The organism is Streptomyces sp. NPDC025793 (assembly GCF_055558375.1).
Window position 1 is genome coordinate 71,774 of the sequence record NZ_JBVHMR010000013.1, and the last position, 56,145, is coordinate 127,918.

The following is a 56,145-nucleotide window of genomic DNA, read 5'->3' on the forward strand; positions in this document are numbered from 1 at the left end:
CGGTTGTTTTTTCTCCTTTTTCTTGTGCGGGGGGGGCGTGCGGGGCGTGGTCCCCGGGGGCTGCCACACCGACTCCCCTAACACGTTTAACACCCGCGGGGTGCGGTTGGCATTTTAGCGCGACCCCGCACCCCGTGAATGTTTCCTTACCGGATGTCTTGACAGTATCTGCGGGCAACCCGCAGGATCGTCACTCGTGAACCTGTCAGACAGCCAGACAGGTGGTCAAAGCCCCCGGCGCGTGAGCGCCATGGAAGCTGTACTCGGCCACCTCCGCGGCGCCATCGAACGCGGCGACTACGCCATCGGCGACAAGCTCCCCTCCGAGGCCGAGCTGTGCCGCACCCTCGAGGTGTCGCGGCCCGTGCTGCGTGAGGCGCTGCGGGCCCTGCAGACGATGGGCCTCACGGTCTCCCGGACCGGCAAGGGCACCTTCGTCGTCGCGAACGCCGTCGAGGACCCCACCTTCGGCGACTACGCGGCCAGCGACCTGCTGGAGGTGCGCCGGCACATCGAGATCCCGGTCGCCGGGTACGCGGCCCTGCGCCGCACGCCCGAGAACCTGGACCACTTGGCGCACCTGCTCGACCGCATGGAGCGGGAGACGGACACCACCGCGTGGGTCGCGATGGACACCCTCTTCCACCTCGCCGTGGCCGAGGCTGCGCAGAACCCGGTCTTCCGCCGGGTCATCGAGGAGATCCGCGACGCACTGGCGCGTCAGTCGGCCTTCCTCAATGAGCTGGGCGGCCGCCGCGAGCAGTCCAACCGCGAGCACCGGGAGATCGTCGAAGCGCTGATCGACGGTTCCGAACCCGACGCGGTGGAGGCGATGAGCCACCACCTGGACCGCGTCGAGACGACCCTCACCGACATCGTGCGTCCCCAGCGGACGGACGACCTCCCCACGGAAGGCGGACCCGAGGCGTGAGCGAGCAGCACCTCAAAGACGAGACGCGCCCCTCGTCCGGCCATGTCGACGCCGGAGACGCCGGCTACAGCAAAGGCCTGAAGCACCGGCACGTCAACATGATCGCCATCGGCGGAGCCATCGGCACCGGCCTCTTCCTCGGCGCGGGCGGCAGGCTCGCCGACGCCGGACCCTCCCTGTTCATCGCGTACGCCGTCTGCGGCGTCTTCGCCTTCCTGGTCGTGCGCGCTCTCGGCGAGCTCGTCCTGTACCGCCCGTCCTCCGGCGCCTTCGTGTCGTACGCCCGGGAGTTCCTCGGGGAGAAGGGCGCGTACACCGCCGGCTGGATGTACTTCCTGAACTGGGCCACCACCGGTATCGCCGACATCACCGCGGTCGCCACGTACACCCACTACTGGGGCATGTTCTCGGACATCCCTCAATGGTTGATCGCATTGATCGCCCTGGCCGTTGTGTTGACCGTCAATCTGATCTCGGTCAAGATCTTCGGCGAACTGGAGTTCTGGTTCGCGATCGTCAAGGTCAGCGCGCTGGTGATCTTCATGTGCATCGGCATCTTCCTGCTGGTCACCCAGCACCCGGTCGACGGCCACCAGCCCGGCCCGTCCCTGATCACCGACAACGGCGGCATCTTCCCCAACGGCCTGCTGCCGATGCTGCTGATCATCCAGGGCGTCGTCTTCGCCTACGCCTCCGTCGAACTGGTCGGCGTGGCCGCCGGCGAGACCGAGAACCCCGAGAAGATCATGCCGAAGGCGATCAACTCGATCATGTGGCGCGTGGGCCTGTTCTACGTCGGCTCCGTCGTCCTGCTCTCGATGCTGCTGCCCTGGAACGTGTACAGGTCCGGCGAGAGCCCCTTCGTGACGGTCCTGTCCCACATCGGCGTCCCGGCGGCCGGCGGCGTGATGAACCTCGTCGTCCTCACCGCTGCCATGTCCTCGCTCAACTCCGGCCTGTACTCCACCGGCCGCATCCTGCGCTCCATGGCCATGAGCGGCTCGGCGCCGAAGTTCACCGCGAAGATGAGCAGCAGCCAGGTCCCGTACGGCGGGATCCTGCTCACCAGCGGTATCTGTGTCCTCGGCGTGGGCCTCAACTACGTCGTCCCCGCCGACGCGTTCGAGATCGTCCTCAACTTCGCGGCGATCGGCATCCTCGCGACCTGGGGCATGATCATGATCTGTCACGCGCTCTTCTGGCGGAAGACCCAGAAGGGCGAGCTGACCCGGCCGCCCTACCGGCTGCCGGGCTCCCCCTGGACCGAGATCGTGACGCTGGCGTTCCTCGTCTCCGTCCTGGTCCTCATGTACGCCGACGGCGGCGCCGGACGCACCACCGTGCTGTGCCTCCCGCTGATCGTCGCAGTGTTGGTCGCGGGCTGGTACGCCATCCGCGGCCGCATAGCGCGCTCGTCCACCGGCGCCGACGCGTGACCCGCGAACCGGCTCGCCCCGACCCACCGATACAGGCAGTGATGTACAGCAGTTCCCCCGCCGACGCACCCGTCGTCCGCGAACCCCTCCACGCTCCCGTCGCCCACCTCGTCCGCGGCGGGGTCGTCGAGGGCATCCACTACGGCTCCGTCGTCGTCCTCGGCGCCGACGGCCGGGTGGAGTTCCAGCTCGGCGACATCGAGGCCGCCTTCTACCCGCGCTCGGCCGTCAAGCCGCTGCAGGCGGTGGCCATGCTGCGGGCCGGGCTGCCGCTCGACGGCGACCTGCTCTCGCTGGCCGCCGCGAGCCACTCCGGCGAGGAGCGCCACCTCGCCGGCACCCGGCGCATCCTCGAACTCGCCGGACTCACCGAGGACGACCTGCGCAACGTCCCCGACATGCCGTTCGACCCGGTCGTCCGGGACGCCTGGGTCCGCGAGGGCCGGCTGCCCTCCCGGCTCGCGCAGAACTGCTCCGGCAAGCACGCGGCCATGCTGTGGACCGCCCGGCTCAACGGCTGGACCCTGGAGGACTACCTCGACCCGGCGCACCCGCTCCAGCAGGCGATCCAGGAGATCGTCGAGGACCTGACCGGCCAGCGCGTCGCCCGCGTCACCGTGGACGGCTGCGGGGCGCCGCTGTTCTCCATCTCCCTGCACGGACTCGCCCGCGCCCTCGCCCGGATCACCTCGGCCGCGCCCGGCACGCCGGAGGCCAAGGTCGCCGACGCGATGCGCGAGCACGCCGAGATGGCCTCCGGCTCCGGCCGTGACGTGGCCGCGCTGATGCGGGCCGTGCCGGGGCTGCTCGCCAAGGACGGCTTCGAGGGCGTGCAGGTCGCCGCGCTGCCCGACGGCCGGGCCATCGCCGTGAAGATCGCCGACGGGGCGAACCGGGCGCGGATCCCGGTCGCCGCGGCGGCCCTCGCGCGCGTGGGCGTCGATCCCGGGCTGCTCACCGAGTTCGCGGGCGAACCGCTGCTCGGCGGCGGGGAGCCGGTGGGGTGCGTGCGTGCTGTCCGCGCACTGGACCCGGTTTCGCAGCCCGCGTGTGTGTAGTCCGCCGTCGCTGAACCCCGATCACCCTCACCCCCTCAGAAACAGAGGACCTGAACCCTCATGACCGCCGCCACCCGCAGCGAGCACGATCTGCTCGGCGACCGTGACGTACCCGCCGACGCCTACTGGGGTGTGCACACCCTTCGGGCCATCGAGAACTTCCCCATCACCGGTACGCCGATCTCCGCGTACCCGCATCTGATCGACGCCCTGGCCGCCGTCAAGGAGGCCGCCGCGCTCGCCAACCAGGAACTGGGGCTGCTGGCGCCCGAGAAGGCCGAGGCGATCGTCGCCGCCTGCCGGGAGATCCGGGCTGGCGCGCTGCACGACCAGTTCGTCGTCGACGTCATCCAGGGCGGCGCCGGCACGTCGACCAACATGAACGCCAACGAGGTCGTGGCGAACCGGGCGCTGGAGCTGCTCGGGCACGAGAAGGGGCAGTACACGTATCTGCACCCCAATGAGGACGTCAACTTTGGGCAGTCAACCAATGACGTCTACCCGACCGCCGTCAAGATAGCGACGGTGTTCGCGGTACGTGGACTGCTCAAGGCCATGGCTGTACTGCAGGACTCGTTCGCCCGTAAGGCCGTCGAGTTCCGTGACGTGCTCAAGATGGGCCGTACACAGTTGCAGGACGCCGTGCCGATGACGCTCGGCCAGGAGTTCTCGGCCTATGCCGTCATGATCGAGGAGGACCGCAGCCGTCTTGCCGAGGCCGTCGAGTTGATCCATGAGATCAACCTCGGCGCCACGGCCATCGGCACGGGACTCAACGCGTCCCCGGGCTACGCCGAGGCCGCCCGCGGGCACCTGTCGGCGATCACCGGGCTGCCGCTGGTCACCGCGGCCAACCTGGTCGAGGCCACCCAGGACTGCGGTGCCTTCGTCCAGATGTCCGGCGTGCTCAAGCGGATCGCGGTCAAGCTGTCCAAGAGCTGCAACGACCTGCGGCTGCTCTCCTCCGGACCGCGCGCGGGCCTCGGCGAGATCAACCTGCCGCCCGTCCAGGCAGGTTCGTCGATCATGCCGGGCAAGGTCAACCCGGTCATCCCCGAGGTGGTCAACCAGGTCGCCTTCGAGGTGATCGGCAACGACGTCGCCATCACGATGGCCGCCGAGGCCGGACAGCTCCAGCTCAACGCCTTCGAGCCGATCATCCTGCACTCGCTGTCCGAGTCGATCACGCATCTCCAGAGCGCCTGCCTGACGCTGGCCGAACGCTGCGTGAACGGCATCACCGCCAACACCGAGCGGCTGCGCGCGAGCGTCGAGAACTCCATCGGCCTGGTCACGGCGCTCAACCCGCACATCGGCTACACGGCGGCGACCGACATCGCCAAGGAGGCCCTCGTCACCGGCCGCGGCGTGGCCGAACTCGTGCTGGAGAAGGGCCTGCTGCCCGCCGAGCGGCTGGCCGATCTGCTGCGCCCCGAGGTTCTCGCGGGCAGCGGAGCACCGGTCGCCTGACCTGCGGCAACGCACGCTCGATTACGCTCCGGGACCGGCCGGGAGGCACAATGGCGATCATGACAACGACGTCGTCCCACACCTTCCTGCCGGTCCTGGAGCGCATCGCCGAGGAGATAGGCCACACCCCCGGCCGCGGCCGTCCCGCCGACTACATCCCGGCTCTCGCCGCCCGCGATCCGCGCAGCTTCGGCATGGCCGTCGCCGAGCTGGACGGCACCGTGTACGGGGTGGGGGAGTGGCGCGAACCGTTCTCCACGCAGTCGATCACCAAGGTCTTCACGCTCGCTCTCGACCTGGCCCGCGAGGGCGACGAACTCTGGGAGCACGTGGGCCGCGAACCCTCCGGCAACCCGTTCAACTCCCTGGTCCAGCTGGAGTACGAGAACGGCATCCCGCGCAATCCCTTCATCAACGCGGGCGCGCTCGTCGTCACCGACCGCCTCCAGACCCGTACCGAGGACGCCGCCGGACAGCTCCTGGACTTCCTGCGCGCCGAGAGCGGCAACCCGGCACTGGACTTCGACCACGAGGTCGCCGCATCCGAGACCGCCTACGGTGACCGCAACGCCGCGCTCGCCCACTTCATGGCCTCCTACGGCAACATCGACAACGATGTGACGGTGCTGCTCGACCAGTACTTCCGGCAGTGCTCCGTCGCCGCCTCCTGCGCCGACCTGGCCCTCGCCACCGGCTTCCTCGCCCGGCACGGCATCCGCGCCGACGGCACCCGGCTGCTCACCCGCAGCCAGGCCAAGCAGGTCAACGCGGTCATGCTGACCTGCGGGACGTACGACGCGGCCGGCGACTTCGCCTACCGCGTGGGCCTGCCCGGCAAGAGCGGAGTGGGCGGCGGCATCATCGCGGTCGTCCCGGGCCGCTGCACGCTGTGCGTGTGGAGCCCCGGCCTGGACGAGCGCGGCAACTCGGTGGCCGGAGTGGCGGCGTTGGACCGCTTCACGACGCTGACTGGTTTGTCGGTGTTCTGAGTGGTTCGGGAGGTTCGGTTCGGGAGATCCGCGCGGGGTGGGGCACCGTTCCTCACACGCCGGACACGTCCGGGCCGCCCTCCGGTGGTGGGACCGTAGTCTTCCGGCCACCCGACGTCGACACGCTGACTCGGTGTTGGCCATGGTATTCCCCGTCGATCTCCGCCGCTGTCAGCTGCTCGGGCTGGCTGGTACCGCCTTCCTCGCGTTGGGCGGTGAGACCGCCGGTGCGCTGCCCGTGCAGGATCTGCTGGCCCCCGCCTCGGCGCAGGCGGCGCTCGGGCTGGTCGGCGTGTACTTCGGTGTCGTCCTGCTGATAGCGGCCTGGGTGCTGCTCGGCCGCCTGGTGCGCGGACCCCGGCCGCCCAGCCCGCGCGCCCTGCTGCTCGTCCTGGCGGTCTGGACGGCCCCGCTGCTGCTCGCGCCGCCGCTGTTCAGCCGGGACGTCTACAGCTATCTCGCGCAGGGCGCCATGGTCGACGCCCACATGGACGTCTACGCCCATGGCCCGGCGCAGCTCGGCGGCCCGCTCGCCGACGAGGTCGCGCCCATGTGGCAGCACACCGGCGCCCCCTACGGCCCCGCCTTCCTGGGGCTGGCCTCCGCGCTGTCCGGGCTGACCCGCGGCGAACTGCCCGCGGGCCTGCTCGGCATGCGCCTGGTCGCACTGCTCGGCGTGGCGCTCATGGCGCTCGCGCTGCCCCGGCTCGCCCGGCACAGCGGCGCCGACCCGGCCGCCGCCCTCTGGCTCGGTGCCCTCAACCCGCTGGTCCTGCTGCACCTGGTGGCGGGCGCCCACAACGACGCCCTGATGCTCGGTCTGCTGGGGCTCGGCCTGGTCGCCGCGCGCGGCCGCCGGCCGGCCGCCGGGGTCCTCGCGGCCACCCTCGTCACACTGGCCGCCCTGGTCAAGGCGCCGGCGGCGCTCGGCCTGCTCGCGGTGCTCGCGCTCCAGCTCCGCTCCGGCCGCCGCCCGCTGCCCGCCGTCCTGACCACGGCCGGTGCCGCCGCCGCGACGACGGTCGCCGCCACGGCCGTCGCCGGCACCGGCTACGGCTGGATCGGCGCGCTGGCCACCCCGGTCTCCCCGCAGAACTGGGCCCTGACGAGCCTGCTCGGCCGGGCCACCGGCGCCCTGCTCCACCACCTCGGCAGCGGTCTGGCCCCGCTCGCCGTCCCGGCCTGGCACCTGCTGGGCCTCGCGGTCACCGCCGTGGTAGTGGCGCTGATATGGCTCCGGCTGCGCCTGAAGCCCGTGTACGCGCTCGGTCTGAGCCTGCTGACCGTCGCCGTCTTCGGCCCGGCGATCCGCCCCTGGTACCTGCTGTGGGGGCTGTTCCTCATCGCCGCCGCCGCGCCCGAGACCTCGGTACGGCACCGGGTCGCCGCCCTGGCCGGCGTGCTCGCTCTCGCCGTCCTGCCCAGCGGCGGCCCCGCGGACCTGGGGCAGCTGGTGCTCGCCGTCTCCGGCGGGGTCCTCGGCGTCGTCGTGCTGTGGCAGGCCCACCAGGCGGCGCAGGCCCCGGCCCCGGGACGTACCGCATGAGCGCGCTGACCGGTCCGATCGGGCCGCGTACCCGCGGGGGCCGGCTGCTCCTGGTCCTCGCCACCGCCGCGGCGGTCACCGTCTTCACCGCGACCGTGCCGCTGCTGCGCGACTTCTTCGACCTGCGCGTCTACTACGGCACCGTGCACACCTGGGTCCGCCACGGCGGCCGCATCTACGACTACCACGTGCCCGGCACCGCGTACGGCTTCACCTATCCGCCGTTCGCCGCCCTCACCATGCTGCCGCTGGCCCCGCTGGGCCGGACCACCGCGATCATGCTGTCGCTCCTGATCAACCTGACCGCGCTGGCGGCGGTCCTGCGGATCCTCGCCGGTGCCGGCTGGCGACGCCACGGCTGGTACCGCTGGGCGCTGCTGCTCTGTCTGCTCGCGCTGTTCGAGCCGCTGCGGGACACCTTCAGCTTCGGCCAGGTGAACCTGGTGCTCCTCGCCCTCGTCCTCGCCGACTGCTGGCTGCTGGCCACCGGCCGGGGGCGCTGGGCCGGTGCCGGGATCGGGCTGGCCGCCGCCGTGAAGCTGACGCCCGCCCTGTTCATCGGCCTGCTGCTGCTCGCCGGGCGCCGCCGCGCGGCAGCTGTCGCGACAGCCGTCGCCGCCGCGGCGACCGCGCTCGCGGCCTGGGCCGACCCGCGGGCGTCCCACTACTACTGGACCGAGGCCCTGTGGGACACCAGCCGGGTGGGGCGGCTCGACTACGTGTCGAACCAGTCGCTCCAGGGCGTGCTGGCCCGCCTCGGCGAGACCGGCCGCCCGCTGTGGGCGACGCTCGTCCTGCTGACGCTGTGCGTGTGGGCCTGGCGGACCCGGCGGGCGGTGACGGCCGGCGACTGGACGGCGGCCTTCGCGCTCACCGGGGCCGCGGCCTGCCTGGTCAGCCCGATCACCTGGGTGCACCACCTGGTGTGGCTGCTGCCGTCCTTCGCCGTGCTGGTCCGTACAGGGCGCCCGCGGATCGCGGGCGCCCTGTACGCGGTGCTGTGCACGAGCGTGGTGTGGCTCTGGTACGACGGTGCCTCGGGCGTCGGCGGCTTCCTCGGCAGCAACGCCTACACGTGGATCACGCTGGGTCTGCTGCTCGGGTTGCCGACGGGTCAGCGGCGCGCGGCCTTGTTCCTGGCCCGCCGCTGCAGCGCCAGGGTCAAGGCGCCCGCGCCGAGCCCGGAGAGCCCCGCGATGACCGCCGTGCGCGGCCAGTCCACGCCGTCGCCCGGTGCCTGCGACGCGGCGGCGGCCACCGGTGCGGCCGGGGGCTTGGCCGGGCGGGACCTGGCACGCAACCCGTCCAGCGAGCCGACCGGATCCACCCGCCCGGCCGCGTCGAAGCCCCAGTCCAGCAGTTCGCGGGCCTCGTCGTACACCGTGAAGCCGCCGCCCTGAGGGTTCATCACGGTGACGACGAGCGTGCGTCCGCCCCGGTCGGCCGCGGCCACCAGGGTGTTGCCCGCGTTGCTGGTGTAGCCGTTCTTGATGCCGATCAGGCCCCGGTACGGCTGCACGCCGTTCGCGCCGGTCAGCAGGCGGTTGGTGTTCTGGATCCCGAACGACCAGCCGTCGGCGGGGAACGTGGCCTGGGCGGTGGAGCAGTAGCGGGCGAAGTCGGGGTTGCGCAGCCCCTCCCGGCCGAAGACCGCGAGGTCGTACGCCGAGGACACCTGGCCGTCCGCGTCGTAGCCGTCCGGGGAGACGACATGGGTGTCCAGGGCGCCGAGCGAGCGGGCCTTGGCCTGCATCCGCGTGGCCGTGGCGTCCCAGCCGCCGGCCATCGAGGCGAGCACGTGGACGGCGTCGTTGCCGGAGCGGAGGAAGACTCCGCGCCACAGGTCGGCCACCTGGTAGGTCTGGCCCTCCTTGATGCCGACCATGCTGCTGCCCGCGCCGATGCCCGCCAGGTCCTCGTTCCGCACGGTGTGCCGCATCCCGCTCGGCAGTGTCGGCAGCACCGTGAGGGCGAACAGCGTCTTCAGCGTGCTGGCGGGCGGCAGTCTGCGGTGGGCGCCGCTCGCGGCCAGCACGTCCCCGGTGCGGGCGTCGGCCACCACCCAGGACAGCGCCGACACGTTCGGCACCTCGGGCGCGTCGCGGTGCGGCCGGACCTGTGTGCCGGAGCCGTAGAGCAGGGACGGTCCGGGCGTCCTCGCCCGCGGGCCGGCCGGGGCCGGCTCCCCGGGGGACGGGACGGGGGCCGCGGCATGGTGCCGGGCGGAGGCCGCGGCCGGTGTGAGCGTCAGGACCCCCGCCACGCACAGGGCACAGGCCGTGACGGCCGCCCGTTGAGAAAGTCCGTTGAACATACAGATCAACGTACGAATGGGGCTGCCGCTCCTCGCGCGCTGCGGTCCGTTCGGCCCATGCGAGCAACCCGGACGAGGCATCCCGGGGCGGGTTCAGCCGACGGGCAGGGTGGGCCGGATCTGCCGCAGGAACGCGGCGTTGTCCGGTGTGGCGCGCATCCGCTCCAGCAGGGTCTCCAGGCCGGACGGACCGCCCTCGCGACCGCGCAGCACCCGGCGCAGACCGTGCGTGGCCGTCAACTCGGCCGGGGTGAGCAGGAGTTCCTCGCGGCGGGTGCCGGTCGCGTCGATGTCGACGGCGGGAAAGTGGCGGCGGGCGGCCGCCTCCCGGTCGAGCCGCAGCTCCATGTTGCCGGTGCTCTTCAGCTCCTCGAAGTAGTACTGGTCGGCACGTGAGCCGGTGTCCACCAGCACGGTGGCGAGGATGGTGAGCGAGCCGCCCTCCTCGGCCTGGCGGGCGGCGCCGAAGAACCGCTTCGGACCGAGCAGCGCGCCCGCGTCGACACCGCCGCTCAGGGTGCGCCCGCCGGCGGCGGACGCGTTGTTGTGGGCCCGGCACAGCCGGGTGAGCGAGTCCAGCAGGACGACGACGTCCTCACCGGTCTCGACCAGGCGCTTGGCCCGCTCGACGAGCAGCTCGGCGAGCGCGATGTGCTCCCTGGGGCTCCGGTCGAACGTGGAGGCGTACACCTCGCCGCGCACCGAGCGGCGCATCTCGGTGACCTCCTCGGGCCGCTCGTCCAGCAGCAGGACCATCAGCCGGCACTCCGGGTGGTTGCCGGCCACGGCCGCGGCGAGCTGCTGGAGCAGCACCGTCTTGCCGGTCTTCGGCGGGGCCACGACGAGTCCCCGCTGGCCCTTGCCGACCGGCGCGAGGAGATCGGTGACGCGGCCGGCCAGCCCGGACGCGGGGTGTTCGAGGCGGATGCGGTCGTGCGGGTGGAGCGGGGTGAGGTCGCGGAAACGGCGCCGCTCGCGCACGTCCGCCGGGGCACGGCCCTCGACGCGCGAGACCTCGGTCAGCGCCCGCTTCTCGCCCCGGACGCCCTCGACGAGGTCGCCCTTGCGCAGCCCGTGGCGGCGGATCAGGGCCGCCGGGACCTGGGGGTCGGCGGGGGTGGCCAGAAGGTTCACGGGCCGCAGGTGCCCCTTCCCCTGCGCGTCGATGTCGAGGACACCGGTGACGAGCCGGGCGGCCGCGGCCTGCGCGGCCGCGGGAGGGTGTTCGAGTGTGGTGGTCATGGTGCGGAGTCCTTTCGCGGACGGAAGAGAAAGCGTGGGAACGGGGAGAGGCCGCGAACGGGAGGCGCGTACGGCGAGTACGGCATGCCTCCGGGCGGCGGGAACGGCACCTCGGGTACGGCGGAAACGCCCTCGTCACGAGGTGGTGCTGAGAGGAAGCCCGGGCCGGTCGAACGCCATGGCCGAGGGGCTCGCGGAGAAGTGCGCGACATCGGTGTCCGTACGACGGGACACGCACACGCGCTGATCGCACTATACCCGTGCGTCCGCTTCGGTCAACATGATGGCGTCCGCGTTCATTCCCGGCCCGCCCGACCGTCAGGAGAATCCGTGGAGACCCCTCCCGCCCGGCCCCCGCACCGTCTGGACCCCTCCGGCGGCTGCCCGCACGCCGTCAACGCGCGGCTGCTGGCCGACGGAGCCGTGGCCCCGGTCGAACTGCCCGGCGGCATCGAGGGGATGGCCGTGCTCGGGCACGAGGCGCTGAAGGAGTTCCTCCAGCACCCCGAAGTCGCCAAGGACGCACGGTACTTCACAGCCCTGCGGGAGGGCCGGATCGGCCCCGGCTGGCCGATGCTGACCTTCGCGACCGTGCGGGGCATGACCACCGCGGACGGCGACGACCACCGCCGCCTGCGGTCCCTGGTCAGCCGGGCCTTCACGCCACGCAGGGTTGCCGAACTCCGGCCCCGCATCGAGGAGTTGACCGAACTCCTGATCGACGATCTCGCCCGCGCCGCCGACGCCGGTGACGGTGTCGCCGATCTGCGGCGGCACTTCGCCCTGCCGCTGCCGATGGCAGTCATCAGCGAACTCCTGGGCGTGGACGCCGAGTTCCGCGACCGGCTGCACCACCTCAGCAGCCAGGTCGTCGACACCGACATCACACCCGCCCGGGCCATCGCCGCCAACCGCGAACTCGTCGCCGTACTGGACCGGATCGCGGCGGCGAAGGCGGCACACCCGGGCGACGACCTCACCAGCGCGCTCCTCGCCGCCCGCGACGAGGGCGGCGACCGGCTCAGTGACCAAGAGCTGATCGGCACCCTCGTCCTGATGATCGTCGCCGGACACGAGACCACCCTCAACCTCGTCACCAACGCCGTACGCGCCCTGTGCGCCCATCGCGACCAGCTCGACCTCGTGCGCGCGGGCAGGGCGCGCTGGGCGGACGCGGTGGAGGAGACGCTGCGCTGGGACGCGCCGGTCAGCTACTTCCCGTTCCGCTATCCGGTGCGGGACCTCACCGTCGACGGCACCCGCATCCCCGCGGGCACCCCCGTCCTCGCCGGCTACTCCGCCGCCGGCCGCGACCCGGCCGCGCACGGTCCCGACGCCGACCGCTTCGACGTCACCCGCCCCGCCCGGACCGACGCCGTGCGCCATCTCTCCCTCGGGCACGGCGCGCACTACTGCCTCGGCGCGCCGCTGGCCCGGCTGGAGGCCGCGATCGCGCTGGAGCGGCTGTTCACCCGCTTCCCCGGCCTCGAAGTCGCCGCGGCCGAAGCCGATCTGCTGCCGCACTCCGGCTTCGTGGGCAACAGCGTGCGCACCCTGCCCGTCCGGCTCGCCGCCGCCGACGCCCGAGGGTGACCTCTACAACGGCGTGCGCACGGGCGGGAACATGGTCCCGACCTTCGAGGATGCGACCGCCGTGGGCGTGCTCACGCCGACCGTGCCTCCGCCTCCGCCTCCTTCACGATCCGGTCGAACCGCGCCCCCATGGCCTCCGCGAGGGCATGGGCGCCGGACAGCGGGCGGACCATGACCATGAAGTCGTCGATCAGACCGTCCTCGTTCACGTGGATGAAGTCGCAGCCGGTCAGCTCGCGGTCGCCCACCCGGGCCCTGAAGACCAGCGCGTGGTCGGCACCGTCCGGGGCGCCGATCTCGCGGACGTACCGGAAGTCCTCGAAGACCTGGGTGACCGTGCGCAGGATCGCCGCGGTGATCGCCTTGCCCGGGTACGGCTTGAAGACGACCGGGCTGCTGAAGACGACGTCCTCGGCCAGCAACGCCACGGCGGCGTCGATGTCCCCGGCCTCCACCGCCTCGCGGAACGCGCGCATCGGATCACCTCGCATAATCAATTAATTGAATAGATGCGGATGATATTAATCAACGACTGCTAGCCTGTCCACATGCCGCTCAAGTACGCCGTCCTGGCCGCCCTGCCGGAGGGCGAGGCCTCGGGCTCCGAGCTGTCGAAGGTGTTCGACGTCTCGCTCGCGAACTTCTGGCCCGCCACCCCGCAGCAGCTCCACCGGGAACTGGAGCGCCTCGCGCAGGACGGTCTCGTCGAGGCCCGCACCGTGCAGCAGGAACAGCGACCCAGCAAAGGGATGTTCACGCTCACGTCGACCGGCCGGGCCGAGCTGAGCGCGTTCGCCGCCGAGCCTCCGAAGCGGCCCACGGCCGTCCGCGACGAGCTCCTCATCACGATCCAGGCCATGGACGGCGGCGACCCCGAGGTCACCCGGGCGCTGATCGAGGAGCGCAGGGGCTGGGCGCGCGGAAAGCTCGACCGCTACCGGCGGGTGCGCGAGCGCCTGCTGACGGGCGTGGCGAGGAGGAGTACCTGCGCACCGCCGAGCGCGGCGGGCCGTACCTCACCCTCATGGCCGGAATCTCCTTCGAGGAGGAGAACCTGCGCTGGTGCGAGCGGGCCCTCGCGGTCCTCGCACGGCGGGTGAGCCTAGGCTGAGACGATGTTCGGTCCCGAAGGCCCCACCCTGCGCGAACTCGCGGTCCAGGCACTGTCGTCCGTCGAGCGGGGCTACGACCTGCTCGCCCCGAAGTTCGACCACACCCCCTTCCGGACACCGGACGCGGTGCTGGAGTCCGTCGCGACGGCGCTCGCCCCGCTCGGCCCGTTCGCGGACGGGCTCGACCTGTGCTGCGGCACGGGTGCGGGCGTGGAGGCGCTGACCGGACTGTGCGACCGGAGCGTCACCGGCGTCGACTTCAGCGCGGGCATGCTGGACGTGGCCCGGCACCGGGTACGGCCGCCCGCCGGCGGGCCCGGGGTCGCCTGGGTGCGCGGCGACGCCCGTGCCCTGCCGTTCGCGGCCGCCTTCGATCTCGTGGTCTCCTTCGGCGCGTTCGGCCACTTCCTGCCGAGCGAGCTGCCGGGGCTGTTCGCCCGGGTCCACGCGGCCCTGCGGCCCGGCGGCCGGTTCGCCTTCCCGGTGCCCGCCCCGCCCCGCCCGACGCGCTCCGGCTACTGGGCGCTGCTCGGCTTCGACACGGTGATGCGGGTGCGCAACGCCCTGTGGCGGCCGCCGTTCGTCATGTACTACCGGTCCTTCCGACTCGGCGACGTCCTACGGGAGTTGGGGGAGGCCGACTTCGTGACCGAACTGTGGGCCCTGCCGGAGTTCGGGCGTCGCGGCGACGGCGGCCCGCGGGTCCGGCTGGTGGTGGCCCGCAGGCCTCAGCTCGCGGCGGGCAGCGTGAACTCGTAGACCAGCATGTCCTGTTCGTTCACGACGAGGTCGGTGATCTCCAGCGGCCGGGCGTACTGGTCGTGCACCCGACGCGTCACCCGCACCGAGGAGGCGTCGCCTACCTGGCTGATGGCGTCCCGGTGGTGCAGGGTCAGACCGGCCCTGCGCATCCAGTCGTAGGCCCGTCGCAGCTGCGCCGGGGTGGCCCCGTCGGCCCGGCCCCGGTAGCGGGCCAGCTCCGCGACCTCGGCCAGTGCCACCGCCGAGAACGACGTCACCGCGGTGCGCAGCGAGCGCCCGTCCGGGGTGGCCGACCGGTAGCGGTGCACCAGCGTCGGCCGCTGTGGGGTGAGGCCCAGCGCCCGCGCGTGCTCCGGCGGTGGCGCCTCCCAGGTCACCGTGGCCCGGTCGACCGCACACGGGTCCGCCGAGCGGGCGCCCAGCGGGAAGACCGGGGTTCCCGGCGCCTCGACCGGCCGGCCGGGCAGCGTGACATGGCTGCCGCGCCGGTCGGTGGCGACCAGACCGCCCCGGCGCAGCAGCTCCAGCGCCTGCCGGACGGTCTCCCGGCTGACCTGGTAGTGGGCGGCCAGGTGCCGTTCGCCGGGCAGCCGTTCGCCGGGCGGAATGGTGCCGGCGCGCAGTTCGTCGAGCAGCAGAGCCGCGATCCGCCCGTACAGGGGCCGGTCGTCGAGCCGTGCGGGTTCGTGGCTCTGCTCGGGTTCGTGCGGGGTGGTGCGGGCCATGCCGCGCCCTCCTGTGGTGACAAGACGTAGCCGTGCGGGCTCATTGCGCGACCATCATTGCATTGGTCTAAACCACAAGGGGAGAGCGGCATGGCGGTTCGGCCGAAACCCGCCCCGCGCTGTCAGACGGACGACGCGCCGTCAGGCGTACGACCGCAGCCAGCGCACCTTCGCCGCCTCGTGGAACGGCCCGCCGCCCTCGTGGTCGTTGAAGTCGTACACCTCGATCGCCTTGTCCTCCTGCGCCCAGGAGTTGAAGGCGGCGAACACCGTCGACGGCGGGCAGGTCTGGTCCTCCAGGGCGGCGGAGAACAGTGCCGGCGCCCGGCCGCGGGCCGCGAAGTGGACACCGTCGAAGTACGACAGGGTGCGCTGCACCTCGGTCGAGCGGCCGCGGTGCGTCTTGAGGAACTGGCCGATCTCCCGGTAGGGGTGACGGTCCGTCAGCGTCGTCGCGCGCGGGAAGTCGCACAGGAACGGCACGTCCGGCGCGACCGCGACCAGGTCCGGGACCAGGCCGCCGACCGCCAGCGCGATGCCGCCGCCCTGGCTGGCACCGAGCGCCACCGTGCGCGCGGCGTCGGCCAGCGGGTGCGAGCGGGCGGCCTCGACCGCGCGTACGGCGTCCGTGAACACCCGCCGGTAGTAGTAGTTCTCGGGCGCGTCGATGCCGCGGGTCATGAAGCCCGGGTACGCCGGTGCCGCGCCGACCGGGTCCGCCGTACCGCCGCCCGCGCCCCAGGCGCTGCCCTGGCCACGGGTGTCCATCGTGAAGTGAGCGCGGCCCGTCGACGCCCACAGCAGGTTCTCGTGCGGGAGCCCGCGCCCGCCGCCGTACCCGATGAACTCCACGATCAGCGGCAGGGGTTCGGTGGCACCGGCCGGCAGCCGCAGCCAGCCCTTGACGGGGTGGCCGCCGAACCCGGCGAAGGTCACGTCGTACACCTCGACCGTCGACAGCCCGGGGTCCACCGGCTCGAAACGGGCGTCCAGTTCGTGCTCGCGCGCCTGCTCCAGGGTCTTGTCCCAGAAGGCGTCGAAGTCCTCGGGCTCGGTGGACTCGCTTCGGTACGCGTGCAGTTCGTCGAGGGATAGGTCGAACAGGGCCATCAACAACCGCCTTGGTGAAGGGACAGTGCGTCGACTCACCGTACGTGGATGATCGGAGGACCGGCCAGGCCCAAGGGGGCATGCCCAACGGTTTCCTGATGGGGGACACGCCTGGTCACGCAATGAGTAAGCGCTTGCTCCCGGATGATCCCGGTGCGTCGGCCGGACACAGTGGTCGGGTCGCTGTCACGTCCTGGGCTGGGTCCACTTCGGCCCGGTGCGCGCCCACTCGCGCTCCCACTCCGCCATCCGGTGCCGCAGTGCGATCCGGCGCTCGATCGCGTGCCCGAGGAGCACGACGGCGGCCGCGCCGCCCGCCGCGCACACGCCGACGGTCACCGAATGCTGCACGATCGCCGCGTCCTGCGGCGGCGGGGCGACGTCTCGGCCCCGCGTGTCGAGCCACACGGAGACCGTGTCGCCGGCCCGGGTCCCCGCCGGCACCCGGGTCCACGCCGTCCGGGTCCCCCTGCCGGGTTCGGTCCAGCGCACCTGGGCGCGGTAGGGGCGCTCGTGGTCGCCCTCCGCGGCGGACACCCGGCGCGGCGGTTCGCCGATCATCCGGGCGCGCACCTGGTGCCGTTCGGCACGGGCCGCCGCGGCGAGCGAGCCGGCCTGGTCGTACGCGCGCAGGCCCGCGGCCACTCCGGCCAGGGGCACCACCACGAACAGCAGGACGGAGACGACCAGCACCGTCCACGCCTCCACGACGTCCGAGCGGCGCCGCAGCGGATTGCGCTGCCAGCGCCAGCCATGAACCCAGGTCCGCATGTCCACCTCCTCGCCCCGTAGGAGCCGGAGCACCGGACGGACCGCTGTCACGGGCCCGCCGTCCCCCATCGCTCACGCACACGAGCGTCCACACCCGTCTCGTACCCCGTACGGTGCCCCTCGCTCACGCCGCGAACCGCGAGTTCAAGCCCGCTTGGAGCGCGGAACGAGCCATGCGCCCCACGGTCGCGCGCCCGGCCCCGGCGCGCGACCCGGACAGGTGTTCCAGGCCTGCTCCCGACGGTGTTCCGGAGGATGTCTCGGACCGCGTTCCGGACCATGTTCCGGACGGACGGTTCAGCCGAAGCGCTCGATCCGGATCCGCTCCACCGGCTGCCCGGCCGCGACCAGCAGCCGGGAGGCGTGCTCGGCGAACGCGTTGGACCCGCACACATAGGCCTCCCACCCACCGGAAGGCCGCTCGGCCAGGAGCGGTGCCACATGTGCCGCCGCCATACGTCCCACCGGCACCCCCTGTGGGGCGCTCCGCGTGAACACGGGCGTCGTCTCCGCGCCCAGTTCGGACGCGTAGATCAGTTCCTCGGGGCTGCGCGCGGACACCAGCAGACGCAGCGGCACGTCGAGGCCGCGCAGCCGGTGGTGGCGCACCATCGACATCAGCGGTACGACGCCGGAACCGGCGCCGACCAACAGCGCGGGCCGGTCGCCCGGCCAGGCGAAGAAACCGCTCAGCGGCCCGCGCACCTCGACCGTGTCACCGGGGCGGGCCACCGTGTGGAACCAGCCGGAGACCTCGCCGCCCGGGACGTGGTCCAGGGTCAGCTCGATGTGCCCCGAGTCGTCGGGCGCCGACGCGAGGGAGTAGTGGCGCTGCGCCGTGTAGCCGTCCGGTGCGGTCAGCCGCAGCATCAGGTGCTGGCCGGGCAGATGCCCCGCCCAGGCGGACACGGCCAGCCGGAACGTGGCCGTCCGCGGCGTCTCGCGCCGGATCTCGGTCAGCGTGGCCGTCTGCCACACCGCGGCCGCCGGGTCGCTCACCTCGATCCGCCCCGGCACGGCGAACCGTGTCGCGGGGACGAGGGGGCCGCCGGCCGGGGCCGCCGCGGCAGTCGGATTCGTCGTCGCCGTCTCAGTCACCGGAGTACCGCTGCTCCTCCCAGGGGTTGCCGCGCCCGTGGTAGCCGTTGCGCTCCCAGAAGCCGGGTTCGTCGTGGTCGAGCAGCGTGAGACCGGCGATCCACTTGGCGCTCTTCCAGAAGTACAGGTGGGGCACGATCAGCCGCGCCGGGCCGCCGTGCTCGGACGGCAGCGGCTCGCCGCCGTACTCCCAGACGATCCAGGCCCGCCCGCCGGTGAGGTCCGCGAGGGGCAGGTTCGTGGTGTAGCCGGTGTGGGAGTAGGCCACGGCATGTGTGGCGGACCCTTGAGGCCGCACCGTGTCGAAGAACGCGTCCAGACTGACGCCGCCGAAGCGCACGCCGAACTTCGACCAGCCGGTCACACAGTGGATGTCGCCGGCGTACGCCGACTCCGGCAGCGTGTGCGCCGCGTCCCAGTCCCAGCTGTGCGGCCGCTCGACCAGGCCGTCGATGCGGAAGGACCAGTCGGCCGGCGCGAGGTCCGGGGTGACCTCGGCGGACAGGACGGGCCAGTCCTCGCCCGCGTCGTACTGCCCGGGCGGCAGCCCCGGGTTGTCGACGCGCGGACGGCCCGTGAAGCCTCGCGTGACGTTCATGGTTCAACCGTACGCTGTCGTTCCGGGTGCTCCGTCCCAGGTCACCGCGTGATCATTGCGCCCGCATGAACTCTTTCGGGCCGCGGGAATAGCTCTGCGGCGCTTCTCCTTTGCGCTCGATGCGGGTGCCGGTACACCGGTGGCAGCGCGAGAGAAGCGAGGAAGAGAACATGCCCAAGGCGTATGTCTACACGCGGCACGGCGGACCGGAGGCCGAGGCGCTGACCGAACTGGACCGTCCGAGCCCCGGCCCCGGCGAGATCCTGATCGCGGTGCGCGCGGCAGGGGTCAACCCCGTCGACTGGAAGCTGCGGAAGGGCTTCCGGCGCCCCGGTGAGAGCGAGCGCCCCTTCCCCCGGGTCTTCGGTAGCGAGGCCGCGGGTGTCGTGGCGGAGACCGGCCCGGGCGTGACCGGCTTCGCCGTGGGCGACGAGGTGTTCGGCAGCACCGCCAGCGGAGGGTACGCGGAGTTCGCCCTGCTCACCGCAGACGTGACCGTCCACAAGCCCGCCGCGCTGTCCTTCACCGACGCCGCCACCCTCCCGGTCGCCGCGGCCACCGCCTACGACGGCATCCGCCAGCTCGACCTGCCGGGTGGGTCGACGCTGCTGATCACGGGCGCCGGCGGCGGGGTCGGCAGCGCGGCCGTGCAGATCGCCCGGGCCTTCGGACTGCGGGTCGTGGGCGTGGCGAGCGAGGGCAAGAGGGAGTTCGTGGAGTCGCTGGGCGCCGTCCACGTCCCCTACGGTCCTTCCGGTCCCGGCCTCGTCGAGCGGGTGCGCGCCGCCGTGCCCGACGGGATCGACGGGGTGTACGACCTGGTGGGCGGGCCGGTGCTCGCCGAGGCCGCCGAACTGCTCAAGGACCGCAGCAAGCTGGTCACCGTCGGCTCCCCGCTGGAGACCGTGGCCGAGCTCGGCGGTGCGCAGGTCCGGCGCGCCCGCACCGCCGCCGTCCTGGAGGCGGTCGCCGACCTCGCCGTGCGCGGCGAGCTGAAGCCGTACGTCACCCGCACCTTCCCGCTGGAGCAGGCCGACCGGGCGCTGCGCGCCGTCGAGGACGGCCACACCGTGGGAAAGATCGTGATCGAGGTGGCCGCGTGAGCCTCATAGCCGGACCGGGCGGCGGCGACCGGACGTCCGACGCCGCCCCGCACGTCCTCGACCGCCCCGCCCTGGCCGCGCTGACCGGCCCGCACGCGCACTTCGCCGAGTGGCGCGGCCGGGTGGTGCGCTATCCCGTCGACGTCACCCCGTGGCTCGCCCTGCCCGACGAGCCGGACGCAGGGGACTGGGCGGACCTCGCCGCGCTGGCGGGTCCCGGCGCGGAGGTTCCGCTGCTGGGCTACCGCGGAGAGGTCCCGGACGGCTGGGAGATCACCTTCCGCGTCGAGGGCGTGCAACTCGTGGACGACGGTCTCGACGCCGCGCCGGACCCGGAGGCGGTTCCGCTCGGCCCGGCGGACGTGCCCGAGATGCTCGACCTCGTGGCGCGCACCCGGCCCGGACCGTTCCTGCCGCGCACCATCGAACTCGGCACCTACCTCGGCATCCGCCGCGGCGGGGCGCTGATCGCCATGGCGGGGGAGCGGCTGCACCCGCCGGGCTGGACCGAGATCAGCGCGGTCTGCACCGACCCGGCCCACCGCGGCGAGGGCCTCGCGACGCGGCTGATCCGCGCCGTCGCCCACGGCATCCGGGAGCGCGGCGAGACGCCGTTCCTGCACACGGGCGCCCAGAACACGAACGCGATCCGGCTGTACGAGTCCCTGGGCTTCCGGCTGCGCCGCCGCACCGCGTTCGGCGCGGCCCGTGTCCCCGAGCGCCTGGCCGAGGACGACCACACGCCGGTGCCGGTGGCGTAGCCGTAGCCGTAGCCGTCACGGGAAACCGGCGTGCGCCGCGCCGCCGCACCCGGAGTCTCACTCGGACCCGGAGTCGCCCCGCCCCGCGTTGTACCGCTCCAGATAGGCCGCGAAGCGGACCAGGTCCTCCTCCGGCCAGTCGGCGAGCCGCTCGTGGAAGGCGGCCCGGCGGCTGCGGGTCACCTGGGCGAGGATCTCCTCGCCCGCCTCCGTGAGATGGAGCACCTGGACCCGGTGGTCCTCCGGGTGCAGCCGGCGCTCGATCAGCCCGGCCCGCTCCAGCGCCGCCACCTGCCGGCTCACCGTGGACTTGTCGAGGGCGTAGTGCGCCGCGAGGTCCGTGGCCCGGCAGCCGCCCTGCTCCTCCAGGTGGCCGAGCAGGGTGTACGAGACCAGCGACAGCTCGGGGTGCATTCGGCCCGCCGAGGCGCGGGCCCGACGGGCGAAGATCGTCATCTCGCGCTGGATCGTCTCGACGGCCGACTCCGCTGAGCTCACGGGAATACCTCCTCAGGCGTTCTAGTTGTATAGTACAACTTGAAGCTGAAGTTGTATAAGCCAACCATTGGAGGTCGCCCGATGAGGTCACCGGCACTGCGTCACGTGCTCACGCACCTGATCACCCCGCTGCTGATGTGCGTCGGCATGGGGCTCGCGTACATGGGGGCCTTCGTCACCCCCGAGCCGCACCACCTGCCGGTCGCCGTCGTCGGCACCACCCCGCGGGCGATGGTCTTCGCCCAGACGGTGAAGGACACCGCGGGGGACAAGCTCGACGTCCGTACGGTCGCCACCCGCGCCGACGCCGTCGAACTGCTGAAGTCCCGGGACGTGACCGGCGCCTACGTGCCGAGCGCCACGGCGCCCGAACTGCTCGTGGCCAGCGCCGCCTCGGACATGGGCGCGACGGCCGTCGAGAAGGTCTTCACCCCGGTCGCCGCCCGGCAGGGCCTCCCACTGAAGATCACCGACGTGGCCGAGCCGGTCTCCGACGACCCCACCGGCCAGGGCCTGTTCTTCCTGCTGATCGCGGTCAGCATCGGCTCCTACGCCTCGGTCGCAGCGCTCGGCGCCGCGGGCGGCGCGCTCCCGATGCGGATACGGGCGCTGCTCGCGCTCGGCGTCTCCGCCGTCGTCGGCGGCATCGGCACCCTGCTCGCCGGGCCGGTGTTCCACCTCGCGCACCACGACCTCGCGAGCCTGTTCGGCATGGCGTGGCTGTACTCGGCGGGCATCCTCCTCATCGGCGTCGGTCTGCACACCTTCCTCAAGCGCTGGACCACGCTGGCCATGATGGTGCTGTTCGTGATGCTCAACTTCACGAGCTCCGGCGGGTTGTTCCGCCCCGAGCTCCAGAACGGCTTCTTCGGCACCCTGCACGCGTTCTGGAACGGCGCCGGCTTCGTCGAGGGCATCCGCAGCCTGCTGTACTTCGGCGACGACGGCCTCGGGCGCAACGTGTGGACCCTCGTGGTCTGGCTGCTGGCCGGCCTCGTGGTGACCGGGATCGCGGCCCTGTACGAGCGCCCCCGCCACGCCCGGCACGCGGCCGGCCACGGCGAGACCACCGCGGTCCGGCCGGCCACGGCCCCCACCGCGCCCACCGCCCCCACCGCCCCCACCGCGCCCGCCGGGCCCGCCGTGCCGCGGACGGCGGCGGACCAGGCGAAGGCGCAGGCCGAGGAAGAGATCGAGGAAGAGGTCGAGGAGACGGTCGGGGTCTGATCCGGCACCGGCCGCCGACGACAGGGAGCGCGCCGCCCGGCCGCGGGCGGTGCCCCTGCCGGCGCCTCATCCCGACGCCGAGCCGATCGTCACCACCCGCGCCCACGCGGGCGGTGTGTCCGGCCGGTAGCCGGGATCGTTCTCGTCGTACGACCCGCCGGCCCGCGGGAACAGACCCACCACCGTCCGGCAGGGCGGCCGTGCCTCGGGCCACGGAGTCTGGCCGTCCGTCAGGACCACCACCACGTCGGGGCGCATGCGCAGCGCCCGGACGAACCCGGTGCGCAGGTCCGTGCCGCCGCCGCCCACCAGCTCGATGCCCTCCGTGCGGCACAGCGGCTGCACCGTTTGGGCCGCCGCGTCGCAGGACAGCACGGAGACCAGGTCCCGCCGCCCGCCCAACGCCCGGCAGATCGCGGCGACTTCCAGCAGTGCGCTGCCCAGTTCGGCGTCGCTGACCGAGCCCGAGGTGTCCACCACCACACAGACCCGCGGCGGACTGCGCCGCAGACTCGGCAGTACCACTTCGGGCAGCCCGGCCGAGCGCCGCGCCGGACGCCCGTAGCGGTAGTCCTCGCCCACGCCCGACGCCGAGACGGCCGAGCGCAGCGCCGAGCCCAGCAACTGGCGCCAGGGCTGCGGCGGATGGAACACCTCCTCGGCCCAGCGCCGCCAGCCCTGCGGGGCGTTGCCCGGTGCGCCCCTGATGCCCTGGGCCACCCTGAACCGGACCGCGTCCCGCTCCTGCTCGCTCAGCCCGTGCGCGCCGTCGGGCCCCAGCTCCCAGGGCCGCTCCAGCCCGTCGGCGCCGCTGCCGCAGTCCAGCCAGGCCTGCCGTGCCAGGCGCGGCCCGAGCCGGAACTGCCGCAGGTAGTCCTCCATCAACTCGCCCGGGCGCAGCCCCAGTTTCCCCGGTGTCACGGCGTCCTTGGGGCACACCAGACCGTCGCCGTACACGTCGTCGTTGATCTCGCAGTCCGCGGCGATGTTCATCCGCAGCCGCTCCGCCGGACCGGTCAGCCCGCGCTCGCGCGCCACCCGGTCACCGCGCCCGTGATGGTCGCGCAGCAGATGCGCCACCTCGTGCACCCACACCGCCGCCAACTCCGCCACCGGGGTGCGGTCCACGAACGCCGCGGAGACGTAGCACCGCCAGTACCGGTCGACGCCCATCGTCGGCACCTGCCGCGACTCCACCGGGCGCAGGGCGAACAACGCGGTCGCCAGATACGGCCGGACCCGGGCCGCGTGCAGCCGGGCCGCGAACAGCTTGCCGAGGTCCAGCGCCCCGGGCGCGTCCGCGGTCATCGCCGGGCCCCCGCGGTCCGCGCGGGGCGCCGGGCGGCCTCGTCGGCCCGCCGGGACAGCGACACCACCCCGGCCAGCCGCTCGATCGCCGCCGGCACGTCCCAGTCCTCCCGGCGCAGCGCGGCCAGTGTGGTCGCGGGGACGACCACCACGTCCGGCGCGCCGGTCTCCATCGCCCGCACCAGCAGCGCCCAGGCCGCGTCCCAGCGGGCCCGCTCCGGCCGCGCCCGCACCGCGGCCACCACCCCGTCCAGCGCGGCCTGGCGCAGATCCCCGCGCTCGGGCAGCACGGCACCCGCCGGGTCGGCCAGCAGCGACTCCGGGTCGGGCAGGTCCATCCGGTCCAGGCTCGCCAGCAGTTCCAGCCCGGGTCCGTCCCCGACGGCGCCGCGGACCAGCAGCGACAGCACGTCCCGCGCGGAACCGGCGGCGGTCGCGAAGGCGATCAGCCGCAGCGTCGCCTCCCAGCTCCGGGGCGACGGCCACGCCCCGCCCCGCCGGCCCTCCCCGTTCGGCAGCTTGTGCACGAGCCCCGGCCGCGCGCCGAGGAAGGCGCACACCGCGCGCCGGGCGAAGGCCACGGCCTCGGGCAGCCGCGCCGGGTCGAGCCGGGGCAGGGCCGCGCGCGGCCAGGTCCCGCCGAGACCGCGTACGACGACCTCGTGGTCGTGGGTCCACTGGAGGTGCACGAACCGGTTGGCCAGCGGCGGGCTCAGCTCCCAGCCGTCGGCCGCCGAGGAGCGCGGGTTGGCGGCGGCCACGATCCGCACCCCGGCCGGCAGCCGCAGGGCGCCGATCCGCCGCTCCAGCACGAGCCGCAGCAGCGCCGCCTGCACCGCCGGGGGAGCGGTGGACAGCTCGTCCAGGAACAGCAGCCCCCGCCCGGCGCGCACCAGCCGCACCGCCCAGTCCGGCGGGGCCATCGGGACGCCCTGCACGGCGGGGTCGTCTCCTACGACGGGCAGCCCCGAGAAGTCGGACGGCTCGTGCACGCTCGCGATCACGGTGGTCAGCGGCAGGTCCAGCGCCGTCGCGAGCTGGGTCAGCGCCGCCGTCTTGCCGATGCCGGGCTCACCCCAGAGCAGAACCGGAAGGTCCGCGGCCACGGCCAGGGTGAGCGCCTCCAGCTGGATGTCGGCGCGCGGCTCGGTGGTGGTGTCCCGGAGCAGCGTCAACAGGGTCTCGGCGACGTCGAGTTGAGGGGCGGGGGAGACGGAGACAGACATGTGTCATCACCTTGAGGGTTGTGAAGTCGGCTGGAGTAAAGGGGTGTTCGCCAAGTGGACATGGCGCGAGGGCGGTTCAGCGCAGCCTGTGGTGGGACTTCCGGTGCCGGGTGTGCTTGCGGTACGGGTCGGCGGAGGCGTGCTCCGGGCCGGTCAGACCGGCGCGGTACAGGCCGTAGGCGATGCGCCGCTCGGCCGCGGCCGTCAGCTCGTCCCGCAGGGGACCGTCGCGCAGCACCGCGCCCGGACCGAGCAGCGCCTCGACCACGGCCAGGGCCCCGGCGCTGTCGCCGTGGTCCAGCCGTTCCCGGACGCCGGTGAGACAGTCCGGGCGCCGGTGCGCCTCGTCGATGACCCGCAGACACGGCAGCACCGGGCCGCCGAGCGAGGCCAGCAGCTCCTCGCGCCGGATCTCGTCCGGGCCGTGGTCCAGCGGGACCAGGACGCCGTCGACCAGACCGATCCGGTGCCGGGCGCCCCGGCAGTCCACGGCGCGTGCCTCCGCCACCGGATCGGCGCCGGGCGGCGGCCCGTCCGGCCGGTGCCCGGGGACCAGCGCGGCGGCCACCAGCGGATGCAGCCGGTCCGGCGTGAGCAGCCCGGCGCGGAGCAGCTCCAGGTCGGGCGGGATCCAGGTCGCCGCGTCGGGCAGCACCGGTACGGCGGAGAGGCCGCCCGGTACACGCCCGGTGACGATCCGCAGGTCCGTCCCGCCGGCGCCGTCCACGACGGAGTACGGCCGGTCCCGGTGCCCGCGCCCGGACGGACCAGGGGGCCCGTCGGTCCGGTCGGCCGCGCGCAGGTGTCCGGCCGGACCGGGGACGTCGCCCCCGTCCGCGGCCACCGCCAGGACCAGCCGGTGCCCCCCGCCGAGCCGTACGGCGAAGGCACCGGCCGGCCGCCCCTCGGCCGTCAGCAGGAGGCGTGCCTCGGCCGCCCACCGGCCGACGGCACAGCCGTGCCCTGGCGGGGCCAGTCCCAGCGGATCGGCGTCCGGCGGCGCGGGCCCGCCGGCCCCCGAGCGGTCGCGCAGCTCGGCGGTCCTGCGGGCGTCCCACAGATGCCGGTGCAGATCGAGCCGGTACCGCCGGCTCGGGCGCGGGTGCGGATGGCGGCCGGTCATGGCCCCGGCCGGATCCCACAGGGCGAGGCCGATCCGCTGGCCGGCATCCGCCCAGGCCGGCGGCGTGCGGACCACGAGGTGCAGCGGACCGGCCCGGCCGGACCCGTCGTACCGGGCCAGTGCGAGGGTCAGCCCGGGGCGCAGCAGGCCGTCGGGCGCGATCCTCGGCATGTGCCAGCGCAGCAGGTCGGGGACGAGATTCCGGAGGTCGGCGCGGAGCCGGGCCGCGAGGTCGTGGCCGTGGGCGCGGGCGACGCGGCGCAGATCGAGGTCGACGTCGATCCGTGCGGCGGCACAGGCCCCCGCCCAGTCCCCGGCGGCACGCCGGGCGGTGGCCGGCTCGATCATGGACGGTGGCACGGCGTACGCACGCACGCGCTGCCACAGGGAAAGACGGGAATCCCCGTACGCGGTCGACGTGAGCATCAGCGCTCACCTTGCGCGGACGGGACCCCCAATCGCAGAGTCGGGTGAGTCGTCATCGCGGGGATCGTAACCACGGCCCGGGCGGCGCGTCACCCGCTTTTCCGCGGGGTCCGCCAGGGCGGCGCCGCGCGGCCGTTGGGGTAGGGTGGCCGTCCGGTCGCGAACGGTCGCGGCCCCGACGGACGAGGAGGTGGGACCCATCACTGCTGTGTCAGCCGGGGTGCTCTCTCCTCAGGACGGCGCGGTGCACCGCTTGCGGTGACCGCGGGGAGCGCCCACCGGTCAAGCGCTCCCGAAAGGCTCACGCCCTCCGTGCACTCTCCTTCTTCTCCTGACGCCGTTTCTCCCGGTGCCGTTCCTCCCGAAGCCGTCGTCTCCGCGCTGCGCGCCGCCGGGTGCGTGTTCGCCGAGGACGAGGCGGCGTTGATCCTCGCCACCGCCCGGACCGACGTGGAACTGACCTCGATGGTGGACCGTCGCGTCGCGGGACACCCGCTCGAACAGGTGCTCGGCTGGGCCGAGTTCCACGGGCTGCGCATCGGCGTGGCACCGGGGGTCTTCGTCCCACGCCGCCGCACCGAGTTCCTGGTCGACCAGGCGCTGGCCCTGGCGCCGCACGCGCCCGTCGTCGTGGACCTGTGCTGCGGCTCCGGCGCGCTCGGCGCGGCCCTGGCCGCCGCCCTGGACCGCGCCGAGGTGCACGCCGCCGACATCGCCCCGGCCGCCGTCCGCTGCGCCCGCGGCAACCTCGCCCCCTTCGGCGGCCGGGCCCACGAGGGCGACCTCTACGACGCCCTTCCCGCCGGACTGCGCGGCCGCGTCGACGTCCTGCTGGCCAACGTGCCCTACGTCCCCACCGCCGAGGTGCCGCTGCTGCCGGCCGAGGCCCGCGACCACGAGCCGCTGGTCGCCCTGGACGGCGGTGCGGACGGCCTCGACGTGCTGCGCCGGGTGGCCGCCGAGGCGCCCGCGTGGCTCGCACCGGGCGGCCGCCTGCTGTCCGAGACCGGCGAACGCCAGGTCCCGGCCGCCCTGCGCGCCTTCGCCGACGCGGGTCTGACGGCCCGTCTGGCGGAGTCGCAGGAGCTGTACGCGCACGTGGTCATCGGCGAACGGCCATAACGTCCGCCCCCGTTACGGCAGTTCCTGCGCCCGGGCGATGAGCAGGGCGACGTCGTCGTGGTTGTCGGGGTGGTGCAGGGTGCGCAGAAGGAGGTCGCAGGTCTCCTCCAGGGGGCGGGCGGGGTCGTCGAGCAGGGACAGCAGGAAGTCCAGGCGCTCGTCCAGCGAGTGGCAGCGGGTCTCCACCAACCCGTCGGTGTAGAAGACGAGTTCGTCGCCGGGCGCGAAGTCGACGGTGACGGTGGAGAACTCGATCCCGCCCACTCCCAGCGGTACCCCGGTCGGCAGGTCCAGCAGCTCCGGCGGCCGGCCGGGGCGGACCCGGGCGGGGGGCAGATGACCGGCGTTGGCGATCCGGCACTGCCGCAGATGCGGGTCGTGGACCGCGTACACACAGGTCGCGATGGAGTGGTCCAGGGCGGACGTCGTCTTGTCCAGGTGCTCCAGCAGCAGCGCCGGGTCCAGGCCGAGGGGGGCGAGCGTGGTGGTCGCCGTGCGCAGCCGGCCCATCGTCGCGGCGGCGCTGATCCCGCTGCCCATCACGTCGCCGACCACGAGCGCGGTCCTGCCGCCCTCCAGCGGGATGACGTCGAACCAGTCGCCGCCGACCTCGCTCGTCGCCCCGGCCGGCTGGTAGCGCGAGGCCACCTCCAGGCCGGTGGTGACCGGCGGATGGCTGGGCAGCAGGCTGCGCTGGAGCGTGAGGGCGGTGTTGCGGGCGTTCTGGTACCAGCGCGCGTTGTCGATCTGCACCGCCGCGCGGGCGGCCAGCTCGCGGGCGAGCAGGACGTCGTCCTCGTCGAACGGCGCGGGATTGCGGGTGCGTTTGAGGTCCAGGGCGCCGAGCACCTCGCCGCGGGCGATCAACGGCACCGCGAGATACGAGTGCAGGCCCGCCCGGCCCAGCAGCCCGGCGGCCTCGGGGGAGCGGGCGATGCGCGGCAGGTCCTCGTCCTTCACGCGCGGCACCAGGACCGCCTCGGCCGAGCGCACGCACTCGGTGACCAGCCGGTCGGGCTCGTACCGGGCGGTCACGCCGGGCGGGTCCGCGGCCCGTACGGCCTCCGAGTCGTCCTGCGGGCGCACCGCGAGGGCCCGGATCACCGCCGGCTCCGTCGGGCCCAGCGTGCTGCGCCGGCCCTCCACCACCGTGTCCAGCAGGTCCACGGCGGCCACGTCGGCCAGCTCAGGCACCGCGACATCGGCCAACTCGCAGGCGGTGCGGTCCAGTTCGAGTGTCGTACCGATCCGGGCGGAGGCGTCGGCGATGACCGCGAGGCGGCGCCGCGCCGTCTCCGCCTCCACGGAGGCCCGGTGCTGCTCGGTGATGTCCATCACGGAGGCCGCGACGCCCAGCACGTTGCCCAGCGCGTCCTCCAGGCGGTACAGCGACATCGACCAGGTGTGGTCCTGCTCCGGGTCGGCCGACGTACGGCCGACCACGGGCCGGTCGATCACCGGTACCCCGGTCCGCAGCACCTGCCGGGCCTCCGCCTCCAGGGGCTCGGTCACCAGCAGGGGCAGGACCTCGGCCAGCGGGCGCCCCACGTGGTCGGCGGCGGGCAGTCCGTTGATCCGCTCCAACGCCGGGTTCACCGAGACGAACCGCAGTTGCGGGTCCAGGACGGCGAGGCCGCTCGGCGACTGCTCGACCATCCGCTCGGAGAGGGCGACGTCCTGTTCGAGGCGCCGCACGGTCGACTGGTCGGCGGCGAGCCCGAGCGCGTACACGTCACCTCGGTCGTCCAGCAGCCGCATGTTGCGGAACTCCACCAGGCGGGTGCTGCCGTCCTTGTGCTTGATCGGGAAACCGCCGGCCCAGCTCTGCCCGGTGCGCATCACATCGGCGAAGAGCTTGCCGACCAGCTCGATATGGCGCTCGTGGACCATCAGCCGGGCGGCGTACTGGCCGAGGGCCTCGTGCGCGCTGTACCCGAACAGCTCCTCCGCCTGCGGGCTCCACAGCACGATCCGGCCGGTGGTGTCCAGCACCACCGACGCCACGCCCAGCACGTCGAGCAGGCCGCCCGGCCGTACCGGCCCCCGGGCGGCATCGCCGCCCTGCGTCACCGGAGCCTCGGCTGCACTCATGCACTGCACCGCCTTCGCCCGTCGGCTCGGCACGTGGTCCCCCGTGCCGGCTGCCCTTGGTCCACCGCGTCACACCCGACTCCCCGGCGCGTTCGCCGGCTACCTCCACCATCTCTCACCGCGGCGGCACGCGTCCGCCGAAGCCGCCGTACCGGGTGCCTCCGCCGCGGCGGTGCGGCCTCCCGGACATCCTGCACGCGTCGTGCGCGCACCGGGAGTGTTCACGCTCATGTTGCTCGATTGCCCTGTACATGACTACGCGACCGGGTCAGACTGTCCGCCGACCGAGTGCCCCCGTACGCAGCCCCCACCCCACCCGAGGAGTCGGCCATGCCCGTGTCCGCCCGGCAACGTTGTCACACAGTCCTCGCCGGACTCGTCACCCTGGCCACCGCCGCCGTCGTGTCCCTGGCCGCGCCCGTGCCCGCCTCCGCGGCCGACACCTGGACCGAGACCGGTTCCGACCGCGCCGACCCGCTGACCGAGAGCCAGGGTCTGACCTCGGTGGAGGTGCCGTCGAACAGCCCCAACCACTACACCGGTATCGGCACCATCCCCCTCAGCGTCTCCGTTCGCGGCTGGAACCACGTCGGCGACCCCGACGCCTCGTACAACGGCTACTACGTCGAGCCCTACCAGCAGGACTCCGGGAACTCGAAGATGTACCGCGTGCAGGCGCCCGACGGCACCTGGTCGGAGTACGTGCACACGCTCAGCTCCGGCGAGGCCCTGAACAACTCGTGGGACGCGATCTCGCCCGACGGCCAGTGGATGCTCTCGGGCGAGTGGGGCACGATGAACCGCCTGCTGGTCTTCCCGACCCCCGGGGTCAACGCGAGCACCTCGCCCTCGGCCGACCTCCCGCTGGCCTCGAAGGTCAACCTGGACCACCCGGTCCGTGACGTCCAGGGCTGCGACTTCTCCGGCCCCACCACCCTGCTGTGCTCCTCGGACGACCCCGACGGCAGCCTGTTCGGCATGACCAAGCCGCTGCTCCAGATCGACCTGTCGGCCACCCCCGGCTCCTCGGACGTCACCGGCCACGTCACCGCCCTGCGCCAGCTGCCGCTGCGCAGCTCCTGCTCGGGCACCTTCGAGGTGGAGGGCATCGACTACGACCGGCGCACCGGCATCCTGCGCGTGATCGTGATGTCGCCCGGCTTCTGCATCCTCACGGACAGCAAGACGTACAAGTTCACGCGCGGCTGAACCCCGGCTGGGGGTGTGCTCACGGGCCCGTGGTGCTTTCCTGAGGGGGGACGGGGATGGACGGGGCTCGGCGGGGTACCCCGTTCCACCGCAGCGCGGCCACGAAAGGAGCGATCAATGGCACACACGGAGCGGTCGCATCCGGAAACCGTCACGGTGGAGATCAGCGGCTCCAAGGAGGACGCCCGCATCGTCTTCGACGCCCTGAGGTCCTGCTTCGCGTCCGACCGCGGCGCTGAGGAGGTACCCCAGCAGCTGCACGAGGTCCGGCCGATGGTGTGGCTCGGCACCTACGACATCGCGGACGAGCATGTGCCGCACTGTGCGCCGGTCCACCTCGGCTCGCCCGTCCAGGCGGACGTCCAGGGCGGCTACTGGGCCGTGGACCGGTTCCGGCACACCCTGGACTCGATCTTCACCGTCCAGGAGACCTGCACGGCCTCCGGCGACCAGGAGCGGGATCTGCACCTGCGCCTGGAGAGCGCCTGACACCGATCGCGCAGCGTCACGACAGCGCCCCGGCCGGGCCCTCGCCGTCCGGGGCGTACTGCGCCACGCCGTTCCCGAAGGACCAGTCGACGGACGCGTTCTCGGTGAGGGTGACGAACACGTTCGCCGGGTCCGTGCCCGTGCGCTCGTGCACCAGCTCGGCGATCCGCCGGTACAGCGCGCGCTTGCGGTCCGGGGTGCGCCCGGCGCGCAGGGTGATCGCGACGAACACCACCGAGTCGTCCTTGGGCACGCCGAGGTGGGCGTCGTAGCGGAGCGTGCCGGTCACGCCGTCGTGGCCGGTCAGCACCTGGAAGCGGTCCTCGGGGGGGACGCCGAGCGTCTCCACCAGGGCGTCCTGGACGGCCTGGCCGAGCGCGTCGAGCCGGGCGGGGTCGGTGCCGAGCGCGTCGATCCGGACAAAGGGCATGGGGGTGCGTCCTCTCGGAGACGGGTAGCGGTCCGTGCTGTGCCGTACGGCTGTACATACTAGTAGGTACAGAGTGGTCGGTGTCACCCTCCCCTCGTTATGCAACTAGTTGCATAAAGGCTCGGGTGTCCTCTACAACAAGGAGTGACGACACCCGTGCACGGAGGGCCCGATGAGCCGTTACCCGCATCTGATGACCCCGCTCGACCTGGGCTTCACCACCCTGCCCAACCGCGTGCTGATGGGCTCCATGCACGTCGGCCTGGAGGAGGCCGAGCGCGGCTTCGAGCGGATGGCGGCGTTCTACGCGGCCCGCGCGCGCGGCGGCGTCGGCCTCATCGTCACCGGCGGCATCGCGCCCAACGACGAGGGCCGGCCGTACGAGGGCGGCGCCAAGCTCACCACCGAGGCCGAGGCCGAGCAGCACCGGACCGTCACGGAGGCCGTGCACCGCGAGGGCGGCCGGATCGCGATGCAGATCCTGCACTTCGGCCGGTACGCCTACCACCAGGACCTCGTCGCGCCGAGCCCGCTCCAGGCGCCCATCAGCCCCTTCGTGCCGCGCGAGCTGAGCGACGCCGACATCGAGCGGACCGTCGACGACTACGCCCGCGCCGCCCGCCTCGCCCGGCAGGCCGGCTACGACGGCGTGGAGATCATGGGCTCCGAGGGCTACCTCATCAACGAGTTCATCGCCCTGCAGACCAACCGGCGCACCGACCGCTGGGGCGGCTCCTACGAGAACCGCACGCGCTTCCCCGTCGAGATCGTCAAGCGGGTGCGCGAGGCCGTCGGCGAGGACTTCATCCTCATCTACCGGCTGTCCATGCTGGACCTGGTTCCGGGCGGTTCCTCGCTGCCGGAGGTCGTCACCCTCGCCAAGGAGATCGAGGCCGCCGGGGCGACGATCATCAACACCGGCATCGGCTGGCACGAGGCCCGCATCCCCACCATCGCCACCTCGGTGCCGCGTGGCGCCTACACCTGGGTCACCAAGAAGCTGATGGGCGAGGTGTCCGTCCCCCTGGTGACCACCAACCGCATCAACACCCCCGAGGTCGCCGAGGAGTTGCTGGCCGGCGGCTTCGCCGACATGGTCTCCATGGCCCGCCCGATGCTCGCCGACCCCGACTTCGTCGCCAAGGCCGCCGCCGGCACGCCCGAGGCCATCAACACCTGCATCGGCTGCAACCAGGCCTGCCTCGACCACACCTTCAGCGGCAAGATCACCTCCTGCCTGGTCAACCCGCGCGCCTGCCACGAGACCGAGCTGGTGCTCGCGCCGACCCGGCTGAAGAAGCGCGTCGCCGTCGTCGGCGCGGGACCGGCGGGCCTCGCCTGCGCCGTGAGCGCCGCCGAACGCGGTCACGCGGTCACGCTCTTCGACGCCGCGAGCGAGGTCGGCGGTCAGCTCAACGTCGCCCGCAAGGTCCCCGGCAAGCAGGAGTTCGACGAGACCCTGCGCTACTTCCGCCACCAGCTCGACGCGCACGGCGTCGACGTACGCCTCGACACCTGGGTCACCGCCGAGACCGTCACCGGCTACGACGAGGTCGTCGTGGCGACCGGCGTCACCCCGCGCACCCCCGACATCCCGGGCGTCGACCACCCCCGTGTCCTCGGCTACCTCGACGTGCTGCAGGGCGGCGCCGCCGTCGGCGACCGGGTCGCCGTCCTCGGCGCCGGCGGCATCGGCTTCGACGTCGCCGAGTACCTCACCGACGGCGGCGACAAGGCGAGCGAGGACCCCGCGACGTACTTCCGCGGCTGGGGCGTCGACATGGACTACCGGACGCCGGGCGGCCTCGCCGCACCCGAGCGGCCCGCCCCGCCCCGCCAGGTCCACCTGCTCCAGCGCAAGACCAGCAAGGTCGGCGCCGGGCTCGGCAAGACCACCGGCTGGATCCACCGCACCGAGCTGAAGCACCGGGGCGTGACCATGGTCCCGGGCGTGCGCTACGACCGCATCGACGACGCCGGACTGCACATCACCGTCGGCGAGGAGAGCACGGTCCTGGAGGTCGACACGGTCGTCCTGTGCACCGGCCAGGAGCCGCGCCGCGACCTGTACGACGAGCTCGCCGCCGCCGGGCGCAGCGTCCATCTGATCGGCGGCGCGGACGTCGCGGCCGAACTGGACGCCAAGCGGGCGATCAAGCAGGGCACGGAGCTGGCGGCGGCGCTGTAGGGCGCCTGCCGCACCTGCCCGCCTCCCTAGGATGAGCCCATGTCACTCCCGCACGCGATCCTCACCGCCCTGCTGGAAAAGCCGTCGTCGGGACTGGAACTGACCCGCCGCTTCGACAAGTCGATCGGCTACTTCTGGTCCGCGACGCACCAGCAGATCTATCGCGAGCTGGGGAAGCTGGAGGCCGACGGGCTCATCCGCGCGCTGCCGGCGCAGGCGCCGGCCCGCGGGCAGAAGAAGAGCTACGAGGTCCTGCCCGCCGGCCGCGCCGAGTTGGCCCGCTGGACCGCGGCCGCGCAGGACCCCAAGCCGCAGCGGGACGTGCTCCTGCTGCGGCTGCGGGCCGCCGCGGTGGTCGGCACGGCGGGTCTGGAGGCGGACCTGCGCCGCCATCTGGAGCTGCACCGGCGGCAGTTGGCCGAGTACCGGGGGATCGAGCAGCGGGACTTCCCGCCGGACCGGGACGCCCCCGAGGACCGGCTGCGCCACCTCGTGCTGCGGGCCGGCATCGACCTGGAGACCTTCTGGACCCAGTGGCTCACCCACGCGCTGAGCGAGCTCGCCGACCTGCCGGACGGCGCCTGAGCCCCGCGCGGGGCGGGCGCGCCGGTACGGCCGTGTCGAACCGGAACGGCGTCAACGGCGGCGCAGGTACCGGCCCGTGGCGACCACCCCGCTGCCGACCAGGGCCGCGCCGATGCCCAGCGTCAGCGGGCCGTAGTCCCGGGCGGCGCCGCCGAGGCCGCCCATGATGCCGAGGGACGGCGCGGCCGAGGACGGCGGGACGCGCACCGACCGGGTGCCCGCCGTGCTGCCGCCGGAGCAGACCACGACCACGGTGTAGGTCCCCGGGCGCACGCCCGACCAGGTCGCGGACTGGCCAGCGGCCGTGCCCGTCAGGGCGCTCCGCCTGCCCGCAGAGACGTTCGTCCGCCGCCCGGTCAGCAGGGCGGCGCTGCCCCAGCTGCCGTCGGTCCACGTGCACGCGCTCGTGACCACCGAGACGGTGGACCCGATGGCGCTGACGGCGATGCCCGGCTCCGCGACGGCGTGCCCGCCGGGAAGCGCGAGGGCGGCCGCCAGGACCGGTCCGGAGCGGAGCAGACGTCGTGTGCAGCACATGGCCGGCCTCCGGCGGCACGGTCGGCGGTGCGTCCCATGGGCCGCCGAGGGTCGGGTAGGTCCGTGCGCCTGGGCAGCAGCCAAGGCGCCGGCGCGGGGGCCGGCATGCGGGAGGCGGCCGGTCAGGTGACGGTTTCCTCCGTGCGGCGCAGCATCGCCCGCTCGTCCGCCCCGATCACCGGTGTCAGGTGGTCACCGTTCGTTCCTGTGACCAGCCGCCCCAGGTGCCGTCCGGCAGCCGGGCCCGTAGGCGTACCCGGTGTTCCGCGCCGGTGCCGGTGCCGGAACCGCCGTAGAAGCTGTAGCTCGACCGCCCGGTCGGCGGTGTGCCGCCCCACACCAGCGAGGTGGCCGCCCTGCCGTCGAGCTCGATCTGGTACTCGGTGATCACCCCGTCCGTGGCCGGCGGGTCCCAGGACAGATCGATGTAGGAGGCGCCGCCGGACCGGTGGGTCCCGGCGGTGAAGCCGGTGGGCGCGGTGGCGCGGCCGTCGTCGGTACCCGGGGTGGTGAGGCGGACCGGGCCGCTCGCGGGGGAGAGGTTGTCGGCCGCGTCCCGGGCCCGGACCGTGAAGACGTAGGCGGTGCCCGGGCGCAGCCCGGTGACCACGGTCGCCGTCCGACCGCCGCCGACGGTGTGGATCCTCGCCCCGCCCTGGTAGACGTCGTACGAGACCACGCCCCGGTCGTCCCGGGAGGCGCCCCAGGACAGCTGGACCGCGCGGCTGCCCAGGACCCGCCCGGCGGGCGCCGACGGCCGGGTCGGGGCCGAGCGGTCGGCCGCCACCCGGGCCGGGGTCCGCGCCGGCACCGCCCGGCTCGGCGGACCGAGGCGGCCCTGGTCGTCCCGGGCCCGCACGGTGAAGGCGTACCGGGTGGACGGCCTGAGCCTGACGACGTCCACCATGTGCTGCGAACCCGGCACTTCGGCCGCCTTCGTGGTGCCGCGGTACACCTCGTAGGTGCGGATGCCGGGACCGTCGGTCACCGCGTTCCACATCACGTGCACGCTCGTGGCGCTGCCCGCCTGCGCGGTGACCCCGGTCGGCGCGCCGGGGGCCCGGCCGTCGTCGGCGTCGTCGGCCCGGCTCCAGCCGCAGGACACGACCAGCAGCAGGGCTCCGCAGACCAGAACGAGCGGCACGGGTGCGCGTCGCACGGCTCCGCCTCCCCTCCGCCTCCCCGGGGACGGCATCGGCATCGACCTCAAAGGTCCGGACCAATATGCCCGGCGGGTGCGGCGGCGGCAAGAGGGCCGTACGGGGTGACCGGCGGGCGGGACCCGTGTTGGTGACCATCCGGGAGAATTACGTATGCTGAGGCTCCCTGCGGCTGAACTGTCCGAGAGGACACGGGAGTTCATGCCGCCGGCGCGGACACGCTGTCGTCGCCGGAGCCGCGCCGACGCGGGCGGCCGGGGGATCCGGGCCGGCTTCGTGCCCGGATCCCCGGCTCCCTGTGGTCACAGATAATCCTCTTGTCCCTCACGGGGCGTCAGAAGCGTGCTCCATCCGGCCCCTTCGGAGCGGCCCGAACGGTCGCGGGCACGAACCCGCAGCACAGTGGCGCGGGTCCGCCCGTCCTCGACGAGAGGGTCCCCCATCGTGCGTGTCCAGTCGCTGACGCTGGCCGCGGCCGGCGTAGCCCTGCTCGCCCCGGCCGCGGTGCCCGCTGCCGCTGTAGCCGTCCCGCCGCGGGAGCGCCCCCAGGCCCGGAGCGAGGGCGCCGTCGCCGCCACCGAACTGCTGTCCCGGGTGGGCGAATGCCACCAGATCTCCCGGGGCCGGTACCGCACCGACGCCGGCCGCCCCGCGACCGTACCCGTGTGCGGGACACGGGACGCCGTGTTCTGGAAGGCCGACCTGGACATCGACTGCGACGGCCAGAGCACCGCCCACTGCAACCGCGGCACCGACCCGGGGTTCGCCGCCACCACCGCCTACTCGCAGTCCAACGGCCGCGGCCTGAACGCCGAGACACTGCCCTACATCGTGATTCCGGCACCGAGCCGGATCTGGGACCACCGCGACGACGGCGTGCGCGGCGGCGCCGTCGCCGCCGTCGTCTACCGCGACCGGGTGCAGTACGCGGTGGTCGGCGACATCGGCCCGCGCGACCTCATCGGCGAGGCCTCCTACGCCACCGCCCGGGGCCTCGGCATCAGCACCGACCCGAACGACGGCGGTGCGCCCTCCGGCGTCACCTACATCGTGTTCAAGGACTCCCGCGTGAAGCCCGTCGAGGACCACGCGGCGGCGGTGGCGACGGGAGAGCGGCTGGCCCGCCTGTTCGCGACCGGCCAGTGACCGCCCCGCCCTCGCGCCACCCCGCCGCCCGCGCGGCCGTCACGCCTTGCGGTAGGTGTACGCCTCCGCCGCCGCGGCCTCCACCGCGTCCAGGCCCGCGCCCGTGGCGGCGGTGACCACCGCGGCCACCGCGCCCTCGACGAACGGCGCGTCCACCAGGCGGGTGCCCTCCGGCAGTTCGTCGCCCTCGGCGAGCAGTGCCTTCACGGTCAGCACCGCGCTGCCGAGGTCGCCGAGCACCGCGACCCCGGCGCCCCGGTCGACGGCGGCAGCCGCGGCGGAGATCAACTCGGCGCTGGTGCCGAGCCCGCCGTCCTCGGTGCCGCCGGCCGGAGCCACGAGCACCTTCTCGGCCCCGCCCGCGAGCCCCTTCGCCAACTGCGCGACCGAAGCGGCCACCTCCGCACTGTGTGACACCAGCACGATCCCGACCAGCTTCTCGTCGCTCACGACCGGCCCCCCGCCGGCGAAGCGGCCGCTTCGAGTGCGGCGATCAGCAGCGCCGACGAGGTGGCGCCCGGGTCCTGGTGGCCGATGCTGCGCTCGCCGAGGTAGCTCGCCCGGCCCTTGCGGGCCTGCAGCGGTGTGGTCGCCTCGGCGCCCTGCTCGGCGGCGGTCCGCGCGGCGGCGAAGCCGTCCCCGAGCGCGGCCACGGCCGGCTCCAGGGCGTCGATCATGGTCTTGTCGCCGACCACCGCCCCGCCGAGCTGCTTCACCCCCTCCACCCCCGAACCCAGCGCCGCGGCCAGCTGCTCCACGCCGACCTCGGCGGCCTCGCCGAGCGCCTTGCCGGTCCGGCGCAGCAGCGTGCCGTACAGCGGCCCGGACGCGCCGCCGACCGTCGAGATGAGCTGCCGTCCGGCGAGCGTCAGGACCGCGCCCGGCGTGGCGGGCTCCTCCTTCTCCAGGGCGGCCGTCACGGCCCGGAAGCCGCGTTGCAGATTGCTGCCGTGGTCGGCGTCCCCGATGGCCGAGTCGAGTTCGGTGAGCCGCTCCGCCTCACGGTCGACGGACGCGGCGGTCACCGCCATCCAGCGGCGGAAGAAGTCGGCGTCGAGCACTGGATCTCCTTGCGTGGTAAGGGGGTTGAGCAGTGGAATCCGGGGGTGGGAGGCGCTCACATGCCCCAGCGCAGCGCCGGGGTCCGCACCGGCGCGTCCCACAACCGCAGCAGCTCCTCGTCGATCTGACACAGCGTCACCGAGGCGCCGGCCATGTCCAGGGAGGTGACGTAGTTGCCGACGAGCGTACGGGCCACCGCGACCCCGCGCTCCGCGAGCACCCGCTGCACCTCGGCGTGGAAGCCGTACAGCTCCAGCAACGGGGTGGCGCCCATGCCGTTGACCAGCAACAGCACCGGGTTGCGCGGCGGCATGTCCTCCAGGATCGCGTTCACCGCGAAGTCGGCGATCTCCCCGGAGGTCATCATCGGCCGCCGCTCGCGGCCCGGCTCGCCGTGGATGCCGACGCCCAGCTCCAGCTCGCCGTCCGGGAGATCGAAGGTCGGGGTGCCCTTCGCCGGGGTCGTGCAGGCACTCAGGGCCACGCCGAAGCTGCGGGAGTTCTCGTTCACCCGGCGGCCGATCGCCTCCACGCGCTCCAGCGGCTGCCCCTCGGCCGCGGCGGCGCCCGCGATCTTCTCCACGAACAGGGTCGCGCCGGTGCCGCGCCGGCCGGCGGTGTAGAGGCTGTCGGTCACTGCCACGTCGTCGTTCACGAGCACCTTGGCGACCTGGATGCCCTCGTCCTCGGCCAGTTCGGCGGCCATGTCGAAGTTCAGCACGTCACCGGTGTAGTTCTTCACGACGAACAGCACCCCGGCGCCGCTGTCCACGGCGGCCGCGGCGCGCGCCATCTGGTCCGGCACCGGCGAGGTGAACACCTCCCCGGGGCAGGCGGCGGACAGCATGCCGTGGCCGACGAACCCGCCGTGCAGCGGCTCGTGCCCCGACCCGCCGCCCGACACCAGCGCGACCTGCCCGGCAACGGGAGCGTCCCGGCGGACGATCACCCGGTTCTCCACGTCCACGGTCAGATCGGGATACGCCGCCGCCATCCCGCGCAGCGCGTCCGCCACGACGGTCTCCGGCACGTTGATCAGCATCCTCATCGGTATCTCCTAGTGCGCCTTGCGGGTGGGCTCGGGACCTGCGGTTTCCGCCGCCGGGCCGGGTTCACTGGTGGTGCTGGAGGGATCATTCGGATGGAGCTAAGGGCAGTATCGACCTTGGACCGGACGAGGTCACGCGATCCGGGCGCACCTCGCGGCGGCGGGAGACGCCGACGCGGGAACTCCGGGTGCGCGCACCGCCCTTCGGCTCCTTCCTGTGGCCGCTGCCGGCCGGGTCCGCGCGGGGTGCGACACGCCTGGGGAAAATCGTTGCATCGGCGGCACGGGCGGAGCACAGTGAAGCCCCGGTCAAGACGCGGCTGGCTGATCCTTCTCCACCCAGGAAGCCCGATCCCATGGAAAACGGCCGGCCGTCCCGTGCCCGCCCTCGCGGCTCGGCCCCGCTGCTCGTGCAGACCGTGCACGAGCGACGCCCCGAGGTGGGCGGGATCAGCGTCCTGAAGGCCCGGGGCACGGTCGACGTGTCCGATGCCGTGGAGTTCTCCGAGGCGCTCGCCGAACACATCGCCCATGGCGACCGGGCGGCGGAACACCCCCTGCTGGACGTGACCGAGATGTACCTCGCCTGCCCCGCCGCCGTGCGCTCCCTGGACCGGGCCACCGGTGCCCTCGCCTTCTCCGGCCGCGCCCTGCCCGTCGTACAGCCCCGCCCGCACGCCCGCGACGCGCTGCGCACCGCGGGACTGCCGGGCGTCCGCGTGCACGCCACGATGGCATCCGCGCTGGAAGCACTGGGAGCGCGGGGAGCAATGGAAGCGCCGGGGACCCGCGCGGCGCCGGAGGCCCGCGGGGACGCGGTGGAGGTCCGCGACGACCGCGAGAGGGCCGGGAGCGGGCGGGACGCCCCGGCGACGCGCCGACGGGCGGGGCCATGAAACCCGCCTCGGATTCCGACGCCGATTCCGACGCCGGCCCGTCCGCCCCGACGGGCTCGTCCGCCACCTGCGCCGTCTCCTCCCCTTCCACCGCTGCGTCCGCCGGTGCCGGTCCCTCTGCCGTCCTGCCCGCCTCCGCCGTTCCGTCCGCCCCGGTCGTTCCGGTCGTCCCGTCCGTCCCATCCGTTCCGTCCGTTCCCGTCGGCAGGCCGGCCCCGCTCCTGATCGAGTCGTCCGTCGTCGAGGGGCTGCCCGCCGAGGGGGCGGTGCTGCTGCGTATGTCCGGCAGCCTGGACACCGAGGGCGCCCAGGCCTGGTCGGCGCAGTTGCGCGGGCATCTGGAACAGGCGGATCTCGCGGGGCTGCGGCCCGTCCTCGACATGGCCCATGTGCAGCTCGGCGGCGCCGCCGTACTGCGCGCGCTCAGCGAGACGACCCGGGCCCGCACCGGCCGTCCGGACCTGGTCATCGTCCGGGCCCGGCCCGGGCTGCGCGAGGCCGTGCATCTCGCGCGTCTCGACGGCGTCCGGCTCTACGCCACCCTCGACGACGCCCTGCGCGAGCTGGCCCGGGCCGCCACCCGCGGGGCGGACCTGCCCGCCTGGCGGTCGCAGATCTCCGATCCGCTGCGGCCCAGTTACGAGGACCTGCGCAAGGAGGTCCGCGCGCTGCGGGCCCGGGTACGCTCCGCTCCCGTCATCGGTATGGCGCAGGGTGTGGTCATGGTCCGCTACGGCCTGCCGGACTCCGCCGGCGCCTTCCGGGTACTGCGCGAGGTCTCGCAGCGGTTCAACGTGCCGCTGCGGGTGCTCGTCTCCGCCGTCGTCGTGGCCCGGCCGCCGGACGGCGCGGTCTGGTTCCCCGGGCGCCGGTCGCTGCCCGTGCCGCAGCTGCGGATCCTGGCCCGGGAGGGCCGGGACCCGCGCTACCGACGGCAGATGATCGACGCCGTGCTCCACGAGGCGCTCGCCGCCGGACGGGCCTGTGCCGGATATGTGCGGTGTGTCGACCCGGCCGTGAACGCGCTCGTGCTGGAGTCCGACCACGGCTGTGCGGATACGTTTCTGGACCACCTGGTGCGCGGCTGGGACGAGGGCGCGCCGGACACGGTCGCCCGGCTGCTCGGCCGCCGGGTGAGCGTGCCCGACGTGGCCGCCGACACGCTCCTGTCCGAGGAGTCCCGGCGGGTCCTGCTGGGCACCGGCACCCGCGCCGTCGACAGCGTCCCCGTACTGTCGGGGTCGGGGTGCTGCACCGGCGTGATCACGTTGCACTGGCCCGAGGCCGGGCACCGCCCGACCGGCGACCAGAGCCAGGCCCTCGCCCTGCTGGCCTCCGACACGGCGGCCTGGCTGAGCTGGTACCACCGCTCGGTGCTCCTCGACGCCCTGGAGGAGCTGCACCGGGAGCTGACCGGCCTGGCCGCGGGGCCCGAAGACGCCCGCGGATCAGGGCACTCCCAGCACTCCTAGGCGGGCTCACGCGCTCCCGATGGAGCCGCTACGCTCGCCGGTATGCGGATCTCCGTCTCCTCCGACATGGACGAACCCGTCGCCCGGCTGCTCCTCGCCGAGCTGGCACGACGCGGCCACGAGGTGCGGGCGCACGGCGCGCTGCTCCCGGGGGCCGACCCGCAGTGGGCGGTCTGCTCGGAGGCGGCCGCCCGGGAGGTGGCCGAGGGCACGGCCGACCAGGCGGTGGTGTGCTGCTGGACCGGCACGGGCGCGTCCATCGCGGCCAACAAGGTGCCCGGTGTCCGCGCGGCCCTGTGCACGGACGCCGTGACGGCCGACGGCGCCCGCCGCTGGAACGACGCCAACGTGCTCGCGCTCAGCCTCCGTCTGACCTCCGCACCGGTGCTGACGGAGATCCTCGACGCGTGGTTCGCCGCCGAGCCCAGCCAGGACGCCGAGGACCGGCGGAACGTGGCCCGCGTCGGCCGCCTGGACGCCGCCCGGAAGGACTTCTAGGGCCTGTCGTCACATTCCCGTCGTCCGCCCGAAGGGGGCGGGTCGCGCGGCGTACTGCCGAACACGTCGAGGCTGCGGTGCTCGACGCACGGCGCACCCACCGGCGGGGGCCGGACTTCCTCGCCGCGGAAACCGGTCTTGGCCGAGTACACCTAGGGGCGTACGGCGACCCGGCGCGGGCCGGGACTGCGTGTGTGGTGTGGCGGTGTGGTCCGGTCGGGGGGGTCGTTCGGGTCGGGGGTCAGTGGGCGCCGAGTCCGCCGCCGCCGAACGAGCCGCTGGACCCTCGGCTCCAGCGCGGACGTTCCTTCGACGCGCTCGGCCTGGTGTCCTGGTTGCTCAGCTCGTACGGGGTGAGCGGGCGACCGCCCTTGGGGATCACGGGGACGTCCTGGGATTCCCTGTTCTCCCGGACTTCCCGCACCGGCCCCTCCGGCGGCAGCGTGGGCTGCTCCTCGGGGCGGGGGCGGGGGGACTCGCGGTACTTGACTCGGGAGTTCATCCAGAATCCGCCGGCGAGCAGCGCGAGGACACCCACGGCCACGATGAACAGGACGAGGCTCATGAGGCCGCTCGCTGCGGCCAGCTGCGTCGATGCGGTACTCATAGGACAGGGATACCCCACTCAAACCCGGGCGAACCGGACACGATGCGTGACCGGTGATGGACGGACGGCGATTCCGCCGACGCCGGGCCGCCGCCGGAATTCGTCCCGAGCGCGGCATTCCCTATTACTGAAACACGTTCTACGGTGTGCGCCGTCAGGACCGCCCTTGGGGAGCCTGGAGGCGCCGTGCATCTCGACCACACGCCCGAGCAGCAGCGACTGCGCACCGAGCTGCGCGCCTACTTCGCGCAGCTGGTGCCGGACAACGCCTACGCCCGGTACGCCGACCCGGCCGCGCAGAAGCGGTTCTACCGCGACACCATCCGCCGGCTCGGCACCGACGGCTGGCTCGGCGTGGGCTGGCCGAAGGAGTACGGCGGGCGCGGCATGACGGCGATGGAGCAGTTCATCTTCTTCGACGAGGCCGCCCAGGCCGGCGTACCGCTGCCGCTCATGGCGCTGAACACCGTCGGCCCGACGCTGATGCGCTTCGGCACCGAGGAGCAGAAGGCGTACTTCCTGCCGCGCGTCCTCTCCGGCGAGATCGACTTCGCGATCGGCTACAGCGAGCCCGACGCCGGCACCGACCTGGCCGCGCTGAAGACCAGGGCCGTACGGGACGGGGACGAGTACGTCGTCAACGGGCAGAAGATCTGGACGACGAACGGCGACACCGCGGACTGGGTGTGGCTCGCCACCCGCACCGACCCCGCCGCCCCGCCGCACAAGGGCATCACCATGCTGCTGGTGCCGACGTCCGACCCCGGCTACTCCTGCACCGTCATCAACACCCTCGCCTCGCACGACACCACCGCCAGCTACTACGAGAACATCCGCGTCCCGGTCTCCCGCCGCGTCGGCGAGGAGAACCAGGGCTGGCGGCTGATCACCAACCAGCTCAACCACGAGCGCGTCACCCTCGCCGCCCACGGCACGATGGCCATCCGCGCCCTGAACGACGTCCAGCGCTGGGCGCGCGAGACCAAGCTCGCCGACGGCCGCCGGGTCGCCGATCTGGCCTGGGTGCGCCGACTGCTGGCCCGCACCCACACCCGGCTCGACGCGATGAAGCTCATGAACTGGCAGATGGTCACGGCCGTCCAGGAGGGCACGCTCACCCCGCAAGACGCCTCCGCCGTCAAGGTCTACGGCTCCGAGGCCCGCCGGGACGCCTACGCCTGGCTCATGGAGATCACCGCGGCGGCCGGACCCCTCAAGGAGGGCTCCGCGGGCGCCGTCCTGCACGGCGAGCTGGAGCGCGGCTACCGTTCGGCGGTCATCTTCACCTTCGGCGGCGGCAACAACGAGATCCAGCGCGAGATCATCTCCTGGATCGGTCTGGGGATGCCGAGGGTGCGGCGTTAGCCTGCGGACATGGGCGATCCCGGGCTCTTCACGCCGAACTCCGTGACCTGGCAGATGCACGGCGACCCCATGATGTGGGTCGCCGGCGTCCGCGCACTGTACCTCCAGGCGCTGCACCCGCGTGCGGTGCGCGGCGTGCTCCAGAACTCCACTGCGTTTGATCGTCGAAAGGGTGGCCGGCACGACGCCTGGGGCCGGCTCATGCGCACCGCCGGCTTCGTCGGCACGACGACGTACGGCACGACCGAGGCGGCGGAGCGGGCCGGCGCCCGCGTCCGGAAGATCCACGGCATGCTCGGCGCGACCGACCCGGACACCGGCGAGCGCTACCGCGTGGACGAACCCGCGCTGCTGCTGTGGGTCCACTGTGCGGAGATCGACTCGTATCTGCACGTCCTGCGCCGCTCCGGCTTCCCCCTCACCGACGCCCACGCCGACCGCTACATCGCCGAACACCGCGTCAGCGCACGCCTGGTGGGCCTCGACCCCGGGACCGTTCCGGCGAGCCGCGCGGAACTGGCCGCGTACTTCGAGAAGGTGCGCCCGGAACTGGCCGCGGGACCCGAGGCGCATGTGGTGGACGACTTCCTCCTCCGCCCGCCGACGCATCCCCTCCTCGTACCGGCGCGCGAGGTGCTCTGGCGGCGCGTGGCGCACCTGGCGTACGCCGCTCTGCCTCCGTACGCCCATGAGCTGTACGGCAGACCGGCCCCCGCACCTGCGGTCGTCACCCGCCGGCTGCGGGCCACGGGCAGGCTGTCGCGTGCCGTTCCCGCACGTCTGCGCTGGCAGTTGCCGCCCAAACACGTCCTGCGCGCGATGGCGAGGCTCGGCCCGGACGCGCGTCCGGCACCGTACAAACTTGGACGATAGGCCGCCATACTGGACGAGCAGGGGGGTGTGGCGCGGATCGGGCCGGCGCGGTGCGGCCGGATGCGGTCCGGGCCGGTCTCCGGGGGCGGGGGCGGACGGCGACGGGGCGGCGGATCGCGATGGGGGAGAACAGGCTCGTTCAGGGCCGGTACCGGCTGCTCGAACTGCTCGGGCGGGGCGGGATGGGCGAGGTGTGGCGGGCCCGGGACGAGTCCCTGGGCCGGCAGGTCGCGGTGAAGTGCCTCAAACCGCTGGGGCCTTACCACGATGCGGCCCTCTCCGGCGTGTTGCGGGAGAGGTTCCGCCGCGAGGCCCGGGTGGCCGCCGCGCTCTCGCACCGCGGGGTGACCGTCGTCCACGACTTCGGCGAGTGCGACGGCATGCCGTACCTGGTCATGGAGTTGCTGGACGGCCGCGACCTGAGCCGCATGCTGGAGGAGAACAAGGGGCATCCGCTGCCCGTGGACGAGGTGGCGGACATCGCCGACCAGATCGCCGCCGCCCTCGCCTACACCCATCAACGCGGCATCGTGCACCGCGACCTGAAGCCCGCGAACATCGTGCGGCTGGCCGACGGCACCGTGAAGATCTGTGACTTCGGCATCGCCCGCCTCGGCCAGGACATGGGCCTCACGGCCCGGCTGACCGGCACCGGCGTCGCCCTGGGCACCCCGCACTACATGTCCCCGGAACAGATCGGCGGCGGCGAGGTGGACCGGCGCAGCGACCTGTACTCGCTGGGCTGCGTGCTGTACGAAATCGCCACCGGGGCGCCGCCGTTCGACCTGCCGGACGCCTGGGCGATCCTCATCGGCCACCGGGACACCCCGCCGCGGCCGCTGCGCGAACTGCGTCCCGAACTGCCCGGCCACCTGGAGGAGATCATCCTCGCCCTGCTCGCCAAACGACCGGAGGAACGGCCGTACGACGCCGGGGAGTTGGTCCGCCGGATCAGGGCGGGGCGCGTACCGGCCCGGGCCGGCGCACCGGAGGCGCCCGGAACGAGCGCGCGGCCGTGCCCGGCGAGCGGCGACCGCCGCGTGGGCGCGACCGGCGGCGACGTCCCCGGCGGCCCCGACGTCCCCGTGGGCGATCGACGGTCCATCACGACCACGACCACGACCCTCGCCGCGGAGCGCCTCGTTCGCGGCGGCCGCTTCACCGACGCGCTGGCGGCCTACACGGACGTCGCCGAGGCGAGAGCGCGCGTGCTCGGCACCGACCACCCGGACACGCTCGCCGCCCGCCAGGAGACCGCCTACGTCCTCGGTCGGCTGGGCCGCCACTTCGAGGCCCATCAGGTGTACGCCGCCGTGCTGGCCGCACGGGTGCGGGCCATGGGCCCCGACCACCCGGACACGCTGCGCTGCGGGCACAATCTCGCCTGCACCCTCGGCAGACTGGGCCGCCTGGACGACGCGCTGCGCACGGCCCTCGACGTGGCCGCGGCGCGGGCGCGCGTGCTCGGTGCGGACCATCCGGACACCCTGGTCTCTCACTGCGAAGTCGCCTATGCGCAGGGGCAGTTGGGGCGCTGGGAGAAGGCTCTCGCGCTGTACCGAGAGGTCGCCGCGACCCGGGCGCGGGTACTCGGTCCGGACCACGCCGACACCCTCGCCGCCCGCTACGAGACGGCGCTCAGCCTCGGTCGGCTGGGCCGCAGCACGGACGCCCTGCGGCTGTACCGCGAACTGATCGAGGACCGCACCCGCGTCCTGGGGCCGGACCACCCCGACACCCTGCGCGCCCGGCACGGCCTCGGGGTCCACCTCGGCCGGCTCGGCCGCTGGGAGGAGGCCCTGGCCGAGGCCCGCGACGTGTGCCTGCTGCGCGAGCAGGCCCTCGGGCCCGCCCACCCGGACGCGCTCGTCAGCCACCGGGAGGTCGCGGTCGCCCTGGGCTGGCTGGGCCGGTGGGGCGAGGCCCTCGCCGAGTACCGCCGGGTCGCCGCCGCCCGTGAGCGCCTCCTCGGCCCCGACCACCCCGACACCCTCGCCAGCCGCAACGACGAGGCCCACTGCCTGGAGCGCCTCGGCCGGGGCACCGAGGCGGGCGAGCTGTACCGCCGGGTCGCAGTGCTGCGCCAACGGCTCGCGCCCGGCGGGGCCTGACCTTCGACGACGCTTGGTTTCCGGGATGCTTGGGCTCGGGGGGTGCCGCCGGTTCGCGGGGAGTGCGTGGCTCCGGGCGGTGCTTGGTCTCCGGGGGTGCCTGGTCTCCGAGAGCGCTCGGGCTCGGGGGGTGCCGCGCCTCCAGGGGTGCCCGGGTTCTGGTGGTGCCCGGGTTCTGGTGGTGCTTGGCCTCCGCGGCGCCTGGTCTCCGGCGGTGCCGGACCTCCGGGAGCGCGCGACCTCCGGGGGAGCGTGGCTGTGGCGGCGCCTGGCCTGTGGGGGTGCCCGGCTTCTGGTGGTGTCCGCCTCCGGCGGTGCTTGGTCTCAGGGAGCGCCCGGGCTCTGGCGGCGCTTGACCTCCGGCTGCACCTGGCCGCTGGCGGTACCTCCTCCCGGCCGTGCTTGATCTCCGGCGGTGTCTGGCTCCCGCGGTACCCGTCCTCCGCCATGTCCGTCCTCTGCCGTGTCCGTCCTCCGCGGTACCTGGCCTGCGCCGTGCCCGTCCTCGGCGGTGCCCGTCCTCCGCTCCGTTCGTCCTCCGCTCCGTTCGTCCTCGGCGGTGTCCGTCCTCGGCGGTACCTGGCCTGCGCCGTGCCCGTCCTCGGCGGTGTCCGGCCTCCGCTCCGTTCGTCCTCGGCGGTGTCCGTCCTCCGCCGTGCCCGGCCCCGTGCGGCCGCGTCAGCCGTGCCCGACCTCGGCCGGAGCGTGCCTCTGGTCGCCGTGGATCAGTACGTGTTACGAAGGACCATGCCTGCCACCGAGGGAACCCGCACCTACGACGCCGTCATCGTCGGCGGCGGACACAACGGCCTGGTCGCCGCCGCCTACCTGGCCCGGGCGGGCCGCTCCGTCCTGGTGCTGGAGCGGCTCGGACACACCGGCGGTGCCGCCGTGTCCACCCGTGCCTTCACCGGCGTCGACGCCCGGCTGTCGCGCTACTCCTACCTGGTCAGCCTGCTGCCGCAGAAGATCGTGCGCGAACTCGGCCTCGACTTCCGGGTACGCTCGCGCACCATCTCCTCGTACACCCCCGCCGAACGGGACGGCCGACCGACCGGACTCCTCGTCGGCGGCGGCGAGGAGCGCACCCGGGCGGCCTTCGCCCGGCTGACCGGCGGCGAGCGCGAGTACGCGGCCTGGCAGCGTTTCTACGGCAGGACCGCCCGCGTCGCCGAGCGCGTCTTCCCGACTCTCACCGAGCCCCTGCCCACCCGGGACGAACTGCGCCGACGCGTCGACGACGAGACCGCCTGGCGCGCGCTGTTCGAGGAGCCGATCGGTGTCGCCGTCGAGGAGAACTTCGCCGACGACCTGGTGCGGGGCGTGGTCCTCACCGACGCCCTCATCGGCACCTTCGCCGACGCCCACGACCCGTCCCTCGTGCAGAACCGCTGTTTCCTCTACCACGTCATCGGCGGCGGCACCGGCGCCTGGGACGTGCCCGTCGGCGGCATGGGTGCCCTCACCGACGCGCTGGCCGCCGCGGCCCGCTCGGCGGGCGCCGAACTGCGCACCGGGCACGAGGCGGTGCGCATCGCCACCGACGGCGAGCGCGCCGAGGTCACCTACCGCACCGCCGACGGCGAGGGAGTCGCCGCCGCCCGGCACGTCCTCGTGAACGCCTCCCCGCGGGAACTGGCCACGCTCACAGGGGACTTGGCACCCGAGCCCGCCGAGGGCGCCCAGCTCAAGGTCAACATGCTGCTCACCCGGCTGCCGAAGCTGCGCGACCCGGACACCGACCCGCGCGAGGCGTTCGCCGGCACCTTCCACGTCGCCGAGGGCTATCGGCAGCTCGCCACCGCCCACGACCAGGCCGCCGCCGGTGAACTCCCCGACGCGCCGCCCTCGGAGATCTACTGCCACTCGCTGACCGACCCCTCGATCCTCGGTCCCGAACTCGCCGAGCGCGGCTACCAGACGCTCACCCTGTTCGGCCTGCACACCCCGGCCCGGCTCTTCGACCGGGACAACGACGCCGTACGCGAGGAGCTGCTGAAGTCCACCCTCGCCCAGCTCGACGCCCACCTCGCCGAGCCGCTGGCCGACTGCCTGGCCACCGACGCCGACGGCCGCCCCTGCATCGAGGCGAAGACCCCGCTCGACCTGGAACGGGACCTCGGGCTGCCCGGCGGCAACATCTTCCACCGCGCCCTGTCCTGGCCCCACACCCAGGAGGGCACGGGACGTTGGGGCGTGGAGACCGGGCACGCGAACGTCCTGCTGTGCGGCGCGGGCGCGGTGCGCGGGGGAGGGGTGAGCGGGGTGCCGGGGCACAACGCGGCCATGGCGGTGCTGGAGGCCACCGCCTCGTGACAGTCCGGCAGTGAAAAGAATCTGACGGAACGTCAGAAAGGCTCTTCCGTCGGCACGTCGGCTGCGGCATCCTGCGCCCATGCAGACGGAGCTGAGCAAGAGACTGGGAGTCGAGCACGCCGTCTTCGGCTTCACGCCGTTCCCTGCCGTCGCCGCGGCCATCAGCCGGGCCGGCGGCTTCGGCGTGCTCGGCGCGGTTCGCTACACCGCCCCCGACGACCTCAAACGCGACCTCGACTGGATCGAGGCACACGTCGGCGACCGGCCGTACGGGCTGGACGTGGTGATGCCCGCGAAGAAGGTGGAGGGCGTCTCCGAGGCGGACGTCGAGGCGATGATCCCCGAGGGACACCGGCAGTTCGTGCGGGACACCCTCGCCGGGCACGGGGTGCCGGAGCTGGCCGAGGGCGAGGCCTCCGGGTGGCGCATCACCGGCTGGATGGAGCAGGTCGCCCGCACCCAGCTCGACGTCGCCTTCGACTATCCGATCAGACTGCTCGCCAACGCCCTCGGCTCCCCGCCCGCGGACGTCGTCGCCCGCGCCCACGACCGGGACGTCCTGGTCGCCGCGCTCGCCGGCAGCGCCCGGCACGCCCGCAAGCACCAGGAGGCGGGCATCGACGTCGTCGTCGCCCAGGGATACGAGGCCGGCGGCCACACCGGGGAGATCGCCACGATGGTGCTCACCCCCGAGATCGTGGACGCCGTCGCCCCGCTGCCCGTCCTGGCCGCCGGCGGCATCGGCAGCGGACAGCAGGTGGCGGCCGCCCTCGCGCTCGGCGCCCAGGGCGTATGGCTGGGCTCCGTCTGGCTGACCACCACGGAAGCCGATCTGCACGCGCCCGCGCTGACCCGCAAACTGCTCGCCGCCGGGTCCGGGGACACCGTCCGCTCCCGTGCCCTGACGGGCAAGCCCGCGCGGCAGCTGCGCACCGAGTGGACCGACGCCTGGGACGACCCGGCAGGCCCCGGCACCCTGCCCATGCCGCTCCAGGGGCTGCTGGTGGCCGAGGCGGTCTCCCGGATCCAGAAGTACGAGGTCGAACCGCTGCTCGGCACGCCCGTCGGCCAGATCGTGGGCCGGATGAACAGCGAACGCAGCGTCCAGGCCGTCTTCGACGACCTCACCCGCGGCTTCGAACGGGCCGTGGACCGCATCAACCGCATCGCCGGAAGGAGCGGCCGGTGACCGGCACACCCCCCGCGGGATCCAGCACACCCCCCGCCGGATTCTGGGCCCAGGCCACGCACGACCCCGACCGCACGGCGTTGATCGCACCCGACGGCGAGGAGTGGACCGCCGGACGTCTGCACGCCGCGGCCAACCGGCTCGTCCACGGTCTGCGCGCGGCCGGCCTGGAGCGCGGCGACGCCTTCGCCGTCGTCCTGCCCAACGGCGTCGAGTTCTTCACCGCCCACCTGGCCGCCACCCAGGCCGGCCTCTATCTGGTCCCGGTCAACCACCACCTCGTCGGCCCCGAGATCGCCTGGATCGTCGCCGACTCCGGGGCGAAGGTGCTCATCGCCCACGAGCGGTTCGCCGACGCGGCACGCGCCGCCGCCGACGAGGCGGGCCTGGCGCCGACCCACCGGTACGCGGTCGGCGCGATCGAGGGTTTCCGGCCGTACGCCGGGCTCCTGGACGGGCAGCCGGAGTCGGCGCCCGCCGGCCGCGAGCTCGGCTGGGTCATGAACTACACCTCCGGTACGACGGGACGCCCGCGCGGCATCCGCCGCCCGCTGTCCGGCAAGGCCCCCGAGGAGGCCTACCTGGGCGGATTCCTCGGCATCTTCGGCATCCGGCCGTTCGACGACAACGTCCATCTCGTCTGCTCGCCGCTGTACCACACGGCCGTCCTCCAGTTCGCGGGCGCGTCGCTGCACATCGGGCACCGGCTGGTCCTGATGGACAAGTGGACTCCGCAGGAGATGCTCCGCGTCATCGACGCCCACCGGTGCACGCACACGCACATGGTCCCGACCCAGTTCCACCGGCTGCTGGCCCTCCCGGACGCGGTGCGGGCCCGCTACGACGTCTCGTCCATGCGGCACGCCATCCACGGCGCCGCCCCCTGCCCCGACCACGTCAAGCGAGCCATGATCGACTGGTGGGGGCACTGCGTGGAGGAGTACTACGCCGCCAGCGAGGGCGGGGGTGCCTTCGCCACCGCCGAGGACTGGCTGAAGAAGCCCGGTACGGTCGGCAAGGCCTGGCCGATCAGCGAACTCGCGGTCTTCGACGACGACGGCAAGCGGCTGCCGCCCGGTCAACTCGGCACCGTCTACATGAAGATGAGCACCGGCGGCTTCGCCTATCACAAGGACGAGGCCAAGACCCGCAAGAACCGCATCGGTGACTTCTTCACGGTGGGCGACCTGGGTGTCCTCGACGAGGACGGCTACCTGTTCCTCCGCGACCGCAAGATCGACATGATCATCTCCGGCGGGGTCAACATCTACCCGGCCGAGATCGAGTCCGTGCTCCTCGCCCACCCGGCCGTCGCCGACGCCGCCGCCTTCGGCATCCCGCACGACGACTGGGGCGAGGAGGTCAAGGCCGTCGTCGAACCGGCGCCGGGCCACGAGCCCGGCCCGGAGCTCGCCGCAGCCCTCCTCGACCACTGCGCCGAGCGGCTCGCCGGCTACAAGCGGCCCAAGAGCGTCGACTTCATCGCCGAGATGCCCCGCGACCCCAACGGCAAGCTCTACAAGCGGCGACTGCGGGATCCGTACTGGGAGGGCCGTACCCGCCCGGTGTGACAGCGGTGCGGTCCCGCCCGGAGACGTTCCCGAGCGGGACCGCACGGTCAGTGTTCGCTCACGCGGACCACCCGGAGCGCGGGCGAGGACAGCACGTCCCGCTCGCAGAACCGGGCCGTCACCTACTTCTCACCGGAGAACAGCCGGGTCTGGTCGCTGAAGTGGGACGAGTTCGGATTCGAGGACTGGGAGTACGTCAGCAGCGTACGGGCCACCGGGCATCCGCTGCCGTCCCAGCCGACGGCCTGGATGTGACTGGAGCCCGTCGTCACCTCCGTGTAGCCGCCCTGGCCCCATTACGTGAGCACCCACGGCAACCTTCCCGGCTGCGTGGTGAGAGCCTGCGGCCGGGAAGGTGTTGACTACGCCGAGAGCAGCTTGATCAGCCGCTCGGTGATGGCGCGGGAAGCGCCGGTGGAGGCTCCACGGACGGCCTGCCCGATGAGCTGCAGGGCGATGCTGGTCCTGGCCTCAGTGGCTGGCGGGCGCGTAGCGTTGGGCATCTGGGTCCCCTCTCGAAGGCTGGATCCTGAGTGGCCCGTCGGTGTTGGTTGGAGGCCTTCCGGCGGGCCGCTTCAATGTCAGCACGCTGGGTAGCGGACTGTTCAGAGCCCGGAACCAAGCGCGACCAAGTGGGACTTCCCGGGATTTGGTCCGACGTTCGTTAAGGGGGAGCCGTGCCGAATCGGCGACGCACTATCGATCGCTCACACCCGCTGGGCAGGTTCGCCGTTCAGCTATCCGAACTGCAGGACAGCGCCATAGCGCGAGCTGGAGGCAGCCAAGCGGCTCGGGAGCTCAGCATCGACAAGGTGGCTAGCGGCAAGTGGGCAACGAGTCGGACGGCGATCTACGCCGCGCTCAACGGGACTCGATTGGCATCGATGAACACGCTGTGCGCGATGGTGTCCGCCTGGCACCCGCAGGCAGAGAAAGGCATCGCTGAGTGGCAAAAGCTGCGGCGCGACGTCGAGGAACAGTTGGCCGCTTTGCGGGGCGGGAGGCCCGCGAGGGCTGTGGAGGTTGAGGTCACGCCTGCGGTTCAGCAACCAGAGCCCGTTCGGGTACTTGACGAGGGAGCATTGATCCAGCTGCGAGTCTTGCTGGCCGATAGGCTGGCACAGGTTCGGCTGCCCAAGACCCGGCTTGCGGCGCGCTCTGGTCTGGGACGAACCACCGTACATGAGGCCTTCGCCCAAGGCAGGCCGGCGCCATCTGCGGCGACGGTCGCCGCGCTCGCCCGGGCGCTATCCCTCGATGCAGCTCATCTCCTTGAGTTGCATCGGCAAGCTGTCGGTTGAGTCCATTGGTGTTCGACTCAGTTCAGGTGAACCTTCCTGAACATCGGCGTCGTGACTCGAACGCGATCTTCACGCCTCCGGGAACGACGGTTGCCTTGTCACCGCGTGTGGTCTCCGGGCGCGTATCGGTTCCCTATTCCGCCGGCTTCGGTGACGAGCCGGGCGGCGGTCTTGTCGTGGTAGCCCAGGGCCTTGCCGATGACGGGCGCGGGAGCGTGGAGGACGAGGTGTCGGATGGCGGAGGTGCGGGCTCGTTGGGCTGGGACGCCGAGGTCGCGGAGGGAGCTGAGCAAGGTGCGGTGGCGATCTCGCCCATGTCGCCCCTGAGCGCGAGGACTTGGAAGAGCCGGATGTCCCCGGCCGCCGTCCTCTTCGGCGACGACACCCGACAGCTCATGTCCAGGCACGCTCGGAGTGGAGTAGCCGTACGACATCCAGGAGGAGGCAGGCATCACTCAGAAGCCCACGCGCTCATGGCGTCGGCGACCTGGTTGTCGTGGCCAGCCACGGGACGGGCATGGAGCCGCTGCCTCGGCCGGACAGAGCGATGGGACGGGGCAGTGCAGGGGCCTTCGCCTACGCGGGCCGCGGAGGAGCGCCTGAAGTTTCTGCCCGCCTGTTGCGGATCCGTCGCAGGCAGATGGCGACAACGGCCATGAGCAGCAGCGCCTGCAGATAGGGCATGGCTCGGTAACCGGTCTGCAAGACCACGTAGTTGAGCCAGTCCGGGTGCATCGGGTAAGGCAGACCGGGGTCGAACGGCAGCGTCATGCAGGTGGTGTGCGCGATCAGAACGAGGTCGAACCAGGAGCGGGGCAGCATCGCTACGAGGATCCAGGCGACCGCGTCGTACCACGGCCGGACGTAGGCGGTGCCGAGCAGGTACCCGGCGGCGAGTGCCAGGGCCGGGCGGGCCGTCGCCTGGACGATGGCGCCGGCCTCGACCGGTGGCAGCGCTACCAGAAGCAGAGCAGCGATGCCGAGGACCATCAGGATTTCCACGACCGGCACGAGGTGCACGGCTGCGGAACCGAACACCGGTGTCAGCAGTCTGCGCTGAAGCAGCGGCCACGGGGAACCGACCACTGGCTGGTTGCTGACGGCCGCGGCATTACGGATGGCCCGCGGCACGATGCCGTATCCGAGTGCCAGCAGCAGTACACCGGCCGACGCGGCGGCGACCAGGCGGCGTCGGTCGTGCCGCATGCCCCATGCGAAGGGCAGCGCGAAGATCCCCAGTGTGAGCTTGACCGCGGTCGCCGCCGCGAGCGCGAGGCCGACGGTGAGACCGGAACGCCGCAGCGCCCAGAAGGCGACAACCGCACAGAATGCACCGAGCACATCAACGTGGGGTCCCACCACCAGGTTCCACAGCAACACCGGGTTGAGTGTCCACAGCAGCTGCGAGCGCACCTGCCGTTGTGGATCCGGTCCGGCCAGACGCAGCAGGAGCGCCCCAGTGGCGACGAACGCGGCACCGTTGAGCAGGGACAGCACCCACACGGTGAGCAGCATCGAGGTGCTGCCGACCAGCGAGGCGGCCCATTCGGTCGCGGTAACCAGAGGCCCGTAGACCGACGGATTGTGCAGCCATGGTTCAGCGATCGACAGTTGTCCGATCGGGTCGCCGTTCCGGGCCAGTCCAAAAGGCGTCACCCGGTACGGGTCGAGCCCGAGGGCGGCCATCCGGCCGTACGCGGCGTAGTTCAGCGGATCCGTGGTTCCCAAGGCGGGCACGCACATCAGGCCGAGGACGGCGAGCGTGCCGGCAGCGAGCAACCTGCGGGGGCGGGGTGACCATCCGCGGCGCGCCGCGGCGAGCCCAGCGATCACAGCGGCAGTGCCGACGAGCAGCACCACGGCGACGAGCACCCAGATGAGGAGATCCGGCGGGCGAACGTTCCAGAACCATGGCGGAAGGTATCCTGCGGGCCCGAACGATGGTTCGACGGCAGAAGGTCCCAGCAGCCCCACAAGGACCATGAGCAGAACACAGCCGGCGTATGCCAACAGGGCGCCGTTACCGAGAGCCCTGCCACCGCCAGATCCACCCGCACCCTCCGCGACAGGCGGACGGGATTCGGAATTCCCCCTTGAGACCAGGGAAGACGACAGATTGCCTGACACGCCTATGGCCTCGGCCTTCGTGATCAGTGAGCCCAAACAAAACCGCCCTGGTTGGTCGGGGTCCAGAACGCTGCTCAACTATTGACGCAATGAGCGCCGTACAAGACACGGCCAGGTGAAAATCGGGTTACTTCACAGTGTCCAAGGAGCGCCACACGGTCGATCTCGACCCGCCTCTCACATGGGACCCGCACTCCCAACACATCGGCAGGGAGGTGGAGTTGTCGGCCGCGGCGAGCAGGTAAGCCAACGGATTTCCCTCTCGGGTCTCCAGTGCAGGTAGCGTCCTGGCGTCTTGGGGTTCCAGCCGACGTCGGCGAGCGGG

50 protein-coding genes and 3 pseudogenes (1 of these 53 running past the window's edge) are annotated in these 56,145 nt (G+C 73.0%); 29 read left to right on the plus strand and 24 right to left on the minus strand.

The genetic code is table 11. From position 1 onward, the window contains the following. Positions 1-250 precede the first annotated feature (250 nt). The 7 genes from ACZ4MF_RS24360 to ACZ4MF_RS24390 all read left to right on the plus strand — a co-directional run bounded on the left by ACZ4MF_RS24360 (position 251) and on the right by ACZ4MF_RS24390 (position 8,830). On the plus strand, positions 251-931 hold the full coding sequence (locus ACZ4MF_RS24360) for a FadR/GntR family transcriptional regulator (RefSeq protein WP_071374550.1): 681 nt from the start codon (positions 251-253) through the stop codon (positions 929-931). Then, complete coding sequence (locus ACZ4MF_RS24365; protein ID WP_467494033.1) at positions 928-2,367, plus strand: amino acid permease; 1,440 nt, start codon at positions 928-930, stop codon at positions 2,365-2,367. The genes ACZ4MF_RS24360 and ACZ4MF_RS24365 overlap by 4 nt, the downstream gene beginning before the upstream one ends. Before the next feature lie 41 nt (positions 2,368-2,408). Next, positions 2,409-3,425, plus strand: a complete 1,017-nt coding sequence (locus ACZ4MF_RS24370; RefSeq protein WP_467494034.1) for an asparaginase — start codon at positions 2,409-2,411, stop codon at positions 3,423-3,425. Positions 3,426-3,485: 60 nt separating this feature from the next. Next, a complete protein-coding gene (gene aspA / locus ACZ4MF_RS24375; protein WP_467494035.1) occupies positions 3,486-4,895 on the plus strand; it encodes an aspartate ammonia-lyase in 1,410 nt (469 codons plus the stop codon). Positions 4,896-4,945: 50 nt separating this feature from the next. Further along, complete coding sequence (locus ACZ4MF_RS24380) at positions 4,946-5,884, plus strand: glutaminase (protein ID WP_467494036.1); 939 nt, start codon at positions 4,946-4,948, stop codon at positions 5,882-5,884. 142 nt (positions 5,885-6,026) lie between these two features. Beyond that, positions 6,027-7,430 carry a polyprenol phosphomannose-dependent alpha 1,6 mannosyltransferase MptB gene (gene mptB / locus ACZ4MF_RS24385; RefSeq protein WP_467494196.1) on the plus strand — a complete coding sequence of 468 codons (1,404 nt, stop codon included), beginning with the start codon at positions 6,027-6,029 and terminating at the stop codon, positions 7,428-7,430. After that, positions 7,427-8,830, plus strand: coding sequence for a glycosyltransferase family 87 protein (locus tag ACZ4MF_RS24390; RefSeq protein ID WP_467494038.1), 1,404 nt, complete (start codon positions 7,427-7,429; stop codon positions 8,828-8,830). Before mptB ends, ACZ4MF_RS24390 begins: the two co-directional genes overlap by 4 nt. A 59-nt stretch (positions 8,831-8,889) precedes the next feature. Here the strand turns inward: ACZ4MF_RS24390 and ACZ4MF_RS24395 are convergent. Beyond that, a pseudogene (locus tag ACZ4MF_RS24395) lies at positions 8,890-9,825 on the minus strand (D-alanyl-D-alanine carboxypeptidase family protein); the annotation flags it as partial. A gap of 12 nt (positions 9,826-9,837) precedes the next feature. Then, a complete protein-coding gene (gene rho, locus ACZ4MF_RS24400) occupies positions 9,838-10,986 on the minus strand; it encodes a transcription termination factor Rho (protein ID WP_467494039.1) in 1,149 nt (382 codons plus the stop codon). A 330-nt stretch (positions 10,987-11,316) separates the two neighbouring features. Between rho and ACZ4MF_RS24405 the strand changes: the two genes are divergently transcribed. Then, entirely contained in the window at positions 11,317-12,579 is a 1,263-nt protein-coding gene (locus ACZ4MF_RS24405; RefSeq protein WP_467494040.1) for a cytochrome P450 family protein, read from the plus strand. A gap of 71 nt (positions 12,580-12,650) precedes the next feature. Here ACZ4MF_RS24405 and ACZ4MF_RS24410 read toward each other — a convergent pair whose 3' ends face one another. Beyond that, positions 12,651-13,055: a nuclear transport factor 2 family protein gene (locus ACZ4MF_RS24410; RefSeq protein ID WP_467494041.1), complete on the minus strand. Its 405-nt coding sequence runs from the start codon at positions 13,053-13,055 to the stop codon at positions 12,651-12,653. Between the two features lie 72 nt (positions 13,056-13,127). Between ACZ4MF_RS24410 and ACZ4MF_RS24415 the strand changes: the two are divergent. Further along, a pseudogene (locus tag ACZ4MF_RS24415) lies at positions 13,128-13,690 on the plus strand (PadR family transcriptional regulator). 4 nt (positions 13,691-13,694) lie between these two features. After that, the gene (locus ACZ4MF_RS24420; RefSeq protein WP_467494042.1) at positions 13,695-14,450 is read left to right on the plus strand and encodes a class I SAM-dependent methyltransferase; all 756 of its coding nucleotides are present in this window, start codon (positions 13,695-13,697) and stop codon (positions 14,448-14,450) included. Here the strand turns inward: ACZ4MF_RS24420 and ACZ4MF_RS24425 are convergent. The 5 genes from ACZ4MF_RS24425 to ACZ4MF_RS24445 all read right to left on the minus strand — a co-directional run bounded on the left by ACZ4MF_RS24425 (position 14,420) and on the right by ACZ4MF_RS24445 (position 18,755). Then, positions 14,420-15,178: a GntR family transcriptional regulator gene (locus tag ACZ4MF_RS24425; protein ID WP_467494043.1), complete on the minus strand. Its 759-nt coding sequence runs from the start codon at positions 15,176-15,178 to the stop codon at positions 14,420-14,422. The genes ACZ4MF_RS24420 and ACZ4MF_RS24425 overlap by 31 nt on opposite strands. Positions 15,179-15,319: 141 nt before the next feature. Beyond that, the gene (locus ACZ4MF_RS24430) at positions 15,320-16,288 is read right to left on the minus strand and encodes an acetylxylan esterase (RefSeq protein ID WP_467494044.1); all 969 of its coding nucleotides are present in this window, start codon (positions 16,286-16,288) and stop codon (positions 15,320-15,322) included. Positions 16,289-16,474: 186 nt separating this feature from the next. Next, positions 16,475-17,059: an Rv1733c family protein gene (locus ACZ4MF_RS24435; protein ID WP_467494045.1), complete on the minus strand. Its 585-nt coding sequence runs from the start codon at positions 17,057-17,059 to the stop codon at positions 16,475-16,477. 297 nt (positions 17,060-17,356) lie between these two features. Beyond that, on the minus strand, positions 17,357-18,076 hold the full coding sequence (locus ACZ4MF_RS24440; protein WP_467494197.1) for a ferredoxin reductase: 720 nt from the start codon (positions 18,074-18,076) through the stop codon (positions 17,357-17,359). A gap of 73 nt (positions 18,077-18,149) precedes the next feature. Next, positions 18,150-18,755 (minus strand): sulfite oxidase-like oxidoreductase, encoded by a 606-nt coding sequence (locus ACZ4MF_RS24445; RefSeq protein ID WP_467494046.1) that lies wholly within the window; start codon positions 18,753-18,755, stop codon positions 18,150-18,152. A 170-nt stretch (positions 18,756-18,925) separates the two neighbouring features. On the opposite strand from ACZ4MF_RS24445, the gene ACZ4MF_RS24450 reads away from it, so the two are divergent. Continuing rightward, positions 18,926-19,858, plus strand: a complete 933-nt coding sequence (locus ACZ4MF_RS24450; RefSeq protein ID WP_467494047.1) for an NADP-dependent oxidoreductase — start codon at positions 18,926-18,928, stop codon at positions 19,856-19,858. Further along, positions 19,855-20,619 carry a GNAT family N-acetyltransferase gene (locus ACZ4MF_RS24455; RefSeq protein WP_467494048.1) on the plus strand — a complete coding sequence of 255 codons (765 nt, stop codon included), beginning with the start codon at positions 19,855-19,857 and terminating at the stop codon, positions 20,617-20,619. The genes ACZ4MF_RS24450 and ACZ4MF_RS24455 overlap by 4 nt, the downstream gene beginning before the upstream one ends. 57 nt (positions 20,620-20,676) lie before the next feature. On the opposite strand, the gene ACZ4MF_RS24460 is transcribed toward ACZ4MF_RS24455, so the two are convergent. Next, positions 20,677-21,075, minus strand: a complete 399-nt coding sequence (locus tag ACZ4MF_RS24460; RefSeq protein WP_467494198.1) for a MarR family winged helix-turn-helix transcriptional regulator — start codon at positions 21,073-21,075, stop codon at positions 20,677-20,679. 123 nt (positions 21,076-21,198) lie between these two features. On the opposite strand from ACZ4MF_RS24460, the gene ACZ4MF_RS24465 reads away from it, so the two are divergent. After that, positions 21,199-22,344: a hypothetical protein gene (locus tag ACZ4MF_RS24465; RefSeq protein WP_467494049.1), complete on the plus strand. Its 1,146-nt coding sequence runs from the start codon at positions 21,199-21,201 to the stop codon at positions 22,342-22,344. A 66-nt stretch (positions 22,345-22,410) separates the two neighbouring features. Here the strand turns inward: ACZ4MF_RS24465 and ACZ4MF_RS24470 are convergent, their stop codons facing one another. From ACZ4MF_RS24470 to ACZ4MF_RS24480, 3 genes are all read right to left on the minus strand, one after another. After that, positions 22,411-23,652, minus strand: a complete 1,242-nt coding sequence (locus ACZ4MF_RS24470; RefSeq protein ID WP_467494050.1) for a vWA domain-containing protein — start codon at positions 23,650-23,652, stop codon at positions 22,411-22,413. Continuing rightward, positions 23,649-24,878, minus strand: a complete 1,230-nt coding sequence (locus ACZ4MF_RS24475; protein WP_467494051.1) for an AAA family ATPase — start codon at positions 24,876-24,878, stop codon at positions 23,649-23,651. Before ACZ4MF_RS24475 ends, ACZ4MF_RS24470 begins: the two co-directional genes overlap by 4 nt. A gap of 76 nt (positions 24,879-24,954) precedes the next feature. After that, positions 24,955-26,427, minus strand: a complete 1,473-nt coding sequence (locus ACZ4MF_RS24480) for a hypothetical protein (RefSeq protein WP_467494052.1) — start codon at positions 26,425-26,427, stop codon at positions 24,955-24,957. 312 nt (positions 26,428-26,739) lie between these two features. On the opposite strand from ACZ4MF_RS24480, the gene ACZ4MF_RS24485 reads away from it, so the two are divergent. Further along, entirely contained in the window at positions 26,740-27,549 is an 810-nt protein-coding gene (locus ACZ4MF_RS24485) for a putative protein N(5)-glutamine methyltransferase (protein ID WP_467494053.1), read from the plus strand. Between the two features lie 12 nt (positions 27,550-27,561). On the opposite strand, the gene ACZ4MF_RS24490 is transcribed toward ACZ4MF_RS24485, so the two are convergent. Beyond that, the gene (locus ACZ4MF_RS24490) at positions 27,562-29,640 is read right to left on the minus strand and encodes a SpoIIE family protein phosphatase (protein ID WP_467494054.1); all 2,079 of its coding nucleotides are present in this window, start codon (positions 29,638-29,640) and stop codon (positions 27,562-27,564) included. A 330-nt stretch (positions 29,641-29,970) separates the two neighbouring features. Between ACZ4MF_RS24490 and ACZ4MF_RS24495 the strand changes: the two genes are divergently transcribed. Together ACZ4MF_RS24495 and ACZ4MF_RS24500 are read left to right on the plus strand one after the other, a co-directional pair. After that, on the plus strand, positions 29,971-30,849 hold the full coding sequence (locus ACZ4MF_RS24495) for a hypothetical protein (protein WP_467494055.1): 879 nt from the start codon (positions 29,971-29,973) through the stop codon (positions 30,847-30,849). Between the two features lie 117 nt (positions 30,850-30,966). Beyond that, entirely contained in the window at positions 30,967-31,338 is a 372-nt protein-coding gene (locus tag ACZ4MF_RS24500; protein WP_362822937.1) for a hypothetical protein, read from the plus strand. Positions 31,339-31,354: 16 nt separating this feature from the next. Here ACZ4MF_RS24500 and ACZ4MF_RS24505 read toward each other — a convergent pair whose 3' ends face one another. Continuing rightward, positions 31,355-31,768: a tautomerase family protein gene (locus ACZ4MF_RS24505; RefSeq protein ID WP_467494056.1), complete on the minus strand. Its 414-nt coding sequence runs from the start codon at positions 31,766-31,768 to the stop codon at positions 31,355-31,357. 172 nt (positions 31,769-31,940) lie between these two features. On the opposite strand from ACZ4MF_RS24505, the gene ACZ4MF_RS24510 reads away from it, so the two are divergent. Together ACZ4MF_RS24510 and ACZ4MF_RS24515 are read left to right on the plus strand one after the other, a co-directional pair. Further along, positions 31,941-33,956 (plus strand): oxidoreductase, encoded by a 2,016-nt coding sequence (locus tag ACZ4MF_RS24510; protein WP_467494057.1) that lies wholly within the window; start codon positions 31,941-31,943, stop codon positions 33,954-33,956. Between the two features lie 39 nt (positions 33,957-33,995). Beyond that, positions 33,996-34,541: a PadR family transcriptional regulator gene (locus ACZ4MF_RS24515; protein ID WP_467494058.1), complete on the plus strand. Its 546-nt coding sequence runs from the start codon at positions 33,996-33,998 to the stop codon at positions 34,539-34,541. A 51-nt stretch (positions 34,542-34,592) separates the two neighbouring features. Here the strand turns inward: ACZ4MF_RS24515 and ACZ4MF_RS24520 are convergent, their stop codons facing one another. Both ACZ4MF_RS24520 and ACZ4MF_RS24525 read right to left on the minus strand, forming a co-directional pair. After that, positions 34,593-35,078: a hypothetical protein gene (locus tag ACZ4MF_RS24520; protein WP_467494059.1), complete on the minus strand. Its 486-nt coding sequence runs from the start codon at positions 35,076-35,078 to the stop codon at positions 34,593-34,595. 184 nt (positions 35,079-35,262) lie between these two features. Beyond that, entirely contained in the window at positions 35,263-36,237 is a 975-nt protein-coding gene (locus ACZ4MF_RS24525; protein ID WP_467494060.1) for a fibronectin type III domain-containing protein, read from the minus strand. Positions 36,238-36,682: 445 nt separating this feature from the next. Here ACZ4MF_RS24525 and ACZ4MF_RS24530 point away from each other — a divergent pair, with 445 nt between their 5' ends. Further along, positions 36,683-37,384 carry a glycoside hydrolase family 75 protein gene (locus ACZ4MF_RS24530; RefSeq protein ID WP_467494061.1) on the plus strand — a complete coding sequence of 234 codons (702 nt, stop codon included), beginning with the start codon at positions 36,683-36,685 and terminating at the stop codon, positions 37,382-37,384. Positions 37,385-37,423: 39 nt separating this feature from the next. On the opposite strand, the gene ACZ4MF_RS24535 is transcribed toward ACZ4MF_RS24530, so the two are convergent. From ACZ4MF_RS24535 to dhaK, 3 genes are read right to left on the minus strand one after another with little or no spacing between them, the layout of a single operon-like run. Continuing rightward, positions 37,424-37,834, minus strand: a complete 411-nt coding sequence (locus tag ACZ4MF_RS24535) for a PTS-dependent dihydroxyacetone kinase phosphotransferase subunit DhaM (RefSeq protein ID WP_467494062.1) — start codon at positions 37,832-37,834, stop codon at positions 37,424-37,426. Then, positions 37,831-38,445, minus strand: coding sequence for a dihydroxyacetone kinase subunit DhaL (dhaL, locus tag ACZ4MF_RS24540; protein WP_467494063.1), 615 nt, complete (start codon positions 38,443-38,445; stop codon positions 37,831-37,833). Before dhaL ends, ACZ4MF_RS24535 begins: the two co-directional genes overlap by 4 nt. Before the next feature lie 56 nt (positions 38,446-38,501). Then, entirely contained in the window at positions 38,502-39,494 is a 993-nt protein-coding gene (dhaK, locus tag ACZ4MF_RS24545; RefSeq protein WP_467494064.1) for a dihydroxyacetone kinase subunit DhaK, read from the minus strand. A 356-nt stretch (positions 39,495-39,850) separates the two neighbouring features. On the opposite strand from dhaK, the gene ACZ4MF_RS24550 reads away from it, so the two are divergent. The 3 genes from ACZ4MF_RS24550 to ACZ4MF_RS24560 are packed head-to-tail and all read left to right on the plus strand — an operon-like array spanning position 39,851 to position 42,360. After that, positions 39,851-40,390 carry an STAS domain-containing protein gene (locus ACZ4MF_RS24550; protein WP_467494065.1) on the plus strand — a complete coding sequence of 180 codons (540 nt, stop codon included), beginning with the start codon at positions 39,851-39,853 and terminating at the stop codon, positions 40,388-40,390. Then, the gene (locus ACZ4MF_RS24555; RefSeq protein WP_467494066.1) at positions 40,387-41,862 is read left to right on the plus strand and encodes an ANTAR domain-containing protein; all 1,476 of its coding nucleotides are present in this window, start codon (positions 40,387-40,389) and stop codon (positions 41,860-41,862) included. Before ACZ4MF_RS24550 ends, ACZ4MF_RS24555 begins: the two co-directional genes overlap by 4 nt. A gap of 42 nt (positions 41,863-41,904) precedes the next feature. Continuing rightward, positions 41,905-42,360 (plus strand): RpiB/LacA/LacB family sugar-phosphate isomerase, encoded by a 456-nt coding sequence (locus ACZ4MF_RS24560; protein ID WP_467494067.1) that lies wholly within the window; start codon positions 41,905-41,907, stop codon positions 42,358-42,360. 241 nt (positions 42,361-42,601) lie between these two features. On the opposite strand, the gene ACZ4MF_RS24565 is transcribed toward ACZ4MF_RS24560, so the two are convergent. Beyond that, a complete protein-coding gene (locus ACZ4MF_RS24565) occupies positions 42,602-42,967 on the minus strand; it encodes a DUF6479 family protein (RefSeq protein ID WP_467494068.1) in 366 nt (121 codons plus the stop codon). Between the two features lie 186 nt (positions 42,968-43,153). Here ACZ4MF_RS24565 and ACZ4MF_RS24570 point away from each other — a divergent pair, with 186 nt between their 5' ends. The 6 genes from ACZ4MF_RS24570 to ACZ4MF_RS24595 all read left to right on the plus strand — a co-directional run bounded on the left by ACZ4MF_RS24570 (position 43,154) and on the right by ACZ4MF_RS24595 (position 52,392). Continuing rightward, entirely contained in the window at positions 43,154-44,332 is a 1,179-nt protein-coding gene (locus tag ACZ4MF_RS24570) for an acyl-CoA dehydrogenase family protein (protein ID WP_467494069.1), read from the plus strand. Between the two features lie 9 nt (positions 44,333-44,341). Continuing rightward, positions 44,342-45,205 (plus strand): oxygenase MpaB family protein, encoded by an 864-nt coding sequence (locus ACZ4MF_RS24575; RefSeq protein WP_467494071.1) that lies wholly within the window; start codon positions 44,342-44,344, stop codon positions 45,203-45,205. A 119-nt stretch (positions 45,206-45,324) separates the two neighbouring features. After that, positions 45,325-47,316, plus strand: a complete 1,992-nt coding sequence (locus ACZ4MF_RS24580; protein WP_467494072.1) for a serine/threonine-protein kinase — start codon at positions 45,325-45,327, stop codon at positions 47,314-47,316. 747 nt (positions 47,317-48,063) lie between these two features. Then, a complete protein-coding gene (locus ACZ4MF_RS24585; protein ID WP_467494074.1) occupies positions 48,064-49,632 on the plus strand; it encodes a phytoene desaturase family protein in 1,569 nt (522 codons plus the stop codon). A 79-nt stretch (positions 49,633-49,711) separates the two neighbouring features. Next, a complete protein-coding gene (locus ACZ4MF_RS24590) occupies positions 49,712-50,821 on the plus strand; it encodes an NAD(P)H-dependent flavin oxidoreductase (RefSeq protein WP_467494075.1) in 1,110 nt (369 codons plus the stop codon). Continuing rightward, a complete protein-coding gene (locus ACZ4MF_RS24595) occupies positions 50,818-52,392 on the plus strand; it encodes an acyl-CoA synthetase (protein ID WP_467494076.1) in 1,575 nt (524 codons plus the stop codon). Before ACZ4MF_RS24590 ends, ACZ4MF_RS24595 begins: the two co-directional genes overlap by 4 nt. A 47-nt stretch (positions 52,393-52,439) precedes the next feature. On the opposite strand, the pseudogene ACZ4MF_RS24600 reads toward ACZ4MF_RS24595, so the two are convergent. Together ACZ4MF_RS24600 and ACZ4MF_RS24605 are read right to left on the minus strand one after the other, a co-directional pair. Beyond that, positions 52,440-52,679: pseudogene (locus ACZ4MF_RS24600) on the minus strand (penicillin acylase family protein); the annotation flags it as partial. A 75-nt stretch (positions 52,680-52,754) separates the two neighbouring features. Beyond that, complete coding sequence (locus tag ACZ4MF_RS24605; protein ID WP_467494077.1) at positions 52,755-52,895, minus strand: hypothetical protein; 141 nt, start codon at positions 52,893-52,895, stop codon at positions 52,755-52,757. A gap of 309 nt (positions 52,896-53,204) precedes the next feature. Between ACZ4MF_RS24605 and ACZ4MF_RS24610 the strand changes: the two genes are divergently transcribed. After that, entirely contained in the window at positions 53,205-53,693 is a 489-nt protein-coding gene (locus ACZ4MF_RS24610; RefSeq protein ID WP_467494078.1) for a hypothetical protein, read from the plus strand. 576 nt (positions 53,694-54,269) lie between these two features. Here the strand turns inward: ACZ4MF_RS24610 and ACZ4MF_RS24615 are convergent. Together ACZ4MF_RS24615 and ACZ4MF_RS24620 are read right to left on the minus strand one after the other, a co-directional pair. Next, positions 54,270-55,565: a glycosyltransferase family 87 protein gene (locus ACZ4MF_RS24615; RefSeq protein ID WP_467494079.1), complete on the minus strand. Its 1,296-nt coding sequence runs from the start codon at positions 55,563-55,565 to the stop codon at positions 54,270-54,272. A 432-nt stretch (positions 55,566-55,997) separates the two neighbouring features. Beyond that, positions 55,998-56,145: the end of an SPDY domain-containing protein gene (locus ACZ4MF_RS24620; RefSeq protein ID WP_467494080.1), read on the minus strand. Its footprint extends 443 nt past the window's final position; only the last 148 of its 591 coding nucleotides appear in the window; its start codon lies beyond the right edge, outside the window; the stop codon is at positions 55,998-56,000.

Bases quoted from the DNA above. Each gene is read 5' to 3' on its own strand.
- ACZ4MF_RS24565 (WP_467494068.1), bottom strand. From the start codon at position 42,967: ATGAGTACCGCATCGACGCAGCTGGCCGCAGCGAGCGGCCTCATGAGC.
- ACZ4MF_RS24380 (WP_467494036.1), top strand. From the start codon at position 4,946: ATGGCGATCATGACAACGACGTCGTCCCACACCTTCCTGCCGGTCCTG.
- ACZ4MF_RS24510 (WP_467494057.1), top strand. From the start codon at position 31,941: ATGAGCCGTTACCCGCATCTGATGACCCCGCTCGACCTGGGCTTCACC.
- ACZ4MF_RS24585 (WP_467494074.1), top strand. From the start codon at position 48,064: ATGCCTGCCACCGAGGGAACCCGCACCTACGACGCCGTCATCGTCGGC.
- ACZ4MF_RS24550 (WP_467494065.1), top strand. From the start codon at position 39,851: ATGGAAAACGGCCGGCCGTCCCGTGCCCGCCCTCGCGGCTCGGCCCCG.
- ACZ4MF_RS24560 (WP_467494067.1), top strand. From the start codon at position 41,905: ATGCGGATCTCCGTCTCCTCCGACATGGACGAACCCGTCGCCCGGCTG.
- ACZ4MF_RS24505 (WP_467494056.1), bottom strand. From the start codon at position 31,768: ATGCCCTTTGTCCGGATCGACGCGCTCGGCACCGACCCCGCCCGGCTC.
- ACZ4MF_RS24555 (WP_467494066.1), top strand. From the start codon at position 40,387: ATGAAACCCGCCTCGGATTCCGACGCCGATTCCGACGCCGGCCCGTCC.
- ACZ4MF_RS24520 (WP_467494059.1), bottom strand. From the start codon at position 35,078: ATGTGCTGCACACGACGTCTGCTCCGCTCCGGACCGGTCCTGGCGGCC.
- ACZ4MF_RS24475 (WP_467494051.1), bottom strand. From the start codon at position 24,878: ATGTCTGTCTCCGTCTCCCCCGCCCCTCAACTCGACGTCGCCGAGACC.
- ACZ4MF_RS24425 (WP_467494043.1), bottom strand. From the start codon at position 15,178: ATGGCCCGCACCACCCCGCACGAACCCGAGCAGAGCCACGAACCCGCA.
- ACZ4MF_RS24580 (WP_467494072.1), top strand. From the start codon at position 45,325: ATGGGGGAGAACAGGCTCGTTCAGGGCCGGTACCGGCTGCTCGAACTG.
- ACZ4MF_RS24590 (WP_467494075.1), top strand. From the start codon at position 49,712: ATGCAGACGGAGCTGAGCAAGAGACTGGGAGTCGAGCACGCCGTCTTC.
- ACZ4MF_RS24575 (WP_467494071.1), top strand. From the start codon at position 44,342: ATGGGCGATCCCGGGCTCTTCACGCCGAACTCCGTGACCTGGCAGATG.
- ACZ4MF_RS24490 (WP_467494054.1), bottom strand. From the start codon at position 29,640: ATGAGTGCAGCCGAGGCTCCGGTGACGCAGGGCGGCGATGCCGCCCGG.
- ACZ4MF_RS24430 (WP_467494044.1), bottom strand. From the start codon at position 16,288: ATGGCCCTGTTCGACCTATCCCTCGACGAACTGCACGCGTACCGAAGC.
- ACZ4MF_RS24470 (WP_467494050.1), bottom strand. From the start codon at position 23,652: ATGACCGCGGACGCGCCCGGGGCGCTGGACCTCGGCAAGCTGTTCGCG.
- ACZ4MF_RS24495 (WP_467494055.1), top strand. From the start codon at position 29,971: ATGCCCGTGTCCGCCCGGCAACGTTGTCACACAGTCCTCGCCGGACTC.
- ACZ4MF_RS24465 (WP_467494049.1), top strand. From the start codon at position 21,199: ATGAGGTCACCGGCACTGCGTCACGTGCTCACGCACCTGATCACCCCG.
- ACZ4MF_RS24500 (WP_362822937.1), top strand. From the start codon at position 30,967: ATGGCACACACGGAGCGGTCGCATCCGGAAACCGTCACGGTGGAGATC.
- dhaK (WP_467494064.1), bottom strand. From the start codon at position 39,494: ATGAGGATGCTGATCAACGTGCCGGAGACCGTCGTGGCGGACGCGCTG.
- ACZ4MF_RS24480 (WP_467494052.1), bottom strand. From the start codon at position 26,427: ATGCTCACGTCGACCGCGTACGGGGATTCCCGTCTTTCCCTGTGGCAG.
- ACZ4MF_RS24435 (WP_467494045.1), bottom strand. From the start codon at position 17,059: ATGCGGACCTGGGTTCATGGCTGGCGCTGGCAGCGCAATCCGCTGCGG.
- ACZ4MF_RS24460 (WP_467494198.1), bottom strand. From the start codon at position 21,075: ATGACGATCTTCGCCCGTCGGGCCCGCGCCTCGGCGGGCCGAATGCAC.
- ACZ4MF_RS24410 (WP_467494041.1), bottom strand. From the start codon at position 13,055: ATGCGCGCGTTCCGCGAGGCGGTGGAGGCCGGGGACATCGACGCCGCC.
- ACZ4MF_RS24370 (WP_467494034.1), top strand. From the start codon at position 2,409: ATGTACAGCAGTTCCCCCGCCGACGCACCCGTCGTCCGCGAACCCCTC.
- rho (WP_467494039.1), bottom strand. From the start codon at position 10,986: ATGACCACCACACTCGAACACCCTCCCGCGGCCGCGCAGGCCGCGGCC.
- ACZ4MF_RS24605 (WP_467494077.1), bottom strand. From the start codon at position 52,895: ATGCCCAACGCTACGCGCCCGCCAGCCACTGAGGCCAGGACCAGCATC.
- ACZ4MF_RS24390 (WP_467494038.1), top strand. From the start codon at position 7,427: ATGAGCGCGCTGACCGGTCCGATCGGGCCGCGTACCCGCGGGGGCCGG.
- ACZ4MF_RS24420 (WP_467494042.1), top strand. From the start codon at position 13,695: ATGTTCGGTCCCGAAGGCCCCACCCTGCGCGAACTCGCGGTCCAGGCA.
- ACZ4MF_RS24450 (WP_467494047.1), top strand. From the start codon at position 18,926: ATGCCCAAGGCGTATGTCTACACGCGGCACGGCGGACCGGAGGCCGAG.
- ACZ4MF_RS24445 (WP_467494046.1), bottom strand. From the start codon at position 18,755: ATGAACGTCACGCGAGGCTTCACGGGCCGTCCGCGCGTCGACAACCCG.
- mptB (WP_467494196.1), top strand. From the start codon at position 6,027: ATGGTATTCCCCGTCGATCTCCGCCGCTGTCAGCTGCTCGGGCTGGCT.
- ACZ4MF_RS24515 (WP_467494058.1), top strand. From the start codon at position 33,996: ATGTCACTCCCGCACGCGATCCTCACCGCCCTGCTGGAAAAGCCGTCG.
- aspA (WP_467494035.1), top strand. From the start codon at position 3,486: ATGACCGCCGCCACCCGCAGCGAGCACGATCTGCTCGGCGACCGTGAC.
- ACZ4MF_RS24360 (WP_071374550.1), top strand. From the start codon at position 251: ATGGAAGCTGTACTCGGCCACCTCCGCGGCGCCATCGAACGCGGCGAC.